This window comes from Winogradskyella undariae (assembly GCF_013285155.1).
Lineage (GTDB): Bacteria > Bacteroidota > Bacteroidia > Flavobacteriales > Flavobacteriaceae > Winogradskyella > Winogradskyella undariae.
Window position 1 is genome coordinate 230,686 of record NZ_JABTEL010000004.1, and the last position, 57,671, is coordinate 288,356.

Genomic DNA, 57,671 nt, shown 5'->3' on the forward strand with positions numbered 1-57,671 from the left:
TAAACTTGGCTTCAAATTGATTTAAAGTAAAGTCAATGTCATCTAAAGCAAAGTCGTATATTATTTGTAGTGCTTTTTCTTGTTTCTTTAATAGAATTCTATTTCTCTGTGAAGCATTTGGACATGATTTTTTAAACTCATTTTTTTTAGTATCCCAATCCTCTTTTTTACATATCATACCTAAAGAAATTAGCTTAGACTTTCTGTCTTTGACTATTCTTAGGATTACTGGTAATTCATTTTGTTTATTCGGTTTGTTTCTAAGGGTTATATTAATACTTGCCATCTTATTTATGTTTTAGAAAAGTGACATATTCCTGTTATAGTAAGTAAGGAATGTGTAATACTTTATTTGTTAACTATTTAGTAATTCATTAAACTTTTGGATTAAACTTGCTCTTAAAAAGGTCTTAGTTTTTAGTAAATCGTTTTTAACCAATAATCTTTGAAATTCTAATTTTTCTTTAGATTTACGATTTCTGTTTTCTCTCTCTGAAAGTGTTTCCCAATAGTTGTAGCTTAAGTAAGACTCTAATTGACTTTTATCTTTTTTAGTTATTTTGGTATCAGCCATAACACTATCTACTATGGTGAGTTCATCAAACCGTTTTAGTAAATCGTTGAAAAGATTCAGTAAGCACTTTTTAGATTTTAAATCGTGAAGTTTAAAGACTCCCATTGGGTGAAAGCTCTTGTTACTTTTGTACTTTATTTCAATCCTAATAATATGCTCTTCTAAGCCATATTGTTTTGCCTTATCATAAATCTTAAAGTAATAGTTGTAATGGTTGAATTGTTTGTATTCTCCTTTACCTCCAAACTGCTCATTATGATTATGTATTTTTAGTTGATGTAGTATTAAATTTTGTCTTATAATACATTCTGCTGGCACTGGTAATTTTATATTTAAACCAAATTCTAACTGGGTTAAACGCGTGTTTTTTAAATCTGTTAACCTATTATCTAAATGGTCTATAGTTTTACAAAGTTCAGAATACCTAAAGTCATTATGATTGTGAGCATCTTTACCATTTAATTGGTTATTTAACTTATGAATTGAATTCTTTACATAAGCATACTTATCATTGATTCTAATTTCCATATTACCAATATTAGTAGTAAATGGGTATCTAATTTCACCTGAATGACATTCAAGAACTGTAAGTAATTCCTCAAAATTATCTTTGTTACAAACAAAGGGCTCAATTCTATCTTTGTCCTTAAAGTTAAGTCTAACAAAATCTATCATGATGCTAGATTTTTGCTGGTTCTACTTAAATAGTCCTCAACGTCAGTATCTAATTCATCATTAGACAGTACTTTGCCATTAAAAATCCATTCATCAAGTTCAGATTTCTTGAAATAGATTTTTTTACCTCCAGGTTTGTAAAATGGAATTTCCTTTTTACTCGTCATCTTGAACAAACAAGACTTTGAAAGTTGTAAATACACTGTAGCATCTTCTACAGTTAGGATTTCTTTTTGCTGTATGTTTAGAGCTAAAAGAAGGTCTTTAATTTCTTTAATTTCATTTTGGATAAATTCCATAACTTTAAATTGTTATGGATGTGCACATCCTTGTTATTGTTGAAACAAAGAAACTGCGAAGAAGACCTTACATTAGTTTACCATACCTTGACCGTATGGTAAAGCTATATTTATAGTGAAGAAATAATGATGTCAATTCTATCTTTAGAAGCCGGATTGTCTGACATAGCTTCTCTAGATTGTTTTAGATTTTTTAATTCATTTCCTTTATGGTCTCTAAACACATATCTAATGAATTTATAAAGGTCGTTTATGATACTTCGACTTAAAAATCTCTTATCTATAAGCTCGTCTAAAAAGTAAAGCAATGATGGCTTACTAACATAATTTTTATTCTTACCTGTAATTAGCCAATTAATACCTTCGTCTATTTCTTTTCCTGTAAAGGCATTAATAAACTCTTCTAGTGAACAAGAAATAACTGATGGTTTTTCATGAAGCTGTTTATATAAAGTTTTAATTTTAGATAATTGCTCTTCAGGTGTCTTTGCTATAAACACAAAGGAAGGTGTATAAGAATAGTTTGTAGATTGTTTTGAATACTGGTCAATCAAGCTATCTAATTGCTCTAAATACGAGAGTAAAAAGGGAAATTCTTTACAAGCACTATTACTAAAAAGACTGTTTAGTTTTATTCTTAAAAAATCGGCATAAGCCCTAACTTCTTTTTTTTCAGAAAAGCGTTTCTGAAAGCCTAACTCAATGAACTCTTTAGCTCTTTTAACTTCCTGCTTAAGCTTTGATTTAGAAGAATGTTCAAAAGAAAAAGTAATATACTCTGATGCTACTTCGTCATGATGAATGTTAAGTACTTTAATAATGTGATTTACATTATCTATTTCATCTGTATTATTAAAATACAATTCTTCAGTAATATCTGTGTAAAACTTTTTTAGGTCTCTATGTATTTCATTTTCTAAATACCAATCAAAAAATGCTAAAGGGAATTCTGCTGTACTTTCCATAAATCAAAACTAATAAAAACCGTGATTACAAAAAGAGAAATGTTTGACCTATGTTTGACCTCAATCCACAAAAAAAGCCTTACATCTCTGTAAGGCTTATGTTTACTAGTGGTCCCACTTGGGCTCGAACCAAGGACCACCTGATTATGAGTCAGGTGCTCTAACCAACTGAGCTATAGGACCAATTAACATTACTGTTAATTTTACTCTTATTTAAAAGAGATTGCAATATTACTACATATTTTAAAACTGACAAAGAATTTTTAACTCTTTATATCTTGGCAAAGTTCAATTAGTACACCATTGGTTGATTTTGGGTGTAAAAAAGCGATTAATTTATTGTCCGCTCCACGTTTTGGTTGTTTATGAATCATTGTAAAGCCTTCTTTTGTTAAGCGCTCTATTTCAGCTTCAATATCATCTACAGCAAAAGCAATATGATGCATGCCCTCCCCTTTTTTCTCAATAAATTTAGCAATCGGACTGTCTTCTGTTGTTGCCTGCAATAATTCAATTTTATTAGGTCCACACTTAAAAAATGAGGTTTTTACACCTTCACTTTCTACATCTTCAATTTTATAATGAGCTTCACCAAATAAGGTTTTAAATAAATGGTTAGAATTTTCAATGTCTTTTACTGCAATACCTATATGTTCTATTTTTTTCATCTTTATTGGATTACAATTTCAGCTAAAAACAGAAATCGTATTAATAATTTACATTCAAAAATAAGATTATCTTTAAATAACCTCTACTTTTGCAAATCATTAGTTATAATGATTATTATGGAAGAATTTACACAGAGACAGAAAAAAATAGGAGGTATACTCCAACAAGATTTAGCAGAAGTTTTACAAAAAGCAGCTTCTGATGGGGGTTTACGAGGTGTTATTATCTCAGTAAGTAAAGTAAATGTTACTACAGATCTTTCTATGGCTAAGGTGTATCTTAGTATTTTTCCGAATAAAGAAGCTGAGCCTTTATTAGAAGGAATTAAATCTAATAAACCACTTATTAGACACGAATTAGCGCAACGTACACGTCACCAATTGAGACGTATGCCACAATTAGAATTTTTTATTGACGATTCTTTAGAATATATTGATGGTATTGAGCGTTCTCTTAAAGGTGAAGACAATCCGTTAGAGAACCCAGATTTATTAGGTAAGCGCAAAAAATCATAAGTGAATTTCCCTTTATATATAGCAAAACGTTATCTGTTTTCTAAAAGCAGTAATAATGCTATTAATATAATGACGTTAATTGCTTCTGGTGGTGTTGTTATAGCAGCAGCAGCACTCTTTATTGTATTGTCTGTCTTTGCGGGCTTAAAAGATTATAGTCTTAACTTTTCCTCTTTTGTAGATCCAGATTTAAAAGTATTACCTTCTGAAGGTAAGTCGTTTAAATGGACAGAAAACGATATCAATTCTCTTTTAAAGATTGAAGGTATTGCGGCCTATTCTGCGATTATTGAAGAACGGATTATCATTAAATCTGAAAACAAAAATCTTATTGCAACTCTAAAAGGAGTCGATAAAAACTACCTTAATGTTACTAATATTGATTCAATGGTAACAAAAGGGTATTGGATTAAACCCGGTAGTCACGAGGTCGTTTCTGGTTGGGGAATATCTAATAATCTCTCTTTTGGCATTTTAGATTTCCGAAAATCCTTATCCTTATATATTCCTAAAGCAGGGAAAGGCCAAGCGAGTTCTGCTAAAGGCTATTATAATTCTGTATATGTAAATAATGTTGGCTTATTTGAAATTAATGAAGAACTTAATAATAACTACATTTTTTCAGATATTACGCTTGCTAAGCAATTATTAAGCTATCAAGACAACCAACTAAGTGCTATTGAACTTAAGTTAAAACCAGGCACTAAAGAAGAAGAAATAAGAACACAGCTTAAAGCTACCTTTGGAAATAAAATAGTAATTAAAAACAGAGCACAATTAAATGATGCGTTATTCAAAATGTTGAATACTGAAAACCTTGCTGTTTATCTCATATTTACTTTAGTAATTATCATTGCCCTTTTTAATGTTATTGGTGCTATTATTATGATGATTCTGGATAAGAAAAAATCACTTAACACCTTATTTAATTTAGGTACAGAAACCAAAACGATTAAGTCTATTTTCTTTCTACAAGGAAGTTTAATGACTGTTGTTAGCGGACTAATTGGTGTGAGTATTGGCCTTGTAGTAGTCTTATTACAATTATCTTTTGAATTGGTAATGTTAACTCCAGACTTGCCTTACCCTGTTCGTATTAACTTCTTTAATGTACTTATTGTTTTAGCTACGATTTTTACTTTAGGTATTATCGCATCTAAAATTGCTTCTCAGAGAATTACTCAAGGTTTGATAAAAAGTTAGAAAATAAATAAACTTATTTTTCAAATACCCCCAAATTTTAAAAATCAAAATCATGAAACAACTTTTACTTTTAACTATTTTAATTTTTTCTAAATCTCTTTCTGCGCAGACAATTTATACCTATACGGGCATAGGGGACTGGACAGAAGAAACCAATTGGTCACCAAATTACCCTGGCATAATAATAAGTGAGACTGATGAAGCTATAATATCTACTGATAGTGAGGTCTCTCTTCTATACGGAACTATTAACGGAAAACTAACTATTAATGGTGAGTTAGAGACATCGTCTACCTTAACCATTAACGGAGAACTAACTATTAATGGTTACCTAAACAATAGATCCACATTAACAATTAATGGAACAGCAACAAACAATGGAACGCACCTATCTAGTTCATTTTTAAGAATATATGGACAGTACACAAATAAAGAAACCCTAACACTTAATTCTTTTTCATATATTTATCCTGATGGAGTTTTAAACAATGAAACTTCTATGACTAGTATTTTATTTTATAACGATGGAACTCTAAATAACACAGGGACTTATATAAATAACAGTAGTTTATACGGGAATAATAATATACATACTTCAGATTTTGTAAACACCAAAAATTTAATACCAGGAAGCAATAGTAATAGTATTGGAACTTATAATTTTGATGCTAACTTAAGCTTAATTAGTAGTGCTACTTTAACAACAGAAATTGAAAGTACCACTGAAGTTGATTTAGTAAACGTTAATGAAACAGCAACAATTGGTGGTAAATTAAAGGTTAATCTACTAGAAGATTACGACCCAGCAATAGGAACAACTTATACCATTTTACAAGCCAACGCTATAACAGGTACTTTTAGTAGTATTGAATATCCTGATTTAGGTACTAATAAAGAGTTTTCTATTACTTATAACACAGATAATATAGTTCTTGAAGTTGTGGAAAGTACATTATCTATCGGTTCTGACAACGAATTAAACAGTGTAATTATTTACCCTAATCCTACTTCGAGTGTTTTAAATATAAATAACACTAATACTGTTTCACAAATAGCTATCTATTCTGTTTTAGGTCAAAAAATTAAAACATTGACACTAAGTATAGGAAATAATAGTATAGATGTAAGTCATCTAAAAAAAGGCGTTTACATGCTTTTAATTGATAAAAACTTATACAAGTTTATTAAAAATTAGAGAACTTATTCTTTTATAAACTTATTTGGGCGCTATTTGGTTTTAATCAAATAGCGCCCATTTTTTTAAATCAATTTAGCATACAATACTTTTTAAAATAAATAAAAGTAAGCACAAATCAATAATAGCATTTTAGTTAAATATGAAGAATTTATAAAGTGAATTTATAATCAGAAAACTTATCTAAAACCTCATCAAAGGCAGCAAAAACATCCTTAGAGTCATCACTTGTTACCATTTTCATTCGGTATTCCTTAAAATGCGGAATTCCTTTAAAATAGTTAGTATAATGTCTTCGGGTTTCAAAAACCCCTAAGGTTTCTCCTTTCCAATCAATTGCCATTTGAAGATGACGTCTTGCGGCATCTATACGTTCTGCTAACGAAATAGGAGCTAAGTGTTCACCTGTTTCAAAAAAGTGCTTCACCTGCTTAAAAAACCATGGATTTCCTATAGATGCTCTACCAATCATAGCGCCATCTAACCCGTAAGAATCTCGCATTAGCATCGCTTTTTCTGGTGTATCTACATCTCCATTTCCAAATACAGGAATATGCATACGAGGGTTATTCTTCACCTCAGCAATCGGTTTCCAATCAGCTTCACCTTTATACATTTGAGCCCTAGTTCTACCATGAATAGAAATTGCTTTACAACCTACATCTTGCAAACGTTCTGCAACCTCAACTATTTTAATAGAATCATGATCCCAACCTAGTCTGGTTTTTACAGTGACAGGTAAATTAGTACGCTTTACCATTTCTGCAGTCAACTGTTCCATTAAACAGATATCTTTTAAAATACCTGCTCCTGCTCCTTTTGATACTACTTTTTTAACCGGACAACCAAAATTGATATCTATAATATCTGGATTCGACTTTTCAACAATATCAATAGTTTGCAGCATACTTTCCATATTGGCTCCAAAAATTTGAATACCAACAGGGCGTTCTTTTTCATAAATATCTAATTTCATAACGCTTTTTGCTGCATTACGAATAAGACCTTCACTACTTACAAACTCTGTATACACTACATCTGCGCCCTGCTCTTTGCAAAGTGCTCTAAATGGTGGATCGCTAACATCTTCCATAGGTGCTAAAAGCAATGGAAAGTCAGGTAATTCTATGTCGCCTATTTTAACCAAGAGTATATATTTTGTCGCAAAATTAAGGTTTTTATTATTCTTTGTTAATCTACTTAATAAACTATGTAAAAAATCAATTCAGTTTTAATATGTATATTTATCTCAAAACATTAAAAATGAAAAAGATATTACTTCCTATTTTTATAGTATTAGGCTTACTTGTGAGTTGTGATGCTATAGATGAATTAACAAAATTTGATTTAGATTATCAAAGCAATTTTTCAATTCCGCCAACAACCTTAGTTAATATTCCTATTACTTTAGATACTCCCGATATCACCACGGGTTCTGAATCTTCTTTTGAAAGTAATAACACACACAAAGATTTAATAGAAAGTATTAAATTAAAAACAATGACAATAACAATTGAAACTCCAGAAGATGGTGATTTCAATTTTCTAAAAGAAATATATATTTACATTAATGCTGAAGGTCTTGAAGAGATAGAAATTGCAAATGGTATTGATTTACAAAACATCAATTCTAATGTTTTAGAATTAAATATTTTAGACCAAGAATTAAGAGAATACATTAAAGAAGATAGTTTTAACCTAAAAGTGAGAACAACTACTGACGAAACTATTAATGAAACTCACAATATCGTAATTGACACAAAGTTTAGGGTTGATGCTGAAATTTTAGGTGTATAAATGATATAAAACGTGTTACAAATTGCGAAACGTTTAATCTATTCCTTGTGTTTTCTTACGATGGTAAATATTTAGCTTTTTTTCAAACCGAAATAATAGCGGTAGTAGAGATACTATTTTGTTTATTGCTCAATGACAAGATTAGTTTAAATCTTTAAGTCTATCTCGTTCTTCAGCATCTGTGGTGTGTTCATTGGTATTAAGTTTAGTGTTACCAAATTTGTAACTAAAACCTAACTTAATAAATCGATTATCACTATTTACAAAACCAGTATTGCTTTGATCTAAGTATTGTGTTTTTGTATAAGTATATTGCTTATTAAATAAGTCTTCAACAGAAAGTGATAAGGTTCCTTTTTTATTTAAAATAGATTTAGAAATGCTTAGCGTAGAAAATAGTTGTCCCTTAACTGTAGTAAAACGTTGAAGGTTTTTAGTTGAATAGAACATTGATAAATTGACATTTAAACTATTATCCTTGAGAAGATATAAGTTTGGTGATAAAATAAATATCTGAGACCATTGATCTTTTTCTACATAGTCTGTATCAAAATTTAATTGCTCTTTTACATAATACGTTGAAGAAACAGCATAAACGCTCCATTTATTAGATGGATAATAATTAAAAATTAAATCTAATCCCGTTTCTGACGTTTTATCAATATTAGTTGGTGTGTAAGCAATGATATTTGTATCGTTATCTTGTCTTGGAAATTCTTCAATTGCATCATCCGTATTCACATAATACCATTCTACAGTAAAATAGTCTAAAAAGTTAACACCAACTTTAAAATGATCTATAAATGAAGGTGTTAAATATGGGTTACCTAAAACAACCGTATTTTCGTTTATAAAAAAGGTAAATGGGTTTAGATCTTTATAACTCGGCCTAGTAATACTACGTTTATAACTGGCATCAATAGTTACATCATCTGTTAATTGGTATGATAAACTAGTGTTTGGAAACCAATTTAAATAATTTTGTGTATTTGTTTCACCCATCATTAAAGACTCTCCTTCAATATTAGTTTGTTCTACTCTAAAACCAAGAATTATATCCCATTTATTCCAAGTTGTGCTATAGTTTGCGTATCCTGAAAACACATTTTCTTTGTAATTAAAAACATCTGTATTACCCACATTTAAAACTTCAGAATTCCCAATAATATCTAATCTTGTAATATCACTATCTGTTTTTACATTAGAATATTTAACGCCAGTTTCAAAATTAGAACTTTCATTGATAGGTAATCTATAATCTATTTTGCCCGTTGTAATATCTGTATTTTGATTTGCATTGGTCATAAATTCAGCATCGCCGGTAAACACATTACTATTATCATAGAAACGACTTAAAACCTTTTGGTCTCTATCATAATCATAAGCTGTATAGTGTAAATTAAAAGAAAGAGTAGAGCTGTTTTCATAATTATGTACAAAAGTTACATCTGTACCAACATTATACTTATTATCTCTAGATAAATTACCTGAAGTAAAACGGGATGCAAACACTGAGTTTTCATCTGTAATATTAGTATTGTTATTTATCTTATATTTAAAATAGGGCATATACAACCCTGTACTGGTTACGCTTAGTGTACTTTTATCATTAATATAATAATCAAAATTAAGATTAAGATTATGTGTTTGATACCAGGTATTTCTATTTATGTTAGACTCCCAAATTTCTTCTGTATTATTAGAATTGTCTAAATAATTTACAACATATTCTTGATCTCTATTAATTTTTTTATCAGAATAGCTGTAGTTAAGGTTAAGGTTTATTTTGTCATTTTTAAAATAATGACTTGTTGATGCATTGTATCTTGGAAAAACACCTTGAGTATAATTAGTTTGTACACTTCCTCTATAACCAGTCACTAAATTTTTACTCATTACAATATTTATTATCGAACCGCTATCTGCATCGTAACTAGCAGGTGGATTTGTAATAACTTCAATAGATTTAATATTATTGGCAGGTGTACTTTCTAAAAGCTGTATTAATTCAGATGACGTTAATTGTACTCTTAGATTATTTATAAAGACTGTTGCTTTTGCACTTTTAATATTAATACCTTGATCTCCTACTATAATTCCAGGCGTATTTTTTAAAACACTTAATGTAGACCCCTCTATTAATGCTGTATTCTCTACATTAAAAATTAAACGATCTAGTTTTCGTGTTATGGTTGGTTTTTTAGCAACGACAGTAACTTCTCCTAGGTTTTCTGAAGATTCTTTAAGTGTAATCGTTTTTAAATCTAAATCTGAGGTAAGTACAATTTTTTGATTAAAGTTTTCAAACCCCACATAGCTAACCTTAAGAAAAAATGTACTCTCTGTTAAAGTAGTTAAACTAAAAAAACCTGAATCATCTGTTGAAGTGCCTGTAAAGTAATCATCTTCATTTTCTGTTAAAAGAACAACATTCGCAAACTCAATCGGATTATTATTCACATCAACGACACGACCAGAAAGAGTATATTCTTGTGCAAATGCCATAAAAGATAGAGCAAAAAAAAGGACACAAAAATAGTGGCGTTGGTTAATAATCATAAAATTACGTTTGTCTCGCAATATATAAATTGTTTTTTACTTTCTATTGTGGTTTTTCCTCAGTATAATCCATTTTATAAAACAAATATTTTAGATACGTTAAAGCACAAGAAATCAATTATATTTGCAAATTAGTTATTGCCTTAGAAAAAAGACATGAAAAACATACGTAATTTTTGTATTATAGCCCATATTGACCACGGTAAAAGCACTTTAGCTGACCGTCTATTAGATGTTACAGGTTCTGTAACTGCTCGTGAACAACAAGCTCAGCTTTTAGATAGTATGGATTTAGAGCGCGAACGTGGTATTACCATAAAATCGCACGCCATTCAAATGGATTATGAATATAAAGGCGAAAAATATGTATTAAATCTTATTGACACACCTGGTCACGTAGATTTTTCTTACGAAGTTTCTCGTTCTATCGCAGCTTGTGAAGGTGCTTTATTAATTGTAGATGCAGCGCAAAGTATACAAGCACAAACGATTTCTAACCTTTATTTAGCCTTAGAAAATGATTTAGAAATTATTCCGGTATTAAACAAAGTAGATTTACCTAGTGCTAACCCGGAAGAAGTTACAGACGATATTGTTGATCTTTTAGGTTGTGATCCAGAAGAAGTAATTCACGCTAGTGGAAAAACAGGTTTTGGTGTCGAAAATATTTTAAAAGCCATTATTGAAAGAATTCCTGCACCAAAAGGAAATGTAGATGAACCACTTCAAGCTTTAATTTTCGATTCAGTTTATAATACTTTTAGAGGAATTGAAACTTATTTTAGAGTCTTTAATGGAGAAATTAAAAAAGGACAAAAAATTAAATTCGTTGCTACAGGAAAAGAATATTTTGCAGATGAAGTTGGGACTTTAAAACTAACTCAAGTTGCAAAACAAAGTGTAAAAGCTGGTGATGTTGGCTATTTAATTACAGGTATAAAAACGGCTAAAGAAGTAAAAGTAGGAGATACCATAACTGATTTTGCTAACCCAACAACCAATGTTATTGCAGGTTTTGAGGATGTAAAACCAATGGTATTTGCTGGTATTTACCCCGTAGATACAGAAGATTACGAAGAGTTGAGAAACTCTATGGAAAAACTTCAACTAAACGATGCGTCATTGGTGTTTCAACCAGAAAGTTCTGCAGCTTTAGGATTTGGTTTCCGTTGTGGTTTCTTAGGAATGCTTCACATGGAAATTATACAAGAACGTTTAGAACGTGAGTTTGATATGACGGTAATTACTACCGTACCTAACGTATCGTACCACGCGTACACCAATAAAAATCCTACTGAAGCTTTTATAGTTAACAATCCTACTGATTTACCAGAACCAACAACCGTAAACCGTGTTGAAGAGCCATTTATAAAAGCTACCATTATTACAAAATCTGATTTTGTTGGTAATGTAATGAGTCTGTGTATTGAAAAACGCGGAATGATTATAAATCAAACCTATTTAACTACAGAACGTGTTGAGTTAATTTTTGAAATGCCATTAGCCGAAATTGTATTCGATTTTTACGATCGTTTAAAAACGGTTTCTAAAGGTTATGCATCTTTCGATTATCATCCAATAGGTATGAAAGCTTCTAAATTAGTACGTTTAGACGTATTATTAAACGCACAGCCTGTAGATGCCCTTTCTGCTTTAATACACACAGATAACGCACATGACATAGGTAAGAAGATGTGTGAGAAGCTAAAAGAATTAATACCTAGACAACAATTCGATATTCCTATCCAAGCAGCTATTGGAGCAAAAATTATAGCACGTGAAACCGTAAAAGCACTTCGTAAAGATGTAACTGCAAAATGTTATGGTGGTGATATTTCTCGTAAACGTAAGTTATTAGAGAAACAGAAAAAAGGTAAGAAACGTATGCGTCAAGTTGGTAATGTAGAAATACCTCAACAAGCATTTATGGCTGTTTTAAAGTTAAATGATTAAACTTTAATTGGTAATAAATATTAAAAATTTATTGTTTTCCCTATAATTCAAAAAAACAGAAGCAATTAGCTTCTGTTTTTTTTTATACAATAATAACTATTTCTTAGTTACAAGTAGCTCCTGCTGCTTCATATGCAGAAATAATATCGTCAAAAGAAGTTCCTTCAGGAAGATCCTCAGTAACCGATTGACCTTCAGTAGTATAAGTATAAGTACCATCTCCATTATCACAATATTCTGTAGAGGTAGCGAATCCAAATATTTCTAAATCACATGTTTGACAAGCAGAATCACTTCCTCCATCGCTACTGTCATCATCACTTGAACAAGATGTAAAACCGATAGCTGCGATTACTGCAAAAGATAAAATAATTTTTTTCATAATAAATTGATTTTTGTTAAGATTTTTAACAAATATGCACTTTTTATGATAAAAACAAAATAAAATAATTTTTTTTAGACGAACGGTACAATCAAAATTGGTAATCACCTACAATAAATGATATAAAATACTAAAAAACAGCTATTTAATATAAAAATTATTAAAATGAAAATAACAAGGAAGCTCTCCTTCATCATTTTTTTTAACAAAGGATTCCAATATTTATCTTTACTTGCCTTTTTCATAAGGTTTTCATAATAGGCTACATCTTCTATTTCTTGCATTACAGGATATTTACGTGTTACTTCTATTAAATTGAAAAATCATCCGTAGGAGAGAATAAACCTTCTTTCTGTCTCTTTTCCGGAAAACTCATCTTAACTGAAGCACTAATAAACACAAACCGTTTTCTCCAAATTATTTTCTAAATTTTTCAAGGTTACAGTTTTCTAACACCAAAACCACTAATAAACCAGACTCGTGAGTAAACAATTCAAATTCAACAAATACTAATAACATATTATAATATTAAACTCAACCCAATATGTTAATATGGAAAATTATGAGTAGAATTTTACAATGTTGCTTGGTTATTTTTTAATTTATTTTAATGAATGGACAAGCATTTTTTGAAGACTTTTTAAGTGCTTCTGGCATAGCGAACAACTTTTCCTTAGTTGGCTGAAAATGAAACAAGAGACACCAACGACTCTTATGAAGATGGTTATTCTGTAGATGATGGTGGTGCATGGCCACAGATGGTTTTCTCAATGATGGAACCACAACCATGATAATTAACATGGCAAACAGTGTAAAGCGTGGGTGGTTAATCCTACAATAGAGTATAGCCTCTAATCCAAATAATGAATCTACTTTTAAAACACTTAATTCAGGAGATAAAATTAGATTACTTATCTGTACAGATGGAGGAACAACATTTACTTCTTTAGCTTTATTTGATAGTACTATAGCAGAGTTAGGAGAAATATTCTCCGTAGTATTGATAACTCATATTTTTTAAGCGTTATGCAGTTTACTTTTTATGCATATGAAAGCGATATCAATGCTAATGTTACAAATGTATATATAGATAATTTTGTAGTAACAGATAGTTAAACTCTTTCTACAATAGATATAACCATTGCTAAAGGAATACAGCAGATAATCTATATGGGAAAGATTTAGAATTTTATGAAGTAAATGTGTTTACATTGTTGAATTAAAAAATAAGGAAGGATATACTTACACAGGTAAGTTTATTAAAAAATAATTCCATCTTTTGTCATTTTAGATTAAAAATAAAACACCACTAATAATAGAATAATTTATTCAACTAATTAAACCGTTTTTGTAGAAAAAACTTAGAAAGTGTGTCTAATTATTTTAAAGTTGAATGATAATATTAAACAATACTACAGTCATTTCTTTAGGGTTCTGTAAAATAACTTTTTTTGCATTTTGAAACCTGTAATCTATATATTAAAATATATAATTTAAAAAAAATTAACATAACTCCTATACAACTTGTTTTTATACAATCTTTTAATATATTTGTGTTAATATTAACTTAAAATATATAATTATGATTAGAATTTTACAATGTTTCTTGGTTTTTTTTGCATTTAATGTAATGAACGGTCAAGTGTTTTCGGAAGACTTTACAGGTGTTTCTGGTGTTGCAAATTCATTTTCTTTAGGAGACTGGGATCAGTTTAGAGATGATGATGATAATTATGCTAATGGAAGTTCAAATACTACTGGTGGAGCATGGGCTGCAGATACTTTTAATAATGAATCAACATCTGATGCTATTAGAATTAACATGACAAATAATGTAAAACTTGATTGGTTAACTACACCTTTAATAGATTTATCAGCTACACCTGCATCAGGTAGTTATTTTATTGAGTGGGACATGGCTTTTTCTATAAATAATGAAAGTACATTTCAAGCACTTAATGAAGGAGATGAAATTAGATTACTTGTTTCTAAAGATGGAGGAGACACATTTACATCTTTAGCCTTATATGATAGTAATACTATTATAGCAGAAGGAGGAGAATCATTCTCAATAGAATTATCTGACAACTCTTATTTTGTGGATAATGTGCAGGTTGCATTTTATGCCTTTGAAAGCGATATAACTACTAATGCTACAAATGTTTTTATTGATAATTTAGTGATAGCAGATGAAACGCTATCTACAACAGACTTAACAATCTCTGAAGGATTTGATTTATATCCAAACCCTACAACAGATGATCTTTATGTGAAAAATGTACAATTATCAGAGGTGCAATTATTTACATTAATAGGAAGAAAAATAGACGTAGAATATAGCGGATCTACTATTCACACTTCAGCTTTAGCAGCAGGAACTTATATCGTTAAATTAACAGATGATAAAGGTTATACGCACACAAGTAAGTTTATTAAAAAATAAGACTTTCTTAAGTCTGTTTATCTAAAATTAAAAGCAGTTATTTCAAAAAGAAATAACTGCTTTTTTTTATTTAAAGTTATAATAATTAAGACATATTACATCAACTTAAAAACGACTAATAATTTAGAGTTTACTTCCTAAAAATTATACTTCTTCTTTTACAACCTTTTCAACATCAAAAGGTTTACCTAAATACACCAATTTAAAACCTTCACCTATATCTTCTGCTTTAGTATCGTATACAGATATTATATGAAGTTCACCTTCATCATCTTTTAAAAATAAAGGAATTACAAACTGATCTTTACTTGCTAATTCTATAAGACTAGCATAATGCTCCGAATCATCAATATTCACTTCTTGTATTGCTGGATATTTACGAGTTACTTCCATTAGATTAATATAGTCATCAGTAGGAGAAAACAAGCCTTCTTTAGGGCTATTTTCAGGATTATTCATTTCATCTGAAGTCACCAAACGATACGAACCATTTTCACCAAATTCTTTACCAAACTTTTCAATAACATAAGAATTTATATCAGAATTCCCTGTCATTGCCATAATATAACCCACATCATTTAACTCAATATTATCTGATAGTGTATCTGAATAAATATTACTACTCAAAGCATCTAAACCTAATTCTTGAGCTTTATTTATATTATTTTGATTGCTATCTATAAGCACTACATGACGTCCGTTATTCACTAAATAATGTCCTAATAATCGTGGTAATTTAGAAGCACCGATAATTAAAATACCGTTAGATTTTGTTAAAAACACACCAACCAATCTCGCAAATAAACGAGCAGTGGTAGCATTTAATAAAACGGTTCCTAAAACAATCATAAATACCAAAGGTGTAATGTATTCTGCACCTTCAACACCTTGTCTCATTAGTTTACTTCCAAAAAGAGAAGCAATACCTGCAGCAACAATACCACGGGGACCAACCCAACTTATAAACAATTTTTCTCTAAAGTTTAATTTTGAACCTTTAGTACTTACAAAAACAGCTAATGGTCTAATGACAAAAACTACAATAGCAAAAAGTATTGCTGTTTTCCATGTATAAAGTAAAAGTAAATCTGAAATATTAATATTTGCTGCTAGAAGAATAAATAAAATTGAGATTAACAATACACTTAAAGATTCTTTAAAATAAAGCAGTTCTTTTAAGTTTTCTAGTTTACTATTCCCTAACACCATTCCCATCACTACTACGGCTAATAAACCCGATTCATGTGCAAACAATTCAGACTCAACAAAAACCAATAATACAGTAGATAATGAAACCACATTTAATAAGTAATGCGGAATCAATTTCTTATTTATAGCAAAAGCTAAAGCATGTGCAAAAGTGAACCCAAAGGTTGTACCAAATAATACAATTTTACCAAATTCTATAAGCGCAGTTTTAGTAAAACCACTATCACCGCCAACACTTATAAACTCGAACACCAAAACGGCTACTAAAGCTCCAATTGGGTCAATAAGAATTCCTTCCCATTTTAAAACCGCTGACACGTCTGTTTTAAGAGGAATATTACGTAAAATAGGTGTAATTACGGTTGGGCCAGTAACAATAATAAGTCCGGCAAATAAGAAAGATAAATCTAAACTTAATCCAAAAACATAATGTGCAACCATACCAGATCCAAAAAATGTAATTGCAGAACCTACAGTTATCAATTTTGTAATAACGGGACCTACATTTTTTATTTCAGATCGTTTAAGTGTTAGTCCTCCTTCAAATAAAATAATACTTATCGCAAGTGATACAAAGTAGTATAAACTATCACCAGGAAACAAACCTTTACCCGGAATTAGCTTTCCAAACTCATCTAAAATAGGTTTTCCATATTGATCTAATAATGGATTATAAATCGGTTCAATCCATTTAGTACCATCTTCACTTAAAAATTCTGCAGCAATAGGGCCAACCAATAATCCAATAAGTATTAAAGGTAAAATCGCTGGAATTTTAAATTTCCAAGCTACCCATTGTGCTAATATGCCAAGGATAATAATTCCTGCTAATTCTAACATTTATTTCTTTTTGTGTGAAAATACTAAATTCTAATTTTATATAAGCCTTTAAGTTATGGGATATAACAAAGATTTATATATTAAATTTACTTATAAAACCTAATGTATATCTAACTTTCAACAGCATTTGGATCTTTTTCTTCAGATTTATAATAAACCCGTTTTAAGCTCTTCTTTAATAACGTAAACCTATAAATACCGATAATAAAAAATAAGATACTAAATATAATAGCTGTTAGTGCTAAGTATTGAAAATTTGAAAACTCTTTAAGCTCAAACAAAGCAATAGCCCCTAATAATAAATATAGAGAAGAACGGACGTAAGATAAAAGCGTACGCTCATTAGCCAAACGTGTGCGTTCAATAGCTAAATAATCTCGCAAAATAACCTGTTGATCTGGCTTAAAATCACGCCCAAAACGTAAAAGTTTAATCTTCTTTATTTTTAAAGGTGATTTTGATACTTTTTTCATTGCTAATTCATTTTATACATCTAAATGTAATTATTTTTAAAGTGAGTTTAAAATATGTAGGATTAAATTGTTAAATAACCACTAATAAATTATCCTTTCGTCGATAAAGTTTCACGGATTTAGTAATTTGCGGAGTCTATCTCTAAATATTATATAATGCAATTATATCCTATACAAGCTGGAAACTTTAAACTCGATGGCGGTGCCATGTTTGGTGTCGTACCAAAACCTATATGGCAGCGTACAAACCCCGCTGATAACAATAATATGATAGATATCGCTGCGCGATGTTTATTAATAGAAGATGGAGATCGACTGATCTTAGTCGATACCGGAATGGGGGACAAACAAAATGATAAATTTTTTGGCTATTATTACCTCTGGGGAGATGATACCATTGATAAATCATTAGCCGCTCATGGATTTCATCGTGATGATATTACCGACGTTTTTATGACGCATCTTCATTTTGATCATTGTGGTGGAAGTGTACAATGGAATAAAGACCGAACAGGTTACGAAACAGCCTTTAAAAACGCACATTATTGGAGTAATAAAGACCATTGGAAATGGGCTACTGAACCCAATAGAAGAGAACGTGCTTCGTTTTTAAAAGAAAACATTCTACCTATGGAAGAAAGCGGCCAATTAAAATTTACCGGTCTTCCTGAAGATAAAATTCTTAAAAATTCAGCTTTAGATTTCGATCTATTCTTTGCTGACGGACATACCGACAAACAAATGATTCCGATGCTACAATACAAAGGAAAAACCATTTGTTTTATGGCAGATTTATTGCCAACCGTTGGCCATTTACCTATGCCTTTTGTAATGGGTTATGATACAAGACCTTTATTAACTCTCGATGAAAAAGAGTTATTTTTAAATATGGCTGCAGACAATAATTTTTATCTCTTTTTAGAACACGACGCTCATAACGAAATTATAACCGTTAAACATACTGAAAAAGGTGTAAGGCTTAATGAAACTTTTACTACAAACGAATTATTTATCTAAACAAAAAAACAATAAAAAAAACTAATGAAATTTAATTACAAACCTTTAGCATACTTAAGTCTTGTTGGAACCTTATTTCTAGGTTGTGGTAGCACATCAGAAATTCTTTCTACTCCAATAGAAAATATTGATTCTTCACCTTTAAAAGTTACTGAATTAACTGATACTGAAAAGAAACATTGGGGACATTTAGACCTTGTAAAAGATACCATTCCTGGAATGAGTGTTGATAAAGCTTATACTGAAATTATAAAAGATAAAAAAGGAACTAAAGTTATCGTTGCTGTTATCGATTCTGGTATTGATATCGATCATGAAGATTTAAGAAATGTACTTTGGACTAATGAAGATGAAATTCCTAACAACGGAATTGACGATGATAAAAATGGTTATGTAGATGATATTCATGGTTGGAATTTCTTAGGAGATGCCTACGATGAACAATTAGAAATGACTAGAATAGTTGCTTCAGGTAACACAAACAATCCTCAATTTGCTGAAGCTAAAACGGAATTAGAAGCAGGAATAGCTAAATTATCTCCTACTAAAATACGTTATGAGCAAATTTATAAAGCATTACAAGATGCTGATGCTGCATTTACAAAGCATTTTGGAACAGAAGATTATACTAATGATCAGGTTAAAGCATTAGAAACTACAGATGAGACTTTACTACAACATAAATCAGTAGCTGCTCAGATGAATAGTTTTGGATTAGAAAGTGTGCAAGCTGCAAAAGAGGAAATAAAAGGAGCATTAGATGGTTTAGCTGAGCGTTTAAACACCAACTACAATTTGGAATTTAAAGGAAGAACAACTGGAGATAACCCAGATGATTTAGCTGATAATCCAGGTTATGGTAACGCAAATGTAAAACCTATAAAAGAAGGTGAATCTCATGGTACACACGTTGCAGGTATTATTGCTGCAGAACGTCATAATGGTTTAGGTGTAGATGGTATTGCTAACAACGTAGAAATTATGTCTGTTAGAGCAGTACCAAATGGTGATGAATATGATAAAGATGTAGCTTTAGCTATTAGATATGCTGTAGATAATGGTGCAAAAGTAATCAATGGAAGTTTTGGTAAATCTTTTTCTCCACATGCAGAATGGGTAAGAGATGCTATTAAATATGCTTCTGATAATGATGTTGTATTTGTACATGCTGCGGGTAATGATAGTAAAAACGTTGATGAAGGAACTAACTTTCCTGATGATAATGTAAACTTCGAAGAAATTTCTAACACTTACATTAGAGTCGGTTCTTTAACGTCTAAATATGGTTCTAAAATTGTTTCTGGTTTTTCTAACTACGGAAAGAAGAATGTAGATGTTTTTGCACCTGGTTCTGCTATCTATTCTACATTTCCTGATAACGATTATGCAAGTATAAGTGGAACTTCTATGGCTTCTCCTGCTGTTGCTGGTGCCGTAGCTTTAGTTCGTTCTTATTACCCTAAATTAACTGCTGCACAAGTTAAACAGGTGATCTTAGATTCTGGGTTAGCTTTAACAACTAGAGTTATTGTTGGTGGTGATGCTACTAATATTAAGCCTTTTGCAGACTTATCTACATCAGGTAGAATTGTTAATGTTTATAACGCATTAATCATGGCTTCAAAATTATAATTACTACTTATATTAAAATTTTTAATATAAGCATATTTTAAAAAAGGTTATCTTTCAAAAATCTGACAGATAACCTTTTTATTTAATCAAGTTTTTCAAACCTAATTTCTGAATTTTTTATAAAATAATTCTATAGGTTTATAAACTTTATGCTTACCCTAAAACATATAAATTTCATGAAACATTTAATTTTTAGTCTTTTTTCAATTCTAATTTTTTGGTCTTGTAGTGTAGCGAAAACTCCTGTTGATGCTATTCAAAAATCAAGTAATTCTACAAATTGCTATTGGCAACAACATGTAGATTATTCTATGGATATTAACATGGATGTTAACAACTATCAGTACAAAGGAAAACAGAAATTGGTGTATACCAATAACTCACCAGATGTACTAAACCGCGTATATTACCATTTATTTTTTAATGCATTTCAACCTGGTAGCGAAATGGATGTACGTTCACGTACAATTCAAGATCCAGATCCTCGTGTTGGTGATCGTATTAGTAAACTTCAACCTAATGAAATTGGTTTTATAAAAGTTAACAGTTTAAAACAAAACGGAACATCTATAACTTATGAAACCGTTGGTACTGTTTTAGAGGTTCAATTAGATCAACCTATTCAACCCGGTGAAAAAGTAACTTTTGATATGGATTTTGATGCACAAGTACCTGTTCAAATTCGTCGTTCTGGACGTAATAACAAAGAAGGTGTTGCTTTATCTATGGCGCAATGGTATCCTAAATTAGCTGAATATGATACGGAAGGGTGGCATGCTGATCCTTACATAGGAAGAGAGTTTCATGGTGTTTGGGGTGATTTTGATGTAAAATTAACAATCGATAAAGATTATGTTGTTGGTGGTACCGGATATCTTCAAGGAGAACCTGTTATAAAATCGAATTTAAAAACACTACATTTTAAAGCTCCAAAAGTGCACGATTTTACTTGGGCAGCAGATCCTGATTTTATTCACGATACATATAAAATGTCTAATGGTACAATTTTAAACTTCTATTATAAAAAAGATTTAGAACAAAAATATCTTGATAATTGGAAGAAATTACAAGCAGACACCGCAGAATTAATGGAGTTTTATAATGAAGCTGTTGGTGAATATCCTTACGAGCAATATTCTGTTATACAAGGTGGAGATGGCGGAATGGAATATGCTATGAGCACTTTAATTACCGGACAACGTAGTTATGGTAGCTTATTGGGTGTTACTGCACATGAGTTGGCACATACTTGGTTTCAGTTTTTATTAGCAAGTAATGAATCTAAACATGAGTGGATGGACGAAGGTTTTACAACGTATATTTCTACTTTAGCAATGCAAATTTTTAAAGATGAAAAAAGTGAAAATCCTTTAGCGAGAACCTATGCTGGTTACATTGCTTTAGCAAATTCTGGTATAGAACAACCTTTAACCACACACTCGGATCGTTATAAATTTAACCAAGCTTATGGAGCTGCTGCTTATAATAAAGGTGCTGTGCTTTTAGCGCAATTAGGATATGTTATTGGTGAAGAAAACTTAAACAAAACTATTAAAAAATACTTTGAAGATTTTAAGTTTAAACATCCACAGCCTTTAGATGTCGTTAGAACTGCAGAACGTATTACTGATTTTGAATTAGATTGGTATTTTACAGACTTTGCACAAACAACTAATACTATTGATTATGGAGTTAATAAAGTGGAAGGAAAAACAATTACTTTAGAGCGTATTGGTTTAATGCCAATGCCTATAGATCTTTCTGTAACTTATACAGACGGAACTACCGAAGATTTTTACATTCCTTTACAAATGATGCGTGGAGAAAAGCCAACCTCAGCAACTATTATTAATGATTGGGCCTGGGCAATGCCAACATACTCTTTTGATGCTAAAAAAGCCGTAAAATCGGTTGAGATTGATGCTTCTCAGATGATGGCAGATATTGATAGAGGAAACAATGTATTTACTTTAGAGTAAAACCATAATAATCTTAAATAAAAAAAGAGCACAACCATTGGGTTGTGCTTTTTTTATTTTTTATAAATCTTTAGCTTAAAAGCGTTTTTTAAATACCACATCTTCATTATAATCATAGATACGCCAAGTACCATTTTGTTGATCTCTTTTATAACTTCCTTTAATTTTTAACTTTCCATTACTATAATATTCTAAGTAATCTCCGTGTTTTAATCCATTTTTGAGTTCAACAGAAAATCTAATTTTACCATTGTAATATTTCTTTTCAAACTGTTTAGCGGTTAAATCTGAAGGAAAGATTTCTTTAATAGTAAAAATGGTGGCTTTATTTATGGTCTCTTCTGTTATTTCTACTTCATTTTTTGTTTGATTTCCCTTAGTCTTAGACGATGAATCTGTAAATGAATATTTAGTTTTTACAGTTTCGGGATCCTCATAGTCTACAACTAATTTGGTTTCAAAAAGATCATCTTCTGATTTTAATTGAATCCCTATTTGAGAAAAACAGATAAAATAATCCTTGTTATCGCTCAATTCTTTTCTTGTAGTGGCATCTAAAAAGTTATAAGCACTATTGTATAAATTTGGTGCATTGATGTATGCAAAAACATTTGATCTGCTATCAAAATTATTATCGAAATCTTCAAAAGATTCAAAATTTGCTAGTGTATCTTCATTAATATAACTGGTAATTATACTCTTTAATGTATTTGGATGATTACTAAAAACAACATAATCATCAATAATTGTAAAATAAGGTTTGTCAATTTCTTTAAATAAATCGCCTAATAAGATTTTGAAAAACCCTTTAATATCCATAAAATTAATGGTGTGTCCTTTGTAACTAACTTCTTTAAATTTTACTGGACTTCGTCGTCGTATTTGTTCTAAAATAAAATCTAAGTTCTTTTTAGCATCATCGATATCTGTTGTTTTTAATATAAATGCAACATCTTTTTTAGAGTCAGTAACTGTAGAGTGTAACTGAATTAAAGCGATTTCATCATCTACCCAACTTACAAAATTCTTCTTTAAATCTATTTTTAAGAAGTTTTCTATTTGCTCTGTACCGTCTAAATAACTTTTAAATTCTTCTGGTTTTTCTTTTAATACATTTTCGAAATTGGTGTAAAATTTTTCAAAACTATCAAAAGTAAAACTTAAATAAAGTGCCGTTTGTTTTGGTGCTATTTCTGCAATTTTTCTAGAACTGTGACCAGAATTCTGAAGCGATTTTAAATATAAACTTACCGCTTCATCATAATTGGTAATTCCATTTGCTGTAATAGTGTTATCATCGACATCAAAATTAAATCCACTAAAATGTAAACTATTACTTAGTGTTTTTGTTAAGGCACCAGAATCATTAGAAAAAACTTTTAAATACTCATCTAGATATTTATACTGCACATACAACCTAAACATATCGCCATAACCAACTTCTTTTTCTACTTCAATAAAATCAAGGTTTCTCCCTATTTTTGGTTCTTTATACTGATCTATAGAGGCTTCGACTAAAGTATGCACATAAGACGCTATCATTTGGTTTTTAATAAAACTGATATGTAGAGTTTCGCGTTTTATAACATCATAAACTTCTATAATCTCTTGGTTATGATATTTACGTTTGCTTATCTTATAATTACTATTGGTAAACGTGTTTAAGTGATTCTTTAAAATATTTAATTTTGCTATTTTCTGTAAATCTACAACATAGAAAAAATCATATTTCTTAGGTTTATAAACGTGTGCAGATATTAAAATTTCTCTATTTCCTATTCTATCGAAAACACTTTTTTCCTGTTTAAAAATCGTATCAATTTTATTAAGGCTTTCTGCTAATTCATTAAAATAAGAATTGGTATTAAGGTGATTCCATATATCACTTTTACTAACTTCATTCCAATTATCTATGGGATCTTGGGTTTCTATGATATAAACCGCATCTTCTGGAACCAAGTATATGGACTTTAAATTATCGTTGTTATCGATATAAAAAGTGTAAAATGAGTATAATAAAAAACTAATAAGGACTAAGAGTATAACAAACAGAGATTTCCTTTTTGTCATTGGGTGGTGTATTTGAATTAAAGTGAATAAATCTTCACCACAAAAATAACTTAATATTATGGTAAAAAAACGACGATGAAAATTTAGACCTTCATTTTCAATAATCTTAAAATTTTGAGACTAAAGCTTTAGTATTGCTAAGATTTAAACTTACTTTGTTAAATTAATTTTAAAGCTTTAAAAAAAGCATAATTTCTTAGAATGCCTTTTAAATACTCGCAAAAAGATAAACTTAAAAGTAAAAAGCTTATTGAAGCGCTATTTACTAATGGAAAGGTTATTACAGCTTATCCGTTACGACTTGTATATATTAAAACAGAATTTGAAGATGGTTCTCAATTAAAAACTGGTGTTTCTGTAAGCAAACGTTTACATAAAACAGCCGTTTCTAGAAACCAAATAAAACGATTATTACGCGAAGCTTATCGTCTTAATAAACCGTTATACTTTAACAATAGTTCTAATTCTTATGCGTTTATGATTTTGTACCTTAGTAAAGATGGTACTACTTTTGATAAAGTAAATAAGAATATCAATACTTTATTTAAAAAATTCTTAGTTCAAAATGAGCCTTTGGTTGAAAAATCAGAGTCTAATACTTCTGAAACATGAAAAAATTTCTTCATAAAAAAATAATAATTCCTGCAATAGCTGTGCTTATATTTTTTGGTACCACAGCTTTTAAAAATGACTTTTTCGAAATTGCAAAACAAATCGAAATTTTCACCACACTTTTTAAGGAAATCAACATGAATTACGTTGATGATACCAATCCTGGAGACTTAATGGATACAGCTATTAAAAGTATGTTAGACGATTTAGACCCTTACACTCAATTTTATAACGAACAAGACGTAGAAGCCGCTAGAATTAATAATGCAGGTGATTATACAGGTATTGGTGCAAAAATACTCACCCTACATGATAAATTGGTTATTGTAGAGCCTTACAAAGGTTATGCTGCAGATAAAGCCGGACTTAAAGCTGGTGATGAAATTATAAAAGTTGATAAAGTTATTGTAGCAGATTTTAAAGACGATGCAGCAAACTTATTACAAGGTGCTGCTGGTACTGAAGTTTCTGTCACTTACAAAAGACAAGGTAAAACAGAAACTGTAAATATTATTAGAGAATCTTTAGAAATCAAGGCAGTTCCGTATTATTCTATGATCGATGAAAAAACAGGGTATGTTGTTCTTAGAAAATTTAATAATAAAGCTTCATCTGAAACCATAAAAGCTATTAAAGCTTTAAAAAATCAAGGGGCTACAAAATTAGTTTTAGATTTAAGAGGAAACCCAGGCGGCTTATTAAACGAAGCTGTTAACGTCACCAACATTTTTGTACCAAAAGATCAACTAGTAGTTACCACAAAATCGAAGGTTAAAAAGTATAATAAAACCTATTATACACAACATGAACCTGTAGATACGCAAATACCATTAGTGGTTTTAATAGATGGAAAAAGTGCCTCTGCAAGTGAGATTGTTTCGGGTGCTTTACAAGATATGGATCGTGCTGTAGTTGTGGGTACTCGTAGTTTTGGTAAAGGTTTAGTTCAACGTCCTAAAGCCCTAATTTATGGGACACAAATGAAGATTACAATATCTAGATATTACACACCATCAGGACGCTGTATTCAGGCTTTAGATTATTGGAATCGTGATGAAAATGGAAATGCAACCCGAACAAAACAAGAAAATTACAATGCCTTTAAAACTAAAAATGGACGTAATGTTTTTGATGGAGGTGGAGTAGAACCTGATGTTGAAGTAGAATTTGCTAAGCACACACCAATTACAAAAGCAATATCTAACGAAAATTTAATATTCGATTTTGCAACCGATTATTATTACAATCATAAAGTTGAAGATTTAAAAAACTTTGAGCTTTCAGATTCAGACTTTAAAAAATTTAAAAATTATATAAAGTCAAGTGAATTTAATTTTGAAACTAAAACAGAAAAAGCATTACAAAATGCTATTTTAATAGCTGAAGATGAAGGTCTTAATAATGTTATAGAATCTGATTATAACAATTTAACTCAAACTTTAAAAGCCTATAAATCTAACGCTATAGACAACAATAAAAAGCAATTAAATTCACTATTAACAGACGAAATTATTAAGCGTTATTTTTATAGTGAAGGCTTATATACTTATTACACCGCTAACAATTCAGAAATAAAAAAAGCTTTAAATATTCTAAATAATCCTACTCAGTACGCTAGCATTTTGAGATAGAACTTAATTTTTTTATATTTAACGTTATTAACATTTTCTGGACATACGAAAATTAGAATCAATGAAACCCCTAATACTATTTTTATGCCTGTGTTTTCAGTTTTCTTTTGCTCAAAAAGAATTAAAACACGAAGTTTATTTCGAAACTGATCAACACGTTATTCCAGAAACAGAACACAGTAGATTACTCCTTTTTTTATCAAAAATTGAAGATGTAGATATAGCTAAAGTTACTATTTATGGCTTTACTGATGATAGAGGTAGTGATAATTACAACTTAGTTTTATCGCAAAATAGGGCAGATGCCATAAAAGAAGTCTTTTCTAATAATGAATTTGATGAGTCTAAAATGACTAATGTTGATGGAAAAGGTAAAATTTTAGTCAATATTATTAAAGAAGATGATCTTAATAAAATTAGAGGTCTAAACCGAAAAGTTGAAATCATTGTTACTCCTGTTTTTCCAGCTAAAAAAGAAGTTGTAGAAGAACCTTCTAAAGTTAATGCGGAAGACTTATTAAAAGGCGATTTAAAAGAAGGTGATAAAATTCTATTAGATAACTTATTATTTAGAACAGGTTATAGTTATTTAACTAAAGAATCTTTGGCTGTACTCGATAGAATTTCTGAAATTTTAGTAGAACGTACCAATATTTACTTCACTATTGAAGGACATGTATGCTGTACACAAGGGCAAAGAGATGCTATTGATCGTAAAACAAAAAAACGTAACCTCTCTCTAGCTAGAGCTAAATATATTTATGACTATTTAGAAGAAAAAGGTGTAAAACACTACCGAATGAAATTTGCTGGTATGCGTAGAAAATTTCCACTTGGAGGTGAACCAGAACTAGACAGACGTGTAGAAATTTTGGTAACTCGTATTTACGAAGAAAAATAATTAAGATTTAATCATATTTATATGAGGAATACCATCTTCTAAATATTCCTCTCCAACTTCTTTAAAGCCTAAATTATTATAAAATTTTCTTAGGTAAGATTGTGCCGAAATTCTAATCAGAGTTTCATTATAGTGTGTTTTTATAGCAGCAATAGATGCTTCCATAATTGTATAGCCATATTTGAATTTTCGTTCGTTAAAACGTACTAAAACTCTTCCTATACTGGTTTCTTCAAAATAATATCCTGCTTTAAAAATACGTGTATAAGCGACTAATTTTTCGTCTTTATAGCCTAAAATATGAAGCGCTTTTTGGTCCTTTCCATCGATATCTTGGTATACACAATCTTGCTCAACAACAAAAACCTCACTTCTTAATTGAAGAATTGCATAAAGTTCTTGTGTAGATAATTCGTTAAACGTTTTTATTTCAATATTCAGCATCAGTCTTGTACAATTACTTCTTTAGGATCTATTTTATTAAACTCTGGTTGTATGGTAACGTGATTGATATCAAATTTTTCATGAAGTAAGTTTTCAATCTTAGAAAGGAGACTATTAAACTCTGTGGTAGAAATATCTTGTTTAAGATCTAAATGTGCTTCTAAATGCAATTCGTCATCACTTAAATTCCAAATATGTACGTGGTGCAGCTTACTTACTTTTGGTAGCTTATTTACAGCTCTTACTACGTCTTTTATATTAATAGTATCTGGTGTAAATAACATCAACATTTTAGTAGATACTTTTAATAAATCGTAACCTACCCAAATTAAATACAATGCAATTAATAACGTTAATAAACTATCTACCCAAAATATTTGGTAATACTTCATTAATAATCCACCAACTAATACCGCTACACTTGCTAACATATCTGTAAATAAATGCAAATAAGCAGAACGCATATTTATGTTATTCTTAGAATCTTTTTTTAAGATTAAAACACTTAAACCATTTCCTATTATGGCAACAATTGAAAGCCAAATAACTAAACCAGATTCCACTTCATGCGGATCTTGAAAACGTTTTACGGCTTCTATAATTAATAAAATAGCTACAATTATTAACGTACAAGCATTAATAAAAGCTGCTAAAATTTCGGCACGCTTATAACCAAAAGTTCTATTAATTGATGCCTTTCTCTTGGTTAATTTAGAAGCAACATAACTTACTATTAAAGATAATACATCACTAAAATTATGTAATGCATCACTTAATAAGGATAAACTTCCTGAAACTAAACCACCAATGACCTGAGCTACGGTAATAATTACATTAAGGAGTATTGATAATAAGAGCTTTTGCCCTCTTAAATCTTTTGGACTATGAGAATGCTGATGCGAATGGCTCATTTTAATATCAATTTTTACTACTTTTTAACATGACAATGGAATTTTATCTACTCTATTTTGATGACGACCGCCTTCAAATTTAGTTTCTAAAAAAGTATCTACCATTTTTATGGCTTGAGGTATTGAAGTAAAACGGGCTGGTACACAAATAATATTAGCATTATTATGTAAACGTGTTAACTCAGTAATTTCGTTAGTCCAACAAACACCAGCTCTAACATGTTGGTATTTATTAGCCGTCATTGCTACACCATTTGCACTACCACATATAAGGATACCAAAATCTACTTTTTTAGCTTCAACATCTTTTGCAACAGGATGTACAAAATCAGGATAATCTACACTATCTAATGTATCTGTTCCATAATTAGTAATAGTATGTCCTTTTGCTTCTAAATGTTTTACGATTGCAAATTTATAATCTGGACCTGCGTGATCGTTTCCTATTGATATTGTCATGTTACGTTGTGTTTTGTTATTAGACCTCAAAGTTAATAATTGCTTACAAGTATGCATAACTTATAAGGGCTTACTTATACATAAGTTTTAAGTTTGTAAAAAGGTTTTCTAAAAGGAGTCATCAACAATGTTCATAACTCTAAATAAAATGATCAGTAATTGTTAATATCTGTTTACAACTATTGAAAACAAAAATTAGGATTATTCAGTTATTTTTCCAAACCAAAATCAGAAGTTAAAAACCTAATTAGTTAGCACTTTTTTTAAAATAAGTTATCAGACTAAAAAAAGAGGAAGTGAACAGTATTTTACAAAATACATATCACCTAATTCTATTAACATTAGTTATTAACAGTTGTTAATAGCTTTTTAGTTTTACTTAAAAATGAACGTTTTAGATCTAAATTTAATGTTAACTAAAATGTTGTAAAATGTAAACTACGAGTTATCAAAATAAAACTTCAAAAAGTTATGGTACATATTAACAGACTATAATAACCACTATTTAATTTTTAAATTTTAAAAGAAAAAAAGATGATATGTATATATATGTTCATAACATCGTTTTTTTAGAAATTAAACTTTAGAGAAGCTTTAAATATAGTTTTGTGTTATATCGGTTATAGTAGGTATAGCGTAGCACTCAAGCCTTACAGAAAGCTATACAAACTTCTATAATCTATTTTTTATTAAAGTATTTTTTAATGCTTTGTAAATCAATTAATTGACTTTATTCTATGAAATTTTATACAAGAAAAACGTAACAGAATAACTAAATAGAAACCTATAGTAATGTGTTAACGTTATATTTCTACTTCCTCTGGTAACGTTTTATTAACCTTAGGTATCTAGTATACTTTATTTACTATTTTTTAAATTAACAGAATACTTTTATTCTATTTTTTATAAGTTTAAAATTGAAGAATTGTTTTTGTTTAATCTTTAATATTCAGGTATTTTAAATACTGTTTAAAGCACTTTTTCATTTATTTAACCTTAACTAAACACTATTTAATTATAATATCTTAACTTTGTAATAAACTCAGTATCTTCTCTTCTACTTATATTGGGTTAAAATTTAGAATTCCTAACACTTTTTAGGAAACGAATAAGATTACAAATTAAATGACAAAAAAGAGATCAAGGAAACCTTCAAATAATAAGATTTCCAACCTTACAAATACAATTCTTAGTATTTTAAAAAAAGATAGAAATTCAACTTTCAACTACAAACAAATTGCATCTAAATTAGGTGTTAATGACGCTAGTAGTCGCAATCAGATAATAAAAAAATTGCAACAACTTAAAGCTAAACAAGAGATTGAAGAAGTAGATCGTGGTAAATTTAAAGCCACTGTTGATAACGAATATCATACGGGAATTTTAGACGTAGCCTCTAAAGGAAACGGTTATATTATTTCAGATGATTTTGAAGACGATACATTTATAGCTTCAAATAATATAAATAAAGCTTTACACGGCGATGAAGTAGAATTTTACGCCTATAAAAGAAAACATAGAGGTAAACAAGAAGGTGAAATTACTAACATTATAAAACGTGCAAAAACGGAATATGTTGGTACCATTCAAATTCATGATAAAAAGAATTTTGCCTTTGTTGTAGTTGATAGTAACAAAATGTATACTGATATTTTTGTACCTATTAACAAAATAAATAAAGCAGAAGACGGTGATAAAGTATTGGTAACTTTAGAAGAATGGCCAGATAAAGCCGATTCACCTAACGGAAAAGTTATAGAAGTTTTAGGGAAACCAGGAGAACATAGTACAGAAATTCATTCCATTTTAGCAGAATATGGGTTACCATTAGAGTTTCCTAAAGAAGTTGAAGACTATGCAAATACTATTGATTTAGAAATTAAACAAGAAGAAATTGCAAAGCGTAGAGATATGCGTAAAGATTTAACCTTTACCATAGATCCTAAGGATGCAAAAGATTTTGATGATGCACTATCCTTTAAAGTTCTAGATAATGGCTTATACGAGATCGGAATCCATATTGCAGATGTTTCTCACTATTTACAGCCAGGAACCGTTTTAGATGATGAAGCTTACGAGCGTGCAACTTCTATTTACTTAGTTGATCGCGTAGTGCCAATGTTACCAGAAATTTTATCTAACGGAGCTTGTTCATTACGTCCACACGAAGAAAAATATACATTTTCTGCAGTGTTTCAGATGAATAATAAATGTGAAATTAAAAACGAATGGTTTGGTAGAACTGTAACCTATTCTGATGCGCGTTTTGCATATGAAGAAGCACAGGCTATTATTGAAAATAATGCTGATATTAATGAAGTTGAAGTTTTAAAGAACAAAGATAAAATTGATACAACGATTCCTGCAGAAGTTTCTTTAACAGGAAAAGAATATCAAACTTCAGTTGATGTTGCTCAGGCTACAATTAAAATGAATCAATTAGCACGTAAAATGCGAAATGCTCGTATGCGAGATGGTGCTATTTCTTTTGATAAAGTAGAAGTGAAATTTCAGTTAGACGAAGAAGCAAATCCGGTTGGTGTTTTCTTTAAAACAAGCCAGGATGCTAATAAAATGATTGAAGAATTCATGTTATTAGCTAACAGAAAAGTTTCAGAATTTGTTGGAAAACAAAAACCAGAAAAGACATTTGTTTATCGTGTTCATGATGAGCCAGATGAATCTAAATTGGCACAATTACAAACCGTTGTTGGTCGTTTTGGTCATAAATTAAACTTTAAAGATAAAGGGAGTATTTCTTCTTCTTTAAATAATTTATTAAAGGATGTTGTTGGTAAAAAAGAACAGAATTTAGTAGATACGTTAACGATTAGAACGATGTCTAAAGCAGAGTATACAACGCATAATATTGGTCATTACGGTTTAGCTTTCGATTATTACAGTCACTTTACATCACCAATTCGTCGTTACCCAGACGTTATGGCACACCGTTTATTACAACAATATTTAGATGGTGAAAAATCTGCAAATCAAGAGATTTACGAAGAACGTTGTAAACATTCTAGTAACATGGAATATTTAGCAACAAAAGCAGAACGCGATTCTATTAAATACATGCAAATTCGTTTTATGCAAGATCATGAAAACGAAGAATTTTTGGGTGTTATTTCTGGAGTTACCGATTGGGGAATTTATATCGAAATCATTTCGAATAAATGTGAAGGTATGGTGAGTGTTAGAGATATGAAAGATGACCATTACCAATTTGATCAAGATCAATATGCTATGGTTGGTAGTAAAACCGACACCATGTATCAGTTAGGTGATGAAGTTATTGTAAAAGTGAAGAATGCAGATTTAGTTAAAAAGCATTTAGATTTCTATATGGTTGGAAAACCAGAAGCAGAAACAGAAACAGAAGTTTAAAATTTTCATTGTAACATTTCAATAAAATTAAGATCTTATAAATAAATATTTAAACATGATTCTTACCACAACAAATTCTATTGAAGGCCATAAAATTACCAAGTATTTAGGTATTGTAACTGGAGTTGTAATTAATAAAGAAACTATAGCTATGGGCTTTAGTATGTCTAAATATTATGCGAAAATACAAACCAGTATTGAGGTTGTAAAAGAAGAAGCTTTTCAAGTTTTACAAAATAATGCTGCAAAATTAAATGCAGATGCTGTTGTTGGTATAAAAGTTGAAATTGAATTAACAGGAAGTAATTATGCCATGGTTTCTGTAACAGGAACGGCAGTAAAAATCACCATTTAATGAGTACAAGTAATAAAGCAGGTTTATACGTTTTTTTAATTTTTACCGTTGTATATATCATTGTGAGATTTAGTCTTCAATCCATTTTTGAAGATATTAATCAATTGGTTTTAGCAGTTTGTTCTGCTATAATAACGATCATTTTAACACCTCAAAGACGAATAGTTAAAAAACAATTTGGAGAAGAAATACAGTTAAAATGGTACTTTAGTAAAAAGGTATTTACCTTAAAATAAGTCAATAATATGAAAAATATAATAGTAGCAATATTCTTAATAAGCACTTTATTTACTAACGCTCAAGAAACTATTGAAAAAGAATTAGGTGAATTTTCTACCGTTAAGGTATTCGATTTAATTAATCTTAAAATGATAGCTTCTAACGAAAATAGAGTAGTCATTTCAGGAGATAATAAAAAAAATGTTGAAATTGTTAATAACAACGGAAAGCTAAAAATTAGGATGAATATTAAAGAAAGCTACGATGGTAACGATACTGTTGTGCTTCTTTATTTTGTTTCTGTAGATGCAATAGATGCTAATGAAGGTGCTTTAGTTACTGTAAAAGAACCTCTTAAACAATACGAAATTGATTTAAGAACTCAAGAAGGTGCAGAGATTACTGCAGTTGTAGAAACGACGTATGCTAATTTTAAAGCTGTAACAGGCGGAATTATTAATGTATCTGGTAGTTCTAAAAATCAAATTATCTCAATTTCTACTGGTGGAGAATTTAATGCTAAGGAATTTATTACAGAAAAATCTGAAGTGAGTATTAACGCTGGAGGTGAGGCTTTTATACATGCTACTGAATTTGTTGATGCAAAAGTTAAAGCAGGTGGAAGTGTATATATTTATGGGAAACCTAAAGAGATTAACGAAAGTACAATGTTAGGCGGAAAAATTAAACGCATGTAGTTTCCTTTGAGTTTCTTACCTTTGTGAAAACCGTAAGTTTTTACATGTTAGACGATATCTTAGCAGCAATTCCCTTCGGAATAATTTTAGCCTTTACAATTGGACCCGTTTTTTTTGTTTTATTAGAAACGAGTGCAACTAAGGGCTTTACTAGCGCTATTATTTTTGATATAGGCGTTATTTTAGCAGATATCGTTTTTATTTTTGTTATATTCTTAAGTACTGATTCTCTGTTAGATAAAATAAAAGACGATCCAAAACTCTTAGTTTTTGGAGGTGCTTTATTGCTCATTTATGGGCTTATTAGTTTTATTAAAACATCTAAATCTTTTAGAAATATTGTTAGAGAACACCATAGAATAGAGTTACCTAAAAAGAAATATGGAATGCTTTTTATAAAAGGATTCTTACTCAATTTTATAAATATAGGTGTGCTATTAGGTTGGTTAGGTTTCATTGTTATTGGGACGTCTATTACAACTTCAGAGAACGGTGTAACAGTCTTTATAACCACAATGATTGTATCTTATTTTCTAACAGATCTTGTTAAAATAGCAGCTGCAAAAAGACTAAAAAGTAAATTAACTCCACGTCGTATTTTTAAGACGAAGAAAATAGTAGCCTTAGTTATTCTAGTCTTTGGTATTATATTACTAAGTCAAGGTTTATTTCCTGATCTTTATGAAAAAGGAATAGAGCAGATTGAATCTGTGAATTCTATATAGTTATTCTACTTGTATGAAAACTAAAATATTAACTTTCCCATTACGTCTTTCAGTTATCGTTTTAATTTTCGGAGCATTATTTAAAATTATGCATTGGCCTTTTGCTAATAACTTAATGTTAATAGCTGCTATTTCATTAGCTATATTATACACTATTCGTTTTATTAGTAAACCGATTAAATTTTTATTAGACTATGTAAAATTAGCTTTAGTCTTAGTTTGGGTTTTTAACTATTTGGTTGGTGCTTTTCATATTTTTTATGTGCCTTATCTTTTTCAAACACTCTTATTAATTCTTTTTATTTATTGGTTTATTGTTGAAGGACCAGTTTATATTAAAAATAGAAAATTTACGAAGAATAGATTTCTAAAAGTATTTTATAAAATTTTAATAGCATTAACTGCTTTTATGGTCTTTTTCGGTCTGCTATTTAAAATTCAACATTGGCCTTATGGATCTTTACTGTTTGTTTTAGGAATTCTGAGTCTTAATATCTTACTATTTTTAGATTATTTTTTAATAGATAGAAGCCAGTTAGAAAAAGCATAATTTCTCAAAAAAATTATAATTTAAACATAAAAAAGCCTCTAAGAAAACTTAGAGGCTTTTTGAGGTGTCGAGCGGATTCGAACCGCTGTAGATGGTGTTGCAGACCACTGCCTAGCCGCTCGGCCACGACACCCTATATTTTTGTAAATAGGATTCTCAATTATTTATTGAGAGCGCAAATATAAAAATTATATATGGTATTGCCTAAATAGCTTTACTTTTTTCTTTTCTGACTTATTTTTATACTAACCATCTCAACATCACCACCTATCGGAGGATTTATTTTACTCACTGTAACTGTAGCCTTAGTAATTAATGATTCTTCAACAAAAACACGGTTCAAAATACGTTTAGCAACCGTTTCTAAAAGCTTAGAAGGAATAGCCATTTCTTCCCTCACAATTTTATTTAGTAAAACATAATCTACAGTATCGCTTAATTCATCAGATACCGCTGATTTTTGCAAATTAGCTTTAACTTCAATATCTACTTTATAATCACTTCCAATTGCGGTTTCTTCTTTTAAGCAACCATGGTTAGCGAAGACTCTTATATTTTCTACTTTTATCATTCCCATGCTGCAAAAGTAATATTAAGTTGAATTATAAGGAATTTCTTAGTGTATTTTAATTCGTCAAGAAATCAAATATATTACTTAATCCACTAGTTTTTGTTTTGTAAAACTCTGTATAACTACATTTTTTACAAGTAACTGAGGTGAATTTTTTATTCTGTACATCAAATATTTTAGAAAAAGTACCACCAGTAGCTCTCATTTCACCTGTTTCATAAGTAGTATTATCGCATTTTACACATTTGTAATTCATAATATATTTAAATTATTGTTTCATACTATGAGTATAAAAAAGTGCATAAATGTTACATTTTGTTTAATTTTACAATCGATTTATAGAACTAGGATATTATATAATCTGTATTTCCTAATACCCAAGACATGTCAGAAGAAACAAAAGCGCTCAATTTTATTGAGCATATTATAGAAGAAGATTTAGCTAATGGTTTAGCAAAAGATAAACTTCGATTCCGTTTTCCACCAGAACCTAATGGTTATTTACACATTGGTCATACTAAAGCCATTGGTATTAGTTTTGGATTAGGGGAAACGTATAATGCACCTGTAAATTTAAGATTCGACGATACTAACCCTTCAAAAGAAGAACAAGAGTACGTAGATGCTATTAAAAAAGACATTGCTTGGTTAGGTTATCAATGGGAAAATGAACTGTATTCTTCAGATTATTTTCAGAAGTTATACGATTGGGCTATTCAAATGATAAAAGATGGTAAGGCTTATGTAGACAGCCAAACTTCTGAAGAAATAGCCGAACAAAAAGGAACACCTACGCAAGTGGGTAAAAATAGTCCGTATAGAGATCGTAGTATTGAAGAAAATCTAGATTTATTTACTCGTATGAAAGCTGGCGAATTTCCTGCTGGTACACATATTCTTCGTGCTAAAATTGACATGGAAAGTCCAAATATGTTAATGCGAGATCCTATGATGTATCGTATTATGTTTGAGCATCATCATAGAACAGGTGATGATTGGTGTATTTATCCAATGTACGATTGGACGCATGGTGAAAGTGATTATATAGAACAAATTTCACATTCATTATGTTCTTTAGAATTTAAACCACACAGAGATCTTTATGATTGGTTTAAGGAAAATGTTCATGTTTATGCAAAAGATGAATTTCCTATGATGCCAAAACAGCGAGAATTTGCACGTTTAAACTTGAGTTATACCATAATGAGTAAACGTAAATTATTGCGTTTAGTTGAAGATAAATTTGTTTCGGGTTGGGATGATCCGCGTATGCCAACGATTTCTGGTTTACGTCGTCGTGGTTACACACCAAATTCTATCCGTCAGTTTATAAAAAAAGTAGGTGTTGCTAAGCGCGAAAATGTAATAGATGTTTCTTTATTAGAATTCTGTATTCGTGAAGATTTAAACAAATCTGCCAATCGTGTGATGGCTGTTTTAGATCCTATAAAAGTTGTAATTACTAATTATCCTGAAGATAAAGAGGAATGGTTAGACGCTGAAAATAATCAGGAAGATGCTACTTCCGGATTTAGAAAAGTACCTTTTTCAAGAGAAATTTATATTGAAAAAGATGATTTTAAAGAAGAAGCTGGAAGTAAATATTTTAGATTAAAACTTGGTGGTGAAGTAAGACTAAAAAATGCTTACATCATTAAAGCGAATAGCGTAGTTAAAGATGAAAATGGTGAGATTACCGAAATTCATTGTACATACGACGAGGATACCTCTAAAAAAGTAAAAGGAACCTTACATTGGGTTTCTATAAAACATGCTATTGAAGCTGAAATTAGAGAATACGATCGTTTGTTTATGCACGAGTCACCAGATAGTGATAAAGACAAAGATTTTATGGAACTTTTAAATCCGAAATCTTTAACTGTAAAAACGGCTTATTTAGAACCAAGTTTAGCAGATGTTAAAGTAGGAGAGCAGTTTCAATTTCAACGTCTAGGATATTTCAACGTAGATAATGATTCTAAAGCCGAAAAATTAGTTTTTAATAAAACGGTAGGCTTAAGAGATAGTTGGGAAAAAATAAAACCAAAACCTCAAAATAATCAAACTCAAAATAAGCCGCAACAGCAACAACAAAAACGTCCTGCTTTAAGTGTTATTCAGCAATTGGGTAAAAAATACACCAATTTACCTGAAGAAAAACAAGCAAAGTCTAAAGCAGAGATACAAACGTTAGCCAATGATGTTGCTTACGATGATTTAGAGCCTTTATTTGGTACTGCTGTAAAAAAAGCAGGTACTCGTATCGCAACTTTAATTGCGTTAAAAGTATTGCTTAAAAATGGCTTAGAAAGAAATGAAACTATTAATGAGTTTATAGAGAAAGCTAAAGAAGATAAAAATGAATTGTTAGTAGCTGAGGCTTCAGAGATTTAACATTTTATTGAGAGAGATTGGTTGTATAATTTCTTAAGTTAAAGTTAACACTTTAAAATTATGAAACATACAGCTATACTTACAGAAATCTCAACGGTTACAAGAGACATTGAAGAAAATTATCCTGAGCTTCAAAAATATTTAGGTGAAACTAGAAGTACATTACCAAAAGGTGATAATTCTGATGGAAGTTTAAATAAAGAAGATTTAGAAAATTATCTAAATGAATTAAAAGAGATGATTGAGAAATATAAAAAGGAACATTAAATCCGTTCTTTTCAATTCATAAAAAAACCTCATAATTATTAGTTATGAGGTTTTTTTATAAATACAAATTAACAATTGTTGCTATACATATTTAGCAATTAATCATTTGCTTCATCTAGCTTTTTTTTGTTTTTCATGGCTTCACCAATTTGGTTACTTGCTGTAAAACTCGCCACCATATCATTTAACATTTGGCTTCCTGCTTGTGGTGAATTTGGTAAAAGAATTAAATTACTATTGGTTTCTTGCCCTATAGCTTGTAAAGTATCATAATGTTGCGTTACAACGATTAAAGCAGATGCTTCTTGAGAATTGATACCAACACGATTTAAAACATCTACAGACTCTTCTAAACCACGTGCAATTTCGCGACGTTGGTCTGCAATACCTTGTCCTTGTAAACGTTTGCTTTCTGCTTCTGCTTTGGCTTTTTCTACAATTAAGATACGTTGTGCATCTCCTTCATATTGCGCTGCTGTTTTTTCTCTATCTGCCGCATTAATACGGTTCATTGCTATTTTTACCTGTGGATCTGGATCAATATCAGTCACTAAAGTTCTAATAATATCAAAACCATAATCCATCATAGCATCATTTAATTCTGCTTTTACAGCTAATGCAATATCATCTTTCTTTACAAAAACATCATCTAATTTCATTTTTGGTACTTCAGCACGCACCACATCAAATACATAAGATGTAATTTGATCATGCGGATAATCTAACTTATAAAACGCATCATAAACACTTTCTGTTACTACTTTGTATTGTACAGAAACTTTTAGTTTTACAAAAACATCATCTAAAGTTTTAGTCTCAATAATAACATCTAATTGTTGAATCTTTAAACTTAATTTTCCTGCAATTTTATCTACAAATGGAATTTTAAGCTGTAATCCAGAATGTCTAATACTGTTAAATTTACCAAAGCGTTCTATAATCGCTGCAGTTTGTTGTTTCACTACAAAAAAGGACAAGCCTAAAGCGACAAGAGCAATAAATATTATAAAAAATCCAAAAAAGTTACCCATAACATGATTTTATTTAAAAGTTAGTACTACAAGATACGAAATGTTAAGTTGGTTTAACTTGGTTTTTTAGTAATCCTTATCAATCTGTAAATCAATAAGGATTACATCTTATTAAAACCGTTCTATGAGATACTTTTTATTAAATTTTCAATGCGTTTTACCGTTTCAGCTTTCCCAATCATATACATAATATCAAAAACATCAGGACCTTGTAAAGCGCCAACAAGTGCTAATCTTAAAGGCATCATTACTTTTCCAAATCCTATTTCGTTATCTGTAATCCAACCTTTAATGTTAGTTTGTAGGTTTTCGACTGTAAAATCTTCTGTGTTATTAACAAGTTCAATAACTTTATTTAATACGTCTTCAGTTCCTTCTTTTAAGGCTTTTTTAGAAGCTTTTTCATCAAAAGAAGTTGGTGTTATAAAGAAAAAATGACTCAAGTTCCAAAAATCACTTACAAAAGTGGCACGTTCTTTAATTAAACCTACTGCTAAAGCGATGAAATTCACATCCATTTCAGCCAATTCTGGTTGCATGGTTTTAAACTGTTCAGCTAAATGTAAATCTAATTGTTGTTGCATGTAATGGTGATTAAACCATTTGGTTTTATCCGGATCAAAACGTGCACCTGCTTTATGTACTTTTTCTAATTCAAAATCAGAAACTAATTGTTCTAAGTTAAAAATTTCTTGTTCTGTACCTGGATTCCATCCTAAGAAAGCTAAGAAATTAACGACAGCTTCAGAGAAATAACCATCTTCTTTATAACCTCTAGAAACCGTTCCGTCTGGTGCAGTATATTCTAATGGAAATACAGGGAAACCTAATTTATCACCATCACGCTTGCTTAATTTTCCTTTTCCTGTTGGTTTTAAAATTAATGGTAAATGTGCAAATTCTGGTGCATCCCAACCAAAAGCATCATATAATAATTTGTGTAAGGCTAAAGATGGTAACCATTCTTCACCACGAATAACATGTGTAATTTCCATTAAATGGTCATCCACAATATTCGCTAGGTGATAGGTTGGCATCCCGTCACTTTTAAACAACACTTTATCATCTAAAATATTAGTATAAATTTTAATTGTTCCTCTAATAATATCTTTTAAAATTAAATTTTCGTCTTGTGGCGATTTAAAACGAATTACATAATCATCACCAGCTTCAATCTTAGCTTGTGTTTCTTTAGGTGTTAATACCAAAGAATTAATTAAGTGTCCTTTTTCACGGTTATGCCAGTTGTAGATAAATGTTTTTCCTTCAGCTTCGTTAGCTTTTCTTTCTGCATCTAATTGTTCTGCAGTATCAAAAGCGTAATAAGCATTTCCGCTAGCTATTAAATCGTCAGCATATTGTCTATATAAATGCTTACGTTCACTTTGTCTGTAAGGACCAAATTTTTCATTCTTTCCTGGACCTTCATCAAAAGGCATTCCACACCAATCTAAAGATTTTATAATGTATTCTTCTGCGCCTTCAACAAAACGGTTTTGATCGGTATCTTCAATTCTAAGAACAAAATCACCACCATGTTTTTTGGCAAATAAATAGTTGAATAAAGCGGTTCTCACACCACCAATATGTAAAGGTCCTGTAGGACTTGGTGCAAAACGCACTCGTACTTTTTGAGACATAACAGAATATCGTAATTGTTTGTGAATCTGAATTTATTTCAGAATATCGTGCAAAGATAAAATTATAGCAGTTAAGTAGGAAGTGTGATGCACTAAGTTTTTTAGATGTGATTAAAATTAGACTCGTTAATTATTCGATTATTTGATGGTTTCAATTAAATACGATTGTATTTCAGCTCTATTTAACACCAAAAAGGCTTATTATTAACAGAATCTTACCAATTTTGCAGTAATTGCAATAAAAATAAAATTGTAGTTTAGTCAGTTAGAATAATATATGAGCAATTTTGAAACCATAAAACACAAACTAGAAGAATTTATTAAAAGGTATTATACCAATGAATTACTCAAAGGTGCTATTCTTTTTTTCGCCATTGGTTTGTTGTATTTAATAATTACTTTGCTTGTAGAATATGTTTTTTGGTTGAGTCCTACGGCCAGAACTATTTTATTCTGGGTCTTTATATTAGTAGAATTAGGACTCTTTGTAAAGTTTATCGCTATTCCGTTATCTCATTTATTCAAACTAAGAAAAGGTATTAATTTTGAAACGGCTTCTAAATTAATAGGAAATTATTTTCCTGAAGTTAATGACAAATTATTAAATGTCCTTCAACTTAATGAAAGCGTTCAACATTCAGATTTATTATTAGCGAGTATAGAGCAGAAATCTTTAGAATTACAGCCCATTCCTTTTAAAACTGCTGTAAATTTTAAATCGAATACAAAATATCTAAAATATGCAGCTATACCTGTTGCTATTTTATTATTATCTTATGTAAGCGGTCAAATCAATTGGTTTAGTGATAGTTATGAACGTGTTGTAAATTATAAAACAGCTTATGAACCACCTGCACCTTTTCAGTTTTTTGTTTTAAATGAATCGCTTCAAGCTGTAGAAAATAAAGATTTTAAATTACAAGTATCTACTGCAGGGAACGTTATACCTGAGAATGCACAAATAAAATTTAATGGTCAGTCTTATTTTCTGCAACAAGTAAGTCCTGGTAATTTTCAATATACATTTAGTTTACCAAAAGATGCTGTAGAATTTACACTAACGGCTAATGATGTAACGTCTATACCTTATGAACTTACAGTTGTAAATACACCAAACCTTGTTAATTTTGATATGGTTTTAGATTACCCTTCACATACTAAAAAACAAGATGAAGTGTTGAAAAGTACAGGTTCTGCTGTAATACCAGAAGGAACAAAAGTAACATGGAAAGCAAAAACGAAAGCAACTACAAGTGTTCATATTTATGCAGAAGACACTTTGAGTTTTAAATTAAATTCTGACGATAATTTTGAAGCTTCTAAACAACTTTATAAAAATTATAATTATAGCATTACTACTAGTAATGAAGATTTAACAGATTACGAGAATTTAGCTTATAACATTAATGTGGTAAAGGATATTTATCCTGAGTTACATATTAAGGTTCAAAAAGATTCTATAGATCAACAAAGTTTATATTTTTTCGGACAAGCCAATGATGATTATGGTTTAACCAAATTACAATTGGTGTATTATCCAACAGAAGATGAATCAAAAAAAGTGGTTTCACCAATTTCAATCTCTAATTCTAATTTTAGCGAATTTGTAAGTGCTTTTCCAAATCAATTAAATTTAGAAGAAGGAGTGAGCTATCAACTTTATTTTGAAGTTTTCGATAATGACGCAATTCATAATTATAAGCGCACAAAAAGTTCAACGTTTAGTTATCGTAAATTAACAAAAGACGAAGAAGAGCAGAAACAATTAAATGAGCAAAGTGAAACGATAAAGGATATCAGTAAAACTTTTGATAAACTTGAAGAGCAAGATAAGAAGCTTGAGGAATTATCTAAAACTCAAAAAGAAAAAGAAAGTCTTAATTTTAATGATAAAAAGAAATTTGAAGATTTCTTAAAACGTCAAAAAAATCAAGAACAGTTGATGAAAAATTTCAACAAAAAGCTTCAAGATAATTTAGAAGAATTTCAAAAGGACGACAAGAAAGACGATCAATTCAAAGAAGATTTAAAAGAACGTTTAAAAGAAAATGAAGCGCAACTTAAAAAAGATGAAAAGCTTTTAGATGAACTTGAAAAATTAAACGATAAAATCAACAAAGAAAAATTCACGCAAAAACTTGATGAATTAGCCAAGCAAAACAAAAATAAGAAACGAAGCATGCAACAGCTTTTAGAATTGACTAAACGTTTTTATGTCATGAAAAAAGCAGAGAAAGTTTCTAAAGAATTAAAAACGTTATCAGAGAAACAAGAAGAACTTTCTGATAAGAAGAATGAAAATACAAAAGAAGCTCAAGAAAAACTAAATCAAGAATTCGAGAAACTTCAAAAAGATCTTGATGAACTTAAAAGAGAAGATAGACAACTTCAAAAATCTGTAGATATTCCTAGAGATGAATTTTTAGAGAATGAAATCAATCATGATCAAAAGGAAGCGAAAGAAGCCCTAGAAGAAAAAGAAAAGGACCACGGTGAAGAAAAGTCTATTGAAGCCAATGAAAAGCAGGAAAAGGCTAAAAAACAGCAAAAGAAAGCTGCTAAGAAGATGAAGCAAATGGCAGAGATGATGGATCAAGCAATGTCTGGTGGAGGCGGTGGCGGTGATCAACAATCTGAAGATATTGATACTTTACGTCAAATATTAGAGAATTTACTGAGTTATTCATTTGATCAAGAGGAACTTATGAATACTTTTGATCGTTTAGATGTCAATAATAACAATTACGGTAAGTATATTATAGAACAAAATAATCTTAGAGAACATTTTGAACATATTGATGATAGTTTATTTGCGTTATCATTAAGACAACCTAAAATATCTGAAAAGGTTAATTCAGAAATTTCAAATGTTTATTTCAATATAGATAAAGCTCTTAATGAATTTACAGAGAATAGAATTTACTCTGGTGTAAGTGCGCAACAATATGCTGTTACTGCAACTAATGAATTGGCTAATTTTTTAAGTGAAGTTTTAGATAATATGGAAATGTCCATGCAACCTTCAAAAGGACAAGGAAAAGGTGATGGAGAATCTTTACCAGATATTATTATGAGTCAAGAAGAGTTGAATAAACAAATGGAAGAGGGCGTAAAAAAAGAAGAAGGTAAAGAAGGTAAAGAGGGTAAGGAAGGTGAAGGAAAGAAACCTGGAGAAGAAGGTAAAGAAGGCGAACAAGGTGAAGGTGAAAAACCAGGTGATAAAGGAAAATCTGGAAAAGAAGGTGAGCAAGGAGAAAGTGGTGAAAATGGTAAATCTGGCCAAGAAGGAAAAAGTGGTGAAGGTGGAAAGTCTGGAGAAAACGGTGAAGGAGGTGAAGGTAGCCAAAATGGAAAAGAAGGTAAAAATGGCAAGGGTGGAAAGAATGGAAAAAATAAAGGTGAAGGCGAAAATGGAGAAGGAGAAGGTGAAAAAAATAATGGTTATGGAGAAGGCGGTAGTGAAGAACAAAATGGAGAGCTGTTTAAAATTTACCAACAACAACAACAATTAAGACAAGCTTTAGAAGATAGAATTTCTAAAGATGGAACAATCCAATCTGCAGGTCAATTAATAAAGCAAATGGAAGAGATTGAATTAGATTTATTAAACACAGGATTTACAAATCAGACACTTCAAAAAATGATGGATGTTCAGCATCAATTATTAAAAATGGAGAATGCTACATTTATGCAAGGTGAAGATACCAAACGTAAATCTGAAACAAACACTAAAGAGTTTTATCAGTCAAATTCAAATCAAATTGAAACAGCAAAACAATATTTCAATACAACCGAAATTTTAAATCGTCAAGCACTACCTTTGCAAGATTATTTTAAAAAGAAAATTCAAGAGTATTTTAAAGACACAGATGATTAGTTTTAATTACGAAACCGAGTTCAGTTTAGAACACACAGACCAAATTTCAGAATGGATTTCAAAAGCTATTACTGAAGAAAATTGTAAGGAAGGAGAAATCAATTATATTTTTTGTTCAGATGATTATTTACATAAATTAAATGTAGATTTTTTAGACCACGATACGTTAACAGATGTTATCAGTTTCGATTATTCTTTGGGTAAAGAATTACATGGTGATATTTATATTTCTGTAGATCGTGTAAAAGAAAACGCAGTAGATTTTAAAACCTTATTTAAAGACGAAATTTCTAGAGTCATTATTCATGGCGTTTTACATTATTGTGGTTACAAAGATAAGAATGATGAAGACGAAAAGATGATGCGTTCTAAAGAAGAATATTATTTAGCTAAGCGCAATTTTTAATTAATGCTTAGTTATGCTTTATTTCAATTTTTATTGAAGTTATAATTAAGCTAAAAATTATTAGTAAAACTCAAATCCTACGCTTGTAGGAATAAATTGTTCCACGTGGAACAAAATCAAAATAAATATGTTTAACGAAGTTTACGATGTTATAGTTGTAGGTGCTGGCCATGCTGGTAGTGAAGCTGCCGCTGCTGCTGCAAATATGGGTAGCAAAACATTATTAATTACAATGAACCTTCAGAACATTGCACAGATGTCTTGCAATCCTGCAATGGGAGGAATTGCAAAAGGACAAATTGTAAGAGAGATTGATGCGCTTGGAGGTTATAGCGGAATTGTTTCAGATACGTCTGCAATTCAATTTAAAATGTTGAATAAATCTAAAGGGCCTGCAATGTGGAGCCCAAGAGTTCAAAGTGACAGAATGCGTTTTGCAGAAGACTGGAGAATGCTTCTTGAAGGAACTGAGAATTTAGATTTTTATCAAGAAATGGTTTCTGGATTATTAGTCGAGAATCATAAAGTTGTTGGTGTAAAAACATCACTCGGGGTTGAAATTAAATCGAAATCTGTTGTACTTACTAATGGTACTTTTTTGAATGGTTTAATTCATATTGGTAATAAGAATTTTGGTGGAGGTAGAGCAGGTGAAAGAGCAGCAACCGGAATCACAGAACAGCTTGTGAATTTAGGTTTCGAATCTGGAAGAATGAAAACAGGAACACCACCTAGGGTTGATGGAAGATCTCTAGATTTTTCTAAAATGGTAGAACAACCTGGTGATGAACATCCAGACAAATTCTCTTATTTAGATATTACAAAACCATTGACAAAACAACGTTCTTGTCATATGTCTTATACAAGCGAATTGGTGCACGATTTACTTCGTGAAGGCTTTGATAGATCGCCAATGTTTAATGGTAGAATTAAAAGTGTTGGACCACGATATTGTCCTTCAATAGAAGATAAGATTAATCGCTTTGCAGATAAAGATAGACATCAATTATTTGTAGAACCTGAAGGTTGGAATACTTGTGAATATTATATTAATGGTTTCTCTACATCGTTACCAGAAGATGTTCAATTTAAAGCATTGCGTTCTGTTGTTGGTTTTGAAAATGTAAAATTCTTTAGACCTGGTTATGCAATTGAATACGATTATTTTCCGCCTACACAGTTAAAGCATACTTTAGAAACTAAGCTAGTTGAAGGCTTGTATTTTGCAGGACAAATTAATGGTACTACAGGATATGAAGAAGCAGCTTCTCAAGGTTTAATGGCGGGTATTAATGCAAGTTTAAAAGTGCAAGAAAGGGATGCTTTTACTTTACAAAGAGATGAAGCTTATATAGGTGTTTTAATAGATGATCTAATCACAAAAGGTACTGAAGAGCCTTATAGGATGTTTACGTCAAGAGCTGAATATAGAACGCTTTTAAGACAAGATAATGCTGACTTTAGATTAACACCTAAAGGTTATGATTTAGGTTTAGCGTCTAAAAAACGTTTAGACCGTATGGAAGAAAAGCAATCTAAATCTCATGCGTTTGTACAGTTTTTTAGAGATACAAGTGTAACGCCTGAAGAAGCAAATTCGGTCTTAGAAGCTAAGAATTCATCACCGGTTAAACAGCAAGATAAGATGTTTAAATTGTATGCTAGACCGAATATTACTATCGATGATGTTAGGCAATTTAAAGCTGTTAATGATTATGTTTTGGCTAATAAATTAGATCAAGAAATGATTGAACAAACAGAAATTCAAGTCAAATATGCAGGCTATATTGAGAAGGAAAAGAACAATGCAGATAAGCTTAATAGACTCGAAAATTTAAAAATTCCAGCTGGTTTTGATTATTCAAAATTGAAATCTATGAGTATAGAAGCAAGGCAAAAATTAGCAAAAATAGAGCCGGTTACCATATCTCAAGCATCAAGAATTAGTGGTGTTTCACCTAATGATATTTCTGTTTTATTGGTTTATTTAGGTCGATAATTAATGTTGTATTAGTAGTTTTTTGATATTATTATCTCGATGTTTCACGTGGAACATCGAGATAATAATATCATATTTATTCCTTATTTATACTTTGAAACGAGTTTTTTCATTCTTTTTTTTATTCTTTTTAAAGTGTTTTAAAGCTTCTTTATTTTAATTATTTCTTCTTGAAATTGGCGTGATTTAGTTTAAAAAACAACTTTTAAACATAAGATTTGTAGCTTTGAATAGATGCTTTATTTTGTGTTTTTTATTGTTATTAATAGTTTTAAAATTAAAATTTAAGCTGTTTATTTTAGTTGTTTTTAAATTTAAAGCTTGTGTTGTTTTTAAAAAGAGATAGTTTTTGTGTGCTTTTTTTGGTGATATTTTTTCTATAAAGTAAAAAAGATACATTGTTTTATAGTATAGAAAACTAAAAAATAGTGTCTATTTTTAGGTTAATTATAACGTTACACGAAGAATAATGTGTGTAGTTTTTAATATGTTTTCAGCCTTTTTAATTTTAAATATGTACTGAAATAGTAGGTAAGGTTTGGTTTAAATTATCAATATTAATACTATTTAAAAGTAAATTTCACTTGTTTTTAAAGTAGTATTGGTATCTAAATCTTATACTTTTGTTGTTTTAGTTAGTGTGTTTTATTTAAAATAAACTAAAAGATCGTATTGTTTTATAAGATTAAATACAGAAACATATTGTCTTTTTCTACTCAATTAAAATGTTGTACGTGGAACAATGTGTGTTTTTTTAATATGTTTTCAGCCTTTTTTATTTTAAATATGTACTAAAATAGTAGGTTAGGTTTGGTTTAAATTATCAATATTAATACTTTTTAAAAGTAAATTTTATTGATTTTTTAAGTTGTTTAATATTAGATTTATTCATTTTGTTGCGCTAAAATAGTTTGATTTAGATTAATAAAATGGAATAAATAAATTCCATTTTGTGATTTTAATCTCCTTGTATTTTATTAACGCTTCTAAAAAAAAGAAAATTACAGGACTACTTTGTTATTTTTTTTAGATCATTAAGTCTTAAATTAGAAAATAATATATAATAAATAAGAGTCTTTTTTATAAGATTTAGATTTAAAACGATAATATATAATTCTACTTTTGTCTTAAGATTAAAAATTAATAGGCTTCAATTTCATTAAAATTTAATAATATTCAAACATTTTATACTCGTGATAAAAAATAAATCAACATACATTACTTTAAAAGATCATTCTGTTTCTAAGGAAGAATTCCAGTTATTATATAATAACGAATTAGATATGTTAGTGACTTTTCCGGAACCTAAAGGCGAAAAGTTGTCTGCGTATTATAAAAGTGAAAACTACATTTCGCATACAGATACTAAGCGTAATTTGTTAGAATATGCCTATCATTATGTGAGAGTAATTTCTCTAAAACGTAAACTAAAACTGATTAATTCGTTTCAATCTGAGTCTAAAACACTTTTAGATATTGGTTGCGGAACTGGTGATTTTTTACAAACAGCATTAAAAGGAGGGTGGAAGATTACAGGAATTGAACCTGATAAAAAGGCAAGAACAATCGCTAATTCAAAAACAAATGATACAGTTTTTGAACCAAAAGTCTTAGAGAGTTTTGAACCAAACTCTTTTGATGTTATTACGCTTTGGCATGTTTTAGAACATTTACCTGATTTAGAAAAACAAACGGCATTATTTAAATCCCTTTTAAAGCCGAATGGTACTTTAGTTATTGCTGTTCCTAATTATAAAAGTTATGATGCGGAATACTATAAAAACTTTTGGGCTGCTTATGACGTGCCGAGACATCTTTGGCATTTTTCAAAAACATCGATTTCAGAATTATTTAAAAAAGAAAATATGAAATTGGTTAAGACTTTACCAATGAAATTTGATGCGTATTATGTCTGTTTACTTTCTGAAAAATACAAATCCGGATTTATGAATCCTTTTAAAGCTTTTTGGATAGGTTGGCGCTCAAATCGTAAAGCAAGCCAAAATAATGAGTATTCTTCGCTTATTTATGTGTTAAAAAAGGTTAATTCTTGATTTAATGAGCACTAATTACTGATTTAGATTGTAAATGTGTTATTGTAAAGGGTTTTTTTTAAAACCTCTTAAAACACTTTATTTAAGCTTGTTTTTAATTGATTAAATTAATGGAGGTGATTAAATTCAATAGAAAATAGCAATAGTTAAATAATTTACCCAAATCACAATCTAACTTTTATACATTTGTAAAAATTAATTTTAATATACATCATGAAGAGAATATTTTTAAGCTTAGGCGTATTAGTTGTTTTAGCATCTTGTGCTCAACCAGAAAAAACAGGTTTTGTAAATAATTCTGAACTAATTAATGATTATCAAGGAAAGTTAGATATTGAAGATAAATATCAAGCTAGAGATGAAGCTACAAAAAAGAAAAGTGATAGTCTTGGGCAAGCTTATCAAAAAGAAGTAGCTCAGTTGCAGCAAAAATTAGCTGGTATGTCAGAACAACAACAACAACAAGCTGCACAACCATTTCAACAAAAATGGCAAATGATAGAGCAGCAAATGAAAGCTGACCAGCAAACATTTCAAACAGAATTTCAAACTGAAATAGATTCTTCTATTGTTGAAGTTGTAGATTTTGTAAAAGATTATGCAGAAACTAACGGATATTCTTACATTTTTGGTACTAGTGATGCTTCTAGAAGCGTTATGTATGGTAAAGAAACAAATGATTTAACTAAAGAAGTTCTTGAGGCGCTTAATGCATCTTATAAGGAGAAAAAATAGTACTCAATTTTAGGGTTGGATATAAAAAAGTCAAGCTATGAAGCTTGACTTTTTTTATGCAATAATCTAGTGAGTTTTATAGATAAATCGGTTAAAATAATCTTAGAATTACCGTTTCGTTCTATATGATATATAGCATCTTGTAGTTCTGATGATATTTCCATTATGTTACCGTCATGAACAAAAGGTGCAAATTTTTCTAACTTAAAATCTTCTGATTTTGGTTCTAAATAAACCAATTCTTTAGCATTATAATTCAATAATAAGGCTTGTCTAAAGTAATTAAGGCAAAAGCTTAAAAATTTCTTCTGTGTTTCACGTCCTGTTTTAGCAATGTCTTCAGACCATGAAATTAAATCGTGAATAGCAGCTTTGTTTCCTCGTGCTTTAAAAGCAGAACGTACCCAAAGTACAAACCATTTTTCAAACTGAATATCCTCACTATCATTATAGATAAGGTCGCAAGCTTTGTTGTAATTTCCATTAGATTGTTGTGCTATTTTTATAGCAACAGCTTCTTCTATATGGTAGTTTTTTATTAGCCCTTCTACAATAGCTTCTTCAGCTAAAGGTGGGAAATGTAATATCTGACAACGGGATTTTATAGTGTTAATAATCTGTCCTTCGTCTTCTGTAATAAGAATAAATACTGTTTTTTCTGGTGGTTCTTCAATAAGCTTTAAAAGCTTGTTAGCACTTGCGGTGTTCATCTTTTCAGCCATCCAGATAATCATCACTTTATGTCCGCCTTCAAAAGATTTTAATGTAAGTGATTTAACGACTTCTAAAGCTTCTTCAACACCAATTTGCCCTTGTTTGTTATCAACGCCTAAAAGCTTGTACCAATCAAAGAGATTTCCGTAAGGCTGTTGGTCTAATAGTTGCCGCCATTCTTCTAAATAATATTTAGAAACAGGTTTGCTTTTTACCTTATCACTTGTTGTAACAGGAAAAGCAAAATGCAAATCGGGATGCGAGAAGTTTTTAAACTTTATATTACAAGAATCTTTTCCGCCAGTATTTTCACCATTGGTATTATTACATAAAATGTACTGTGCGTAAGCTAATGCCATTGGTAATGTGCCAGAGCCTTCTGCGCCAACAAATAGCTGTGCGTGTGCAATTCTGCCTCCGTCAACACTTGTTGTAAGGTGATTTTTTATGTGTTTTTGACCTAAAACTTCAGAAAATAACATGGTTTTGATTCTATTATGTTTTACCTCTTAATTGAGGTCTTTTATTACAAGATTTTTCACGTCTTATATGGAACAAATTTAAATTAAACGTTAAATTCAAATTCTATTCGATATTAAGCAAAACTATATAAAATATTTATGTTTCTAATCTTTATATTTGTGTTATAAAATATATATCATGAAAACATTAAATGACTTTAATTTTAAAGATAAAAAAGCATTAATCAGAGTTGATTTTAACGTGCCGTTAAATGATAAGTTTGAAGTAACTGATGCTACGAGAATTGTATCGGCAAAACCGACAATTATTAAAATTTTAGAAGACGGAGGAAGCTGCGTTTTAATGTCGCATTTAGGACGACCAAAAGGTGTTCAAGATGAATTTTCATTAAAGCATATTGTTCCTAAAATCGAAGATATTTTAGGTGTTGAAGTAAAATTTGCTAGCGATTGTGTTGGTGCAGAGGCAGAAGAAAAAGCAGCAGCTTTAAAACCTGGTGAAATTTTATTACTCGAAAATTTACGTTTTCACGAAGAAGAAAAGAAAGGTGATAAAGATTTTGCTGAGAAATTATCAAAATTAGGAGATATATACGTTAATGATGCTTTTGGTACAGCGCATAGAGCACATGCTTCTACAACAATTGTAGCTGAGTTTTTTCCGGAAGCTAAATGTTTTGGTCTTCTTTTAGCTAAAGAAATTGAAAGCATTAAAAAAGTAATGGAAGATGGTGAAAAACCAGTTTTAGCAGTACTTGGTGGTGCTAAAGTTTCTTCAAAAATTACAGTAATTGAGAATATTTTAGACAAAGTAGATCACTTAATTATTGGTGGAGGTATGACATTTACTTTCATTAAAGCTCAAGGTGGAAAAATTGGTAATTCTATTTGTGAAGATGATAAAATGGAATTGGCTTTAGATATTTTAAAGCAAGCTGAAGCAAAAGGTGTTAAAATACATTTACCTGTAGATGTTGTTGCTGCTGATGATTTTAGCAATACTGCAAATACACAATTTTGTGATGTTACAAATATTCCTGATGGTTGGGAAGGTGTAGATGCTGGTCCAAAATCTATCGAGATTTTTGATACTGTTGTCAACCAATGTAAAACGATTCTTTGGAACGGACCTTTAGGTGTTTTTGAAATGGAAAGTTTTGCAAAAGGAACAATCGAATTAGGAAACTCTATAGCAAAAGCAACCAAAAACGGAGCGTTTTCTTTAGTTGGTGGTGGAGATTCTGTTGCTGCTGTAAAACAATTCGGATTTGAAAACAAAGTAAGTTATGTAAGTACTGGTGGAGGTGCAATGTTAGAAAGTCTAGAAGGTAAAACTTTACCTGGTATTGCTGCAATATTAGATTAATATATGAGGTTGTTTAAATACATCTTCTTATTATTTTTCTTTTTTAGCTGTGATTCTGATGATACAACTTCTGAAGTAACAGATATAAGATATAAAGTGCTCTTAGATTATGATGGAGATCTCGTTTTCATAGGTGACCAAACAAATAAGGTGATTTTTGAAAGTAGCTCTTCTGAGTATTATTTGAGCATTTTAGGCTATTATAATAAAGTACAATCTAAACGGTTGTACTTTATTTCTAGAAGTGATTTTTATTCAGGTTTTAAGTTGAATTACATTGATTTACAAGACTTATACGAGAATAGAGATTACAACTATACAGTTCAATCTTCTGTTATTAATTTTGATGAAAATGATTATTTAATGTCTGGTGTCTTTATGGAATCAGAAAATAGATATCATTTTTTAGTTACTGAAGACGATTCAAATATTCTTTTAAAAACTTTTGAGAATGGATCGTTGGTAGAAACTCAGAATGTAACTTCAACCTTTGGTATTCCTAATTTTGGTATTGAAGGAATTAGTTATTTTCAAGCGTCTAATAAGTTAGTTATCATTCAAGATGTGTTTAATTCTTCAGCTCAAAAAACTATGATTATCGATTTAGATACGTTTAGTTTAGTAGAAGAACATACAAACTTTAATTACAACTTTTTTAAAGGGTTTGGTGATGCAGAACATCAATTCCTAATCGGAAGAAAAGAAATTAGCTATCAAGTCCATGAATATTTAACAGATTTACAAGGTGATTTAATTACTGATAATTCTGATACTTATACTTTTATAGGAAGTGCATCAATAGGTTACGATACTGAAGATAGTGCTTTTGAATATTTTATAGATGGAGATGGAAGAGAAGAAGTCGGAACAATAAATACCTTTACAGGTGAGTTATTACGGCAAGGTGTAGAAGGTGAGCCTCATTCTAGAAATTCCCCAATTTTTTATTTTAAACCTAATTAATCAATTCGATTAATTTAATAAACGATATTAAGCTATGCTACGCGTTATAGTATTATTTTTTTGTACAATTATTTTTAGTGCTCATCTTGTAGCACAAGTTAAAACGGATAGCATTGTAAAAACACCATCTGAGGTTAATAGAACTGAAGATGCGGTTTTAGATGGTAAGTTATTTAAAACTGAAGATAAGATTCATCCGATTAAAGATTCTTTAGATGTTAAAAATCTTTCAGACCTACCCGAAGCTGCAAAACTCGATGAAAAATGGTTAGAAGAATTATATAATAATTCACTTTTTGATACTATTTACAAATCAATAGCAGAAATGAATTACAAACCTGTGGATTACCCTGAACTTTCTACAGACACATTAAAGGCTAGATTAGAACGTTTAAACGCTAGAACTCCATTTAATGTAGAATATAACGAATCCTTAGAGAGTGTTATTAAAAGCTATTTAAAACACCGACGCAGATCGTTTGAAAAGTTAATAGGCTTAAGTCATTTTTACTTTCCAATGTTTGAACAAGAATTTGCGAATCATGATATTCCGTTAGAAATGAAATATCTAGCCATTGTAGAATCGGCTTTAAAACCAAGAGCAAGATCTAGAGTTGGTGCAACTGGTTTGTGGCAATTTATGTACGGAACAGGAAAAGAACACGGTTTAGAGGTGAGTAGTTATGTAGATGATCGTAGTGATCCTATAAAAGCAACAAAAGCAGCCGCTGAATATTTAAATCGAGTATATAGCATTTTTAATGATTGGGATTTAGCATTAGCAGCTTATAACTCAGGACCAGGAAATGTAAATAAAGCGATTAGAAGGTCTAACGGAGCTACAAATTACTGGAATATCCGTCATAATCTACCAAGAGAAACAGCTGGTTATGTACCTGCATTTTTAGCAACAATGTATATTTTTGAATATGCAGAGGAGCATGGTTTTAAGCCAGAACGCCCCGATTATCAGTTAATTGAAACAGATACGGTACACGTGAAACAAATGATCTCATTAAACCATGTGTCTGAAGCTACCGGTATAAATATTGAAGCATTACAGTTTTTAAATCCGGCTTATAAATTAGATATTATTCCAAAGGTAGAAGGAAAAACATATGTCTTAAGATTACCGCGTTCAGCAATTGGAACATTTGTCACTAACGAAGATCGTATTTATGCTTTTGCAAATGCAGAATTTAATAAGCGTGAAAAACCATTACCAGAACTTATTAAAGCAGATAGTAAGATTAGATATCGTGTACAAAGCGGAGATTATCTTGGTAAGATTGCAAGGAAATATGGCGTAAGAGTAAGTCAATTAAAGCAATGGAATGGCTTAAGAAGCAATAGTTTAAAAGTAGGACAACGTCTTACTATTTTCGCTAAGAATCATGGTGTTACTAAACCGGTACAAAAGCCTAAAAAAGTAATCAATACAGCAGGAAAACAAGTCTATAAAGTAGAGTCTGGAGATTCACTTTGGAGTATTGCTCAAAAGTTTCCTGGAGTTTCTGTTGATAATATTAAAGATTGGAACGATATTAGTGGTAATAAACTCAAAATAGGAATGACACTTGTAGTGTCTAAATAAAAAACCAACAAAAATTATAAATTATGAGAGCTTTTTGTACTGTATTATTTTGTGTATTGCTTGTAGCATGTGGAGATAAAAAGGAAAAAGACAACACTATTTATTTACCCGCTTCAAATGGAAATTTAAATACCATTTCTATAGTTGCAGATAATAATGTGTGGGATGGTGAAGTCGGAGAGGAGATAAGGAATATTTTTGCTGCGCCAGTAAATGGTTTACCAACAGAAGAGCCTTTATTTAATATGAAACAAATTCCTACTCAGGTTTTTGACGGATTTGCTGCACGAAGCAGAATAGTACTTAAAATTGAAAAAGGTAATGTAGAATCTACAACTAAAATTGTAAATAATCCCTTTGCTAAACCTCAAACAGTTGCTGTAGTTGGTGGTAAAACAAACCAAGATATCATAAGGGAATTAGAAGAGAATAAGGATAAAATTATTGATGCTTTTAATAAAGAAGAAGTTAACGAAAAATTAAGACGTATTAAGCTTTCTCCATTAACGGATAAGAACATAGAAGAGAAGTTAGGAATCTCTATGAGTATTCCTTCAGTTTATAATATCGCTAAGTCAGACGAAGATTTTTTCTGGCTTAGAAAGAATTTAAGTAATACTAAAACGATAGACCTAATGCTTTATACTGTACCAATGGAAACTATTTCTAAAGGCGATAGTGCAATTGTAGATATTGTAAAGATGAGAAACGATATTACAAAAACTAAAATACCAGGAGAAGATGGTATTTATATGGAGGTTGAAGATGCTTATGCGCCATCAATGTTTGAAACGATTATAGATAATAAGCCAGCATACGAAGTGAGAGGTATGTGGGTAATGAATGGTTTTACAATGGCAGGTCCATTTATCACTTATACCATTGAAGATAAAATTAATAACCGTTACATTGTAGCAGATGGGTATGTGTATGCACCTTCCTTAGAAAAAAGAGATTATATTTTTGAATTGGAAGCGATGATTAAATCGGTTAAGATTAAATAATAATTAAAACTTAAAACAAAAAGAGGCTATCTAAAATATATTTTAGATAGCCTCTTTTGTTTTCTTACAAGAGAAATAAAAGTATTATTCTTTCTCTTTAATATCTGTAGATTCTTCTTTGCTAGCGTCTTTAAATTCTTTAATTCCACTACCTAATCCTTTCATTAATTCAGGTATTTTTTTACCACCAAACAATAAAAGTATAGCAAGACCAATTATAACATATTGCCATGGTCCTATGAATAAAAATATATTATTGAAAATCATAATTTTAAATTTTAGACCACAAAGTTAGTAATTATAGTTTATATAATAGTATTCTTTAGTCAACTTTAAGAGTTAATGGTAGTACTATTTCAGTATTTTAACTAATTTTGTTTTGATGGCAAAAAAGAAAAAAAAAGAAAAACAGTTTACTAAAAAGTTACTTCATAAGTACCGTTTAGTTATACTAAACGAAGATACTTTTGAAGAACGTTTTGCAATAAAGTTAACAAGGCTTAATGTGTTTGTGTTATCTTCACTTTCAGCAATATCACTTATCTTTTTCACGGTTTTACTTATTGCATTTACGCCTTTAAGAGAATATATCCCAGGCTATTCATCAGCTAAGTTAAAAAAGAGAGCTACTGTTTTAAACTATAAAACAGATTCTTTAGTTCAAGAATTAGAGTTGAATAAACGCTATTACGCATCTATCAGAAAAGTTTTAATAGGAGATGTTGCAACCATAGATTTTAATAGAGATTCTATTATAGAAGCAGCTAAAAATGATCTCGATATTTTACAAGTCCCAACAAGTAGAGAAGATTCTCTTTTAAGAGCTAAAGTAGATAAGGAAGATAAATATAATTTGTTTGAGGTCTCAGATGATCAATCTTACGTATTATTTCCACCTGTAAATGGAACTATTTCTGAAGGTTATGACCTAAAAGAAAAACATTTTGCTGTAGATATTGTAGTTCCGTTAAATACCCCTGTAAAAGCAGCTGCAGATGGTACCGTTATTTTTGCTGAATGGACTATAGAAACAGGTTATGTGGTTATTATAGAGCATAATGAAGAGCTTATTTCTGTTTATAAACACAATTCTGCGATTACAAAATCTCAAGGAGATTTAGTGAAGTCTGGTGAAGTTATAGCTATGTCTGGTAACGCAGGTGAATTAACCACAGGCCCACATTTACATTTTGAACTTTGGAGCAAGGGATACTCTGTAAACCCAACTAACTT

The 57,671-nt window shown here is 30.1% G+C and carries 50 protein-coding genes and 2 tRNA genes (2 of these 52 only partly in view); 30 read left to right on the top strand and 22 right to left on the bottom strand.

The annotated features are described in order from the left end of the window. From HSX10_RS07535 to mce, 6 genes are all read right to left on the bottom strand, one after another. On the bottom strand, window positions 1-286 hold the start of the coding sequence (locus HSX10_RS07535) for a site-specific integrase (RefSeq protein ID WP_173587597.1). Its footprint begins 947 nt before the window's first position; only the first 286 of its 1,233 coding nucleotides appear in the window; its start codon is at window positions 284-286; its stop codon lies off the left edge, out of view. 69 nt (window positions 287-355) lie between these two features. Continuing rightward, entirely contained in the window at window positions 356-1,249 is an 894-nt protein-coding gene (locus tag HSX10_RS07540) for a hypothetical protein (protein WP_173587598.1), read from the bottom strand. After that, window positions 1,246-1,548: a helix-turn-helix domain-containing protein gene (locus HSX10_RS07545; RefSeq protein WP_173587599.1), complete on the bottom strand. Its 303-nt coding sequence runs from the start codon at window positions 1,546-1,548 to the stop codon at window positions 1,246-1,248. Before HSX10_RS07545 ends, HSX10_RS07540 begins: the two co-directional genes overlap by 4 nt. 110 nt (window positions 1,549-1,658) lie before the next feature. Next, window positions 1,659-2,513, bottom strand: a complete 855-nt coding sequence (locus HSX10_RS07550; RefSeq protein ID WP_173587600.1) for a hypothetical protein — start codon at window positions 2,511-2,513, stop codon at window positions 1,659-1,661. Between the two features lie 109 nt (window positions 2,514-2,622). Next, a tRNA-Ile gene (locus tag HSX10_RS07555) sits at window positions 2,623-2,696 on the bottom strand. Between the two features lie 80 nt (window positions 2,697-2,776). Further along, window positions 2,777-3,181, bottom strand: a complete 405-nt coding sequence (gene mce, locus HSX10_RS07560) for a methylmalonyl-CoA epimerase (protein WP_173587601.1) — start codon at window positions 3,179-3,181, stop codon at window positions 2,777-2,779. Between the two features lie 117 nt (window positions 3,182-3,298). On the opposite strand from mce, the gene rbfA reads away from it, so the two are divergent. The 3 genes from rbfA to HSX10_RS07575 are packed head-to-tail and all read left to right on the top strand — an operon-like array spanning window position 3,299 to window position 6,095. Beyond that, the gene (gene rbfA, locus HSX10_RS07565) at window positions 3,299-3,697 is read left to right on the top strand and encodes a 30S ribosome-binding factor RbfA (protein ID WP_173587602.1); all 399 of its coding nucleotides are present in this window, start codon (window positions 3,299-3,301) and stop codon (window positions 3,695-3,697) included. After that, window positions 3,698-4,900: an ABC transporter permease gene (locus HSX10_RS07570; RefSeq protein WP_173587603.1), complete on the top strand. Its 1,203-nt coding sequence runs from the start codon at window positions 3,698-3,700 to the stop codon at window positions 4,898-4,900. 52 nt (window positions 4,901-4,952) lie between these two features. After that, a complete protein-coding gene (locus HSX10_RS07575) occupies window positions 4,953-6,095 on the top strand; it encodes a T9SS type A sorting domain-containing protein (protein ID WP_173587604.1) in 1,143 nt (380 codons plus the stop codon). 151 nt (window positions 6,096-6,246) lie between these two features. On the opposite strand, the gene dusB is transcribed toward HSX10_RS07575, so the two are convergent. Then, window positions 6,247-7,242, bottom strand: coding sequence for a tRNA dihydrouridine synthase DusB (gene dusB / locus HSX10_RS07580; protein ID WP_173587605.1), 996 nt, complete (start codon window positions 7,240-7,242; stop codon window positions 6,247-6,249). Window positions 7,243-7,358: 116 nt separating this feature from the next. Between dusB and HSX10_RS07585 the strand changes: the two genes are divergently transcribed. After that, window positions 7,359-7,892 carry a hypothetical protein gene (locus HSX10_RS07585; RefSeq protein ID WP_173587606.1) on the top strand — a complete coding sequence of 178 codons (534 nt, stop codon included), beginning with the start codon at window positions 7,359-7,361 and terminating at the stop codon, window positions 7,890-7,892. Window positions 7,893-8,033: 141 nt separating this feature from the next. On the opposite strand, the gene HSX10_RS07590 is transcribed toward HSX10_RS07585, so the two are convergent. Continuing rightward, the gene (locus tag HSX10_RS07590) at window positions 8,034-10,397 is read right to left on the bottom strand and encodes a TonB-dependent receptor (protein ID WP_254453211.1); all 2,364 of its coding nucleotides are present in this window, start codon (window positions 10,395-10,397) and stop codon (window positions 8,034-8,036) included. 210 nt (window positions 10,398-10,607) lie between these two features. On the opposite strand from HSX10_RS07590, the gene lepA reads away from it, so the two are divergent. Further along, a complete protein-coding gene (gene lepA, locus HSX10_RS07595; protein ID WP_173587608.1) occupies window positions 10,608-12,404 on the top strand; it encodes a translation elongation factor 4 in 1,797 nt (598 codons plus the stop codon). A gap of 103 nt (window positions 12,405-12,507) precedes the next feature. Here the strand turns inward: lepA and HSX10_RS07600 are convergent, their stop codons facing one another. Next, window positions 12,508-12,786: a hypothetical protein gene (locus HSX10_RS07600; RefSeq protein ID WP_173587609.1), complete on the bottom strand. Its 279-nt coding sequence runs from the start codon at window positions 12,784-12,786 to the stop codon at window positions 12,508-12,510. 1,582 nt (window positions 12,787-14,368) lie between these two features. Here HSX10_RS07600 and HSX10_RS07605 point away from each other — a divergent pair. Then, window positions 14,369-15,229: a T9SS type A sorting domain-containing protein gene (locus HSX10_RS07605; RefSeq protein WP_173587610.1), complete on the top strand. Its 861-nt coding sequence runs from the start codon at window positions 14,369-14,371 to the stop codon at window positions 15,227-15,229. A gap of 144 nt (window positions 15,230-15,373) precedes the next feature. On the opposite strand, the gene HSX10_RS07610 is transcribed toward HSX10_RS07605, so the two are convergent. Further along, window positions 15,374-17,278, bottom strand: a complete 1,905-nt coding sequence (locus HSX10_RS07610; protein WP_173587611.1) for a cation:proton antiporter — start codon at window positions 17,276-17,278, stop codon at window positions 15,374-15,376. A 110-nt stretch (window positions 17,279-17,388) separates the two neighbouring features. Continuing rightward, on the bottom strand, window positions 17,389-17,751 hold the full coding sequence (locus tag HSX10_RS07615; protein WP_217363250.1) for a DUF202 domain-containing protein: 363 nt from the start codon (window positions 17,749-17,751) through the stop codon (window positions 17,389-17,391). Between the two features lie 156 nt (window positions 17,752-17,907). Here HSX10_RS07615 and HSX10_RS07620 point away from each other — a divergent pair, with 156 nt between their 5' ends. The 3 genes from HSX10_RS07620 to HSX10_RS07630 all read left to right on the top strand — a co-directional run bounded on the left by HSX10_RS07620 (window position 17,908) and on the right by HSX10_RS07630 (window position 22,379). Further along, window positions 17,908-18,768, top strand: a complete 861-nt coding sequence (locus tag HSX10_RS07620) for an MBL fold metallo-hydrolase (RefSeq protein WP_173587612.1) — start codon at window positions 17,908-17,910, stop codon at window positions 18,766-18,768. A gap of 24 nt (window positions 18,769-18,792) precedes the next feature. Continuing rightward, a complete protein-coding gene (locus tag HSX10_RS07625) occupies window positions 18,793-20,400 on the top strand; it encodes a S8 family peptidase (protein WP_173587613.1) in 1,608 nt (535 codons plus the stop codon). Window positions 20,401-20,576: 176 nt separating this feature from the next. After that, a complete protein-coding gene (locus HSX10_RS07630) occupies window positions 20,577-22,379 on the top strand; it encodes a M1 family metallopeptidase (RefSeq protein ID WP_173587614.1) in 1,803 nt (600 codons plus the stop codon). A gap of 75 nt (window positions 22,380-22,454) precedes the next feature. Here HSX10_RS07630 and HSX10_RS07635 read toward each other — a convergent pair whose 3' ends face one another. After that, a complete protein-coding gene (locus HSX10_RS07635; protein WP_173587615.1) occupies window positions 22,455-24,449 on the bottom strand; it encodes a DUF3352 domain-containing protein in 1,995 nt (664 codons plus the stop codon). 201 nt (window positions 24,450-24,650) lie between these two features. On the opposite strand from HSX10_RS07635, the gene HSX10_RS07640 reads away from it, so the two are divergent. The 3 genes from HSX10_RS07640 to HSX10_RS07650 all read left to right on the top strand — a co-directional run bounded on the left by HSX10_RS07640 (window position 24,651) and on the right by HSX10_RS07650 (window position 27,593). Next, window positions 24,651-25,061, top strand: a complete 411-nt coding sequence (locus HSX10_RS07640; protein WP_173587616.1) for a ribonuclease P protein component — start codon at window positions 24,651-24,653, stop codon at window positions 25,059-25,061. After that, window positions 25,058-26,692 (top strand): S41 family peptidase, encoded by a 1,635-nt coding sequence (locus HSX10_RS07645; protein ID WP_173587617.1) that lies wholly within the window; start codon window positions 25,058-25,060, stop codon window positions 26,690-26,692. The genes HSX10_RS07640 and HSX10_RS07645 overlap by 4 nt, the downstream gene beginning before the upstream one ends. A gap of 61 nt (window positions 26,693-26,753) precedes the next feature. Further along, entirely contained in the window at window positions 26,754-27,593 is an 840-nt protein-coding gene (locus HSX10_RS07650) for an OmpA family protein (RefSeq protein WP_173587618.1), read from the top strand. Here HSX10_RS07650 and HSX10_RS07655 read toward each other — a convergent pair whose 3' ends face one another. The 3 genes from HSX10_RS07655 to rpiB are packed head-to-tail and all read right to left on the bottom strand — an operon-like array spanning window position 27,594 to window position 29,407. After that, window positions 27,594-28,037, bottom strand: coding sequence for a GNAT family N-acetyltransferase (locus HSX10_RS07655; protein ID WP_173587619.1), 444 nt, complete (start codon window positions 28,035-28,037; stop codon window positions 27,594-27,596). Next, window positions 28,037-28,948 carry a cation diffusion facilitator family transporter gene (locus tag HSX10_RS07660; protein WP_173587620.1) on the bottom strand — a complete coding sequence of 304 codons (912 nt, stop codon included), beginning with the start codon at window positions 28,946-28,948 and terminating at the stop codon, window positions 28,037-28,039. The genes HSX10_RS07655 and HSX10_RS07660 overlap by 1 nt, the downstream gene beginning before the upstream one ends. Before the next feature lie 24 nt (window positions 28,949-28,972). Further along, the gene (gene rpiB / locus HSX10_RS07665; protein WP_173587621.1) at window positions 28,973-29,407 is read right to left on the bottom strand and encodes a ribose 5-phosphate isomerase B; all 435 of its coding nucleotides are present in this window, start codon (window positions 29,405-29,407) and stop codon (window positions 28,973-28,975) included. Window positions 29,408-30,532: 1,125 nt separating this feature from the next. On the opposite strand from rpiB, the gene rnr reads away from it, so the two are divergent. From rnr to HSX10_RS07695, 6 genes are read left to right on the top strand one after another with little or no spacing between them, the layout of a single operon-like run. Next, on the top strand, window positions 30,533-32,794 hold the full coding sequence (rnr, locus tag HSX10_RS07670; protein WP_173587622.1) for a ribonuclease R: 2,262 nt from the start codon (window positions 30,533-30,535) through the stop codon (window positions 32,792-32,794). 55 nt (window positions 32,795-32,849) lie between these two features. After that, window positions 32,850-33,149, top strand: coding sequence for a YbjQ family protein (locus HSX10_RS07675; RefSeq protein WP_173587623.1), 300 nt, complete (start codon window positions 32,850-32,852; stop codon window positions 33,147-33,149). Next, the gene (locus tag HSX10_RS07680) at window positions 33,149-33,385 is read left to right on the top strand and encodes a hypothetical protein (protein ID WP_173587624.1); all 237 of its coding nucleotides are present in this window, start codon (window positions 33,149-33,151) and stop codon (window positions 33,383-33,385) included. Before HSX10_RS07675 ends, HSX10_RS07680 begins: the two co-directional genes overlap by 1 nt. A 9-nt stretch (window positions 33,386-33,394) precedes the next feature. Further along, window positions 33,395-34,066: a head GIN domain-containing protein gene (locus HSX10_RS07685; RefSeq protein WP_173587625.1), complete on the top strand. Its 672-nt coding sequence runs from the start codon at window positions 33,395-33,397 to the stop codon at window positions 34,064-34,066. Window positions 34,067-34,110: 44 nt separating this feature from the next. Next, a complete protein-coding gene (locus HSX10_RS07690; RefSeq protein WP_173587626.1) occupies window positions 34,111-34,791 on the top strand; it encodes a LysE family translocator in 681 nt (226 codons plus the stop codon). A 13-nt stretch (window positions 34,792-34,804) separates the two neighbouring features. After that, window positions 34,805-35,341 (top strand): GldL-related protein, encoded by a 537-nt coding sequence (locus HSX10_RS07695; protein ID WP_173587627.1) that lies wholly within the window; start codon window positions 34,805-34,807, stop codon window positions 35,339-35,341. Window positions 35,342-35,403: 62 nt separating this feature from the next. On the opposite strand, the gene HSX10_RS07700 is transcribed toward HSX10_RS07695, so the two are convergent. From HSX10_RS07700 to HSX10_RS07710, 3 genes are all read right to left on the bottom strand, one after another. Then, a tRNA-Cys gene (locus tag HSX10_RS07700) sits at window positions 35,404-35,474 on the bottom strand. 81 nt (window positions 35,475-35,555) lie between these two features. Then, window positions 35,556-35,918: a dihydroneopterin aldolase gene (gene folB, locus HSX10_RS07705; RefSeq protein WP_173587628.1), complete on the bottom strand. Its 363-nt coding sequence runs from the start codon at window positions 35,916-35,918 to the stop codon at window positions 35,556-35,558. A 49-nt stretch (window positions 35,919-35,967) separates the two neighbouring features. Continuing rightward, the gene (locus HSX10_RS07710) at window positions 35,968-36,168 is read right to left on the bottom strand and encodes a zinc ribbon domain-containing protein (protein WP_173587629.1); all 201 of its coding nucleotides are present in this window, start codon (window positions 36,166-36,168) and stop codon (window positions 35,968-35,970) included. 128 nt (window positions 36,169-36,296) lie between these two features. Between HSX10_RS07710 and HSX10_RS07715 the strand changes: the two genes are divergently transcribed. Further along, a complete protein-coding gene (locus HSX10_RS07715) occupies window positions 36,297-38,306 on the top strand; it encodes a glutamine--tRNA ligase/YqeY domain fusion protein (protein ID WP_173587630.1) in 2,010 nt (669 codons plus the stop codon). A gap of 60 nt (window positions 38,307-38,366) precedes the next feature. Then, the gene (locus HSX10_RS07720; RefSeq protein WP_173587631.1) at window positions 38,367-38,573 is read left to right on the top strand and encodes a hypothetical protein; all 207 of its coding nucleotides are present in this window, start codon (window positions 38,367-38,369) and stop codon (window positions 38,571-38,573) included. A gap of 98 nt (window positions 38,574-38,671) precedes the next feature. Here HSX10_RS07720 and HSX10_RS07725 read toward each other — a convergent pair whose 3' ends face one another. After that, window positions 38,672-39,604: an SPFH domain-containing protein gene (locus tag HSX10_RS07725; RefSeq protein ID WP_173587632.1), complete on the bottom strand. Its 933-nt coding sequence runs from the start codon at window positions 39,602-39,604 to the stop codon at window positions 38,672-38,674. A gap of 122 nt (window positions 39,605-39,726) precedes the next feature. Continuing rightward, complete coding sequence (gene gltX, locus HSX10_RS07730; protein ID WP_173587633.1) at window positions 39,727-41,244, bottom strand: glutamate--tRNA ligase; 1,518 nt, start codon at window positions 41,242-41,244, stop codon at window positions 39,727-39,729. Between the two features lie 277 nt (window positions 41,245-41,521). Here gltX and HSX10_RS07735 point away from each other — a divergent pair, with 277 nt between their 5' ends. The 5 genes from HSX10_RS07735 (at window position 41,522) to HSX10_RS07755 (ending at window position 50,315) form a co-directional block, all read left to right on the top strand. Beyond that, on the top strand, window positions 41,522-45,121 hold the full coding sequence (locus HSX10_RS07735; RefSeq protein WP_173587634.1) for a DUF4175 family protein: 3,600 nt from the start codon (window positions 41,522-41,524) through the stop codon (window positions 45,119-45,121). After that, window positions 45,114-45,527, top strand: coding sequence for an rRNA maturation RNase YbeY (gene ybeY, locus HSX10_RS07740; protein WP_173587635.1), 414 nt, complete (start codon window positions 45,114-45,116; stop codon window positions 45,525-45,527). Before HSX10_RS07735 ends, ybeY begins: the two co-directional genes overlap by 8 nt. A gap of 127 nt (window positions 45,528-45,654) precedes the next feature. Beyond that, window positions 45,655-47,526 (top strand): tRNA uridine-5-carboxymethylaminomethyl(34) synthesis enzyme MnmG, encoded by a 1,872-nt coding sequence (gene mnmG / locus HSX10_RS07745; RefSeq protein ID WP_173587636.1) that lies wholly within the window; start codon window positions 45,655-45,657, stop codon window positions 47,524-47,526. A 1,196-nt stretch (window positions 47,527-48,722) separates the two neighbouring features. After that, window positions 48,723-49,580, top strand: a complete 858-nt coding sequence (locus HSX10_RS07750) for a class I SAM-dependent methyltransferase (RefSeq protein WP_173587774.1) — start codon at window positions 48,723-48,725, stop codon at window positions 49,578-49,580. 213 nt (window positions 49,581-49,793) lie between these two features. Then, window positions 49,794-50,315 (top strand): OmpH/Skp family outer membrane protein, encoded by a 522-nt coding sequence (locus tag HSX10_RS07755; protein WP_173587637.1) that lies wholly within the window; start codon window positions 49,794-49,796, stop codon window positions 50,313-50,315. A 35-nt stretch (window positions 50,316-50,350) separates the two neighbouring features. On the opposite strand, the gene HSX10_RS07760 is transcribed toward HSX10_RS07755, so the two are convergent. Further along, window positions 50,351-51,511, bottom strand: coding sequence for a DNA polymerase III subunit (locus HSX10_RS07760; protein ID WP_173587638.1), 1,161 nt, complete (start codon window positions 51,509-51,511; stop codon window positions 50,351-50,353). A 178-nt stretch (window positions 51,512-51,689) separates the two neighbouring features. Between HSX10_RS07760 and HSX10_RS07765 the strand changes: the two genes are divergently transcribed. From HSX10_RS07765 to HSX10_RS07780, 4 genes are read left to right on the top strand one after another with little or no spacing between them, the layout of a single operon-like run. Next, window positions 51,690-52,877: a phosphoglycerate kinase gene (locus HSX10_RS07765; protein WP_173587639.1), complete on the top strand. Its 1,188-nt coding sequence runs from the start codon at window positions 51,690-51,692 to the stop codon at window positions 52,875-52,877. A 3-nt stretch (window positions 52,878-52,880) separates the two neighbouring features. Further along, window positions 52,881-53,840: a hypothetical protein gene (locus HSX10_RS07770; RefSeq protein WP_173587640.1), complete on the top strand. Its 960-nt coding sequence runs from the start codon at window positions 52,881-52,883 to the stop codon at window positions 53,838-53,840. A 34-nt stretch (window positions 53,841-53,874) separates the two neighbouring features. Continuing rightward, window positions 53,875-55,434 (top strand): LysM peptidoglycan-binding domain-containing protein, encoded by a 1,560-nt coding sequence (locus HSX10_RS07775; RefSeq protein ID WP_173587641.1) that lies wholly within the window; start codon window positions 53,875-53,877, stop codon window positions 55,432-55,434. 23 nt (window positions 55,435-55,457) lie between these two features. Continuing rightward, window positions 55,458-56,438, top strand: coding sequence for a DUF4837 family protein (locus tag HSX10_RS07780; RefSeq protein WP_173587642.1), 981 nt, complete (start codon window positions 55,458-55,460; stop codon window positions 56,436-56,438). A gap of 84 nt (window positions 56,439-56,522) precedes the next feature. Here HSX10_RS07780 and HSX10_RS07785 read toward each other — a convergent pair whose 3' ends face one another. Continuing rightward, window positions 56,523-56,705 (bottom strand): Sec-independent protein translocase subunit TatA/TatB, encoded by a 183-nt coding sequence (locus HSX10_RS07785; RefSeq protein WP_173587643.1) that lies wholly within the window; start codon window positions 56,703-56,705, stop codon window positions 56,523-56,525. 115 nt (window positions 56,706-56,820) lie between these two features. Here HSX10_RS07785 and HSX10_RS07790 point away from each other — a divergent pair, with 115 nt between their 5' ends. Next, a protein-coding gene (locus HSX10_RS07790) for a M23 family metallopeptidase (protein WP_173587644.1) crosses the window boundary here: on the top strand, window positions 56,821-57,671 show its 5' portion. 16 nt of this gene lie beyond the right edge of the window; the window shows 851 of its 867 coding nt (coding positions 1-851); the start codon lies at window positions 56,821-56,823; its stop codon lies off the right edge, out of view.

Bases quoted from the DNA above. Each gene is read 5' to 3' on its own strand.
- HSX10_RS07540 (WP_173587598.1), bottom strand. From the start codon at position 1,249: ATGATAGATTTTGTTAGACTTAACTTTAAGGACAAAGATAGAATTGAG.
- HSX10_RS07545 (WP_173587599.1), bottom strand. From the start codon at position 1,548: ATGGAATTTATCCAAAATGAAATTAAAGAAATTAAAGACCTTCTTTTA.
- HSX10_RS07550 (WP_173587600.1), bottom strand. From the start codon at position 2,513: ATGGAAAGTACAGCAGAATTCCCTTTAGCATTTTTTGATTGGTATTTA.
- mce (WP_173587601.1), bottom strand. From the start codon at position 3,181: ATGAAAAAAATAGAACATATAGGTATTGCAGTAAAAGACATTGAAAAT.
- rbfA (WP_173587602.1), top strand. From the start codon at position 3,299: ATGGAAGAATTTACACAGAGACAGAAAAAAATAGGAGGTATACTCCAA.
- HSX10_RS07575 (WP_173587604.1), top strand. From the start codon at position 4,953: ATGAAACAACTTTTACTTTTAACTATTTTAATTTTTTCTAAATCTCTT.
- HSX10_RS07585 (WP_173587606.1), top strand. From the start codon at position 7,359: ATGAAAAAGATATTACTTCCTATTTTTATAGTATTAGGCTTACTTGTG.
- HSX10_RS07590 (WP_254453211.1), bottom strand. From the start codon at position 10,397: ATGGCATTTGCACAAGAATATACTCTTTCTGGTCGTGTCGTTGATGTG.
- lepA (WP_173587608.1), top strand. From the start codon at position 10,608: ATGAAAAACATACGTAATTTTTGTATTATAGCCCATATTGACCACGGT.
- HSX10_RS07600 (WP_173587609.1), bottom strand. From the start codon at position 12,786: ATGAAAAAAATTATTTTATCTTTTGCAGTAATCGCAGCTATCGGTTTT.
- HSX10_RS07605 (WP_173587610.1), top strand. From the start codon at position 14,369: ATGATTAGAATTTTACAATGTTTCTTGGTTTTTTTTGCATTTAATGTA.
- HSX10_RS07610 (WP_173587611.1), bottom strand. From the start codon at position 17,278: ATGTTAGAATTAGCAGGAATTATTATCCTTGGCATATTAGCACAATGG.
- HSX10_RS07615 (WP_217363250.1), bottom strand. From the start codon at position 17,751: ATGAAAAAAGTATCAAAATCACCTTTAAAAATAAAGAAGATTAAACTT.
- HSX10_RS07620 (WP_173587612.1), top strand. From the start codon at position 17,908: ATGCAATTATATCCTATACAAGCTGGAAACTTTAAACTCGATGGCGGT.
- HSX10_RS07625 (WP_173587613.1), top strand. From the start codon at position 18,793: ATGAAATTTAATTACAAACCTTTAGCATACTTAAGTCTTGTTGGAACC.
- HSX10_RS07630 (WP_173587614.1), top strand. From the start codon at position 20,577: ATGAAACATTTAATTTTTAGTCTTTTTTCAATTCTAATTTTTTGGTCT.
- HSX10_RS07635 (WP_173587615.1), bottom strand. From the start codon at position 24,449: ATGACAAAAAGGAAATCTCTGTTTGTTATACTCTTAGTCCTTATTAGT.
- HSX10_RS07640 (WP_173587616.1), top strand. From the start codon at position 24,651: ATGCCTTTTAAATACTCGCAAAAAGATAAACTTAAAAGTAAAAAGCTT.
- HSX10_RS07645 (WP_173587617.1), top strand. From the start codon at position 25,058: ATGAAAAAATTTCTTCATAAAAAAATAATAATTCCTGCAATAGCTGTG.
- HSX10_RS07650 (WP_173587618.1), top strand. From the start codon at position 26,754: ATGAAACCCCTAATACTATTTTTATGCCTGTGTTTTCAGTTTTCTTTT.
- HSX10_RS07655 (WP_173587619.1), bottom strand. From the start codon at position 28,037: ATGCTGAATATTGAAATAAAAACGTTTAACGAATTATCTACACAAGAA.
- HSX10_RS07660 (WP_173587620.1), bottom strand. From the start codon at position 28,948: ATGAGCCATTCGCATCAGCATTCTCATAGTCCAAAAGATTTAAGAGGG.
- rpiB (WP_173587621.1), bottom strand. From the start codon at position 29,407: ATGACAATATCAATAGGAAACGATCACGCAGGTCCAGATTATAAATTT.
- rnr (WP_173587622.1), top strand. From the start codon at position 30,533: ATGACAAAAAAGAGATCAAGGAAACCTTCAAATAATAAGATTTCCAAC.
- HSX10_RS07675 (WP_173587623.1), top strand. From the start codon at position 32,850: ATGATTCTTACCACAACAAATTCTATTGAAGGCCATAAAATTACCAAG.
- HSX10_RS07680 (WP_173587624.1), top strand. From the start codon at position 33,149: ATGAGTACAAGTAATAAAGCAGGTTTATACGTTTTTTTAATTTTTACC.
- HSX10_RS07685 (WP_173587625.1), top strand. From the start codon at position 33,395: ATGAAAAATATAATAGTAGCAATATTCTTAATAAGCACTTTATTTACT.
- HSX10_RS07690 (WP_173587626.1), top strand. From the start codon at position 34,111: ATGTTAGACGATATCTTAGCAGCAATTCCCTTCGGAATAATTTTAGCC.
- HSX10_RS07695 (WP_173587627.1), top strand. From the start codon at position 34,805: ATGAAAACTAAAATATTAACTTTCCCATTACGTCTTTCAGTTATCGTT.
- folB (WP_173587628.1), bottom strand. From the start codon at position 35,918: ATGGGAATGATAAAAGTAGAAAATATAAGAGTCTTCGCTAACCATGGT.
- HSX10_RS07710 (WP_173587629.1), bottom strand. From the start codon at position 36,168: ATGAATTACAAATGTGTAAAATGCGATAATACTACTTATGAAACAGGT.
- HSX10_RS07715 (WP_173587630.1), top strand. From the start codon at position 36,297: ATGTCAGAAGAAACAAAAGCGCTCAATTTTATTGAGCATATTATAGAA.
- HSX10_RS07720 (WP_173587631.1), top strand. From the start codon at position 38,367: ATGAAACATACAGCTATACTTACAGAAATCTCAACGGTTACAAGAGAC.
- HSX10_RS07725 (WP_173587632.1), bottom strand. From the start codon at position 39,604: ATGGGTAACTTTTTTGGATTTTTTATAATATTTATTGCTCTTGTCGCT.
- gltX (WP_173587633.1), bottom strand. From the start codon at position 41,244: ATGTCTCAAAAAGTACGAGTGCGTTTTGCACCAAGTCCTACAGGACCT.
- HSX10_RS07735 (WP_173587634.1), top strand. From the start codon at position 41,522: ATGAGCAATTTTGAAACCATAAAACACAAACTAGAAGAATTTATTAAA.
- ybeY (WP_173587635.1), top strand. From the start codon at position 45,114: ATGATTAGTTTTAATTACGAAACCGAGTTCAGTTTAGAACACACAGAC.
- mnmG (WP_173587636.1), top strand. From the start codon at position 45,655: ATGTTTAACGAAGTTTACGATGTTATAGTTGTAGGTGCTGGCCATGCT.
- HSX10_RS07755 (WP_173587637.1), top strand. From the start codon at position 49,794: ATGAAGAGAATATTTTTAAGCTTAGGCGTATTAGTTGTTTTAGCATCT.
- HSX10_RS07760 (WP_173587638.1), bottom strand. From the start codon at position 51,511: ATGTTATTTTCTGAAGTTTTAGGTCAAAAACACATAAAAAATCACCTT.
- HSX10_RS07765 (WP_173587639.1), top strand. From the start codon at position 51,690: ATGAAAACATTAAATGACTTTAATTTTAAAGATAAAAAAGCATTAATC.
- HSX10_RS07770 (WP_173587640.1), top strand. From the start codon at position 52,881: ATGAGGTTGTTTAAATACATCTTCTTATTATTTTTCTTTTTTAGCTGT.
- HSX10_RS07775 (WP_173587641.1), top strand. From the start codon at position 53,875: ATGCTACGCGTTATAGTATTATTTTTTTGTACAATTATTTTTAGTGCT.
- HSX10_RS07780 (WP_173587642.1), top strand. From the start codon at position 55,458: ATGAGAGCTTTTTGTACTGTATTATTTTGTGTATTGCTTGTAGCATGT.
- HSX10_RS07785 (WP_173587643.1), bottom strand. From the start codon at position 56,705: ATGATTTTCAATAATATATTTTTATTCATAGGACCATGGCAATATGTT.